Below are 56,880 nucleotides of genomic sequence, written 5' to 3'. Positions count from 1 at the left end.
GTAAAGCTTGCCAAAAACCTTAAAGAGGTACAAGAAATAGCAGGAAGTATCATTGGTATGAACCTGATTACTCCTCAGACATCTGCCGAGGGTAAAAAAGTACACCAAGTTTTAGTTGCAGAAGACGTATACTATCCTGGCGATAGTGAAACGAGTGAATTTTACATGTCGGTACTTTTAAATCGTGGGACGGGCAGAAACATGATCATGTACTCTACTGAAGGGGGTATGGATATAGAAGAGGTGGCCGATAAAACGCCACATCTTATTTTTACGGAAGAAATAGACCCTTCCACCGGACTCTTGGGATTTCAGGCAAGAAAAATAGCTTTTAACTTGGGACTTTCCGGGACTGCATTCAAAGAAATGACAAAGTTTGTTGCTTCTTTATATAAGGCATATGTGGAAAGCGATTCGAGCATGTTTGAGATTAATCCTGTTCTGAAGACTTCTGACGACAAGATAATGGCAGTAGATGCTAAAGTATCTATCGACGATAATGCTTTATACCGTAGAAAGCAATACGCGGAAATGCGGGATTTAAGAGAAGAGAATGCCATAGAGGTAGAGGCTGGAGCTCTTGGACTCAATTATGTAGATTTAGACGGTAATGTTGGCTGTATGGTTAACGGTGCTGGTTTAGCTATGGCAACGATGGACTTGATCAAGATGGCGGGCGGTGACCCAGCAAACTTCTTGGATGTCGGGGGTACTGCCGATGCAAAAAGAGTGGAAGAGGCTTTCAGGATTATATTAAAGGATGATGGTGTTAAAGCAATTTTAGTGAATATTTTTGGAGGTATCGTTCGTTGTGATCGCGTTGCGAACGGTATTGTTGAAGCGTACAAGAACATGGGAGATGCCATAAACGTTCCTATTATCGTTAGACTACAGGGAACAAATGCTGAAATAGCAAAAGAGATTATAGATAATTCTGGATTGGCGGTACACTCTGCAGTGCAATTTCAGGAAGCTGCGGATAAAGTAAAAGAAGTATTAGCTTAAAAACTATTAGGCGTATTATTTTGGAGGGGAAAATGGCAATAAAGCATTTTCCCCTCTTTTTTTGTTTAACGTGTGATGTTGGAGTGGCTCGATGACGAAAATAACTGCCATTCTTTTCAGCATATTTCTTAGTCGTATAAATGTTAAACAAGGAAAGTTCAATTATTTTCTTCCCACTGTGAAAACTCGTCTTTACTCAATTTTAAGTTCTATAAAATAACTGTAAGTGTCATATTTACAGGTCGTTTAGATGTGTTTCCTATGTAATCCCGCACGTTTTCTTTGCGTGGGAGTATTGAATAAAAAAATGTTAAAAATTAATTTTGCTGTAACATTCTCATTTTTGGAACGTCTTTTTAGTAATTCATCATCAATTATTAATCAATCTCTAAAATCATAAAGAGATAAAAACAACAAGTCATGAGAAAATTAAGTTTAGTTTTTGTAGCTGCAATGCTATTAGCAACCGGTAATGTTTTAGCTAATGATACCGAAGGAGTAAAACCTACCAAAAGTCTTTCCACACAGATTAGTAAAATGTTATCGGATAATTCTTTTTCTGAGAAAGAAAATGATTTAACCGCACAGGTGAGATTTACTTTAAATAGTGAGGGAGAAATTGTGGTACTTTCTGTAGATACGGAATATACCAGATTAGAAGGGTTTGTTAAAAGTAGATTAAACTATAAAAAAGTGGACATTTCTACTATTGAGGAAGGAAAATTATATACCATACCAGTACGTATTTCGGCATAATTAGTTGAATATAGCTAAAAAATCCTGATGCTTTAAAGCATTAGGATTTTTTTTTGTTCTTATATTTCACGGGAGAAATGGCCCGCTCCATCTTCTTTCTTTGTTGTGTTTTAATTCTATTGTCGTGTGCTTTCTCTGGTTTGGGTACTTTTGTCCCAAGTAGTACCTCTCCAGGTATTTTCGGGTCGTCTTTTGTTCCTCTCAGATATATAACCAGTCCATTCAGAAAGTTACGTAAAACTTGGTCTCCACATTCCATGTAATTGGGATGGTCTTCTTTTCTAAAAAATGCGCCGAGTTCGCTTTTAGACATTTTAAAATCGACCAGGGTTAAAATATCTACGATGTCGTCGTCCCTTAGTTTTAATGCTACCCTTAATTTTTTAAAAATGTCATTATTGGTCATGTGCCAGATTTTTTTCCGCAAGTTATTATAAATACATTTAATAACGCCCCTACAGAAATGCTTTGATACTATAAGTTCTTTTTTTTAGTTATCTATATAGTGCTTTACTCGCTTAGGCGATTTATGATATACAGACGCTTGCGTTGAAATAAATGTGGACTTTCCTAGTAATGCTGTCCTAGGTTATTTAATTAAAAACCAGTTGCTTGAAGAAATGAACGGTAAAAAAGAGAAATTAAGTATACTTTCGGAAATGATTGCTTTTGCAAGGGTAGATAATACTATAAAGCAATCGGAATACGATTTTCTTTTTAATGTCGCCCAACAATTGGAAATAAGTAAAAAAGTGTTCGATGGCCTGTTCAAAAAAGAAGCCGAGCATATCGTCCCAAAGACACAGGCAGATAGATTGGTTCAGTTTCATCGACTTATACTTCTTATGAATGTGGATGATATAGTAGATCTTGTGGAATTAAAACGCCTTCATAATATTGGTCTGCTTATGGGATTGCCTCCTTCGGCGATAGAGCAAGTGCTATCCATAATGCATAAATATCCTAATAAGATGGTTCCTCCAGAAGTGCTCATCAATATTTTTAAAGCTCATTATAATTAGGACCAGGATACAAAATCCGTTTCTATTTTAGATACATCCCGTTCATTATCTATATGCGTATTGATAACTAATTTGAGTTGCGCTATCTCTAAATGGATAGCTTCCCTTAGTAGGGAGTTAGGTGCTATTGTGGCCAAAGTATTTAACATGTCCAATAATTTTTTCATAACCAATGTGTCATGCTTGCAGTAAATTCTGTAACTGGTCATTACGTTGTACAAAATTTCCGAAAACTTGATATTCTTTATCTCGACCCTATTTTTACCGTTATCGTCTGTCAAGTAATACCGCTCTCTTTTGTCCATGTATGAGACAAATAAAGAGGTTAAGCAATCAATACTGCTCAGCGCCGTTCCAGGATCATTGATTCCCGGTGACATGGCCTTGATACCTATTTCGGATATTTGCCTAAATCCATAAACGTCATTCTCGCCTACGAGTTCTTCATTATTGAATAATAAGGTGTTCATTATTTTTTCTCTTACCTCAGGGGTAACTGGCGTTTCGGTCAGAAAGCTGTTCGTGCCACTCACTATAAATTGTCCTTTGAAAATATGTACTATGACCTTAGTATTATGTTCTTTGCAGATTTCGAGGAGTTCATTTTCTAGAACACCATAGAAATAGCCCGTTTTATTTATTTTAACGTCGGTATAATTATCTCTTCCATTAAAATCTGCCGATACTGCATTTTGTTCCTTAATGGTTTTTAGAATTGTATTCTTGGTTCTTTCATGTATGGAGGTAAGGATGTTTCCTACTTGTATTGATTGTGAAATATGATGGATGAAATAGATGAACGAGCCAAGACATACGACTGTCAATATAATTCCTATGAGAACAGCGAATCCTGGGGTCTGATACGCGCTTCCGGTAGGCTCTATGGAGACTAGAATAAAAATCATGTAAAGTATCGTTGCCATATATATCCCGAGTACAACTTGATGTTTTTGGTTGGATATAATTTCCGGCAGTACTCTTGGAGAAAAGTTGCTGGAGGCTTGGTTTAGAAGCACCATCACCATAGAAAAGCTAAAAATCACTAAGGATATGAGACCACTGATCAAAGTGCTTAATAGTATTTGGGCCGTATCTAAATTATTAATGACCAAGCTAGGAGCTATCTTCATCTAATAAGCAAAAATTTGCTATTGCTTAAGATAGATCATGACAAATGCTAGTAGTATACCGAACAAGGAGATTAGGCTGGGGTAAAAGGCAATCTTGCCTTTAATGGTTTGAAAGAATTTTTTAAGTCTATTCATTTTTTTGCAGTTCTGATGAATTTAATAAAGTACAAATCAAAACTGTACTCAATCAAAAAAATAAATATCTGAATTAAAAAAAGACAAAATGACATTAATTTAGACGGGTAAAGCGACATAAAGTCAGTTTTTGTGTAATGGTATAGCATTTGTCCTACAGAAATCAATTAAGATGTTTAATCCATTAAAAATTAAGTTATGAGTATTATAAAAAGAAATGATATGGCTTTTCCTTCATTAATGAATGAAATTTTTAGCCCAGATTGGTTCGGAGGTATGGAAAATCATAGATCTACTGTTCCCGCAGTGAATATCACGGACAATGAGACAAATTATGAATTGGCCCTGGCTGTTCCTGGGCGCAACAAGGAAGACTTTAACATTGAGATAGACGATAATGTATTGTCCATTTCGGCGGAAGTTAAAAAAGAGAACGAAAGCGTTGAGGAGAATTATACGAGACGCGAGTTCAGCTTTACTTCCTTTAAAAGAGCGTTTACCTTACCGGATACGGTAAATACGGAGAAAATCGAGGCTAGTTACGAGAACGGAATATTGAATTTTGTTCTTCCAAAAAGGGAAGAGGCTTTACCTAAGCCAAAGCGTCTAATAGCTTTATCTTAAGGAATAATGAAATTATGGTCCTGATAGTTTAGGGACCATGATAGTTGGTTTAGTTGGTTAGTTTGGAAAAGCACTTTGAGAGATCAAGGTGCTTTTTTGTTTCATAAACGTTCCGTAAGAATTGCCAAACAGGATATAATTCCTTCTTTGAGATTGCCCAAACGAAGATTTTCATTTGGTCCATGGATGCTGTTGTCCGGATTAGGAATTCTTATGGATACTGCAGGTACGTTGAGTGTTCTTATAAAAGGGGCCATGGGCTGGGAGCCTCCGGTGGTTCTCATGTTAACCACGTTTTTACCAAAAACTTTGTACATCGCCTTGTTGAGAAATATACCAATGGGGCTATCCATTTCCGTTCTAAACGGAAGAGAGCCCAGTCTATATGAAAATGAGGCCAATTTGGGATGTAATCTTCGTTCTTCTAAAGTCGGAATGGAATCTACGATATGGTATCCCTTTTCCAGAATGTAGTTTTTTAACAAACTCATTTGTCTTTTTCCGCTAGTTTCGGGCACCAATCGCATATCTATTTCGATTACTACCTCTGATGGGATAATAGTGCGGACTTCCTTGCCTGTCCACCCAGCTTTAAGGCCCCTAACGTTCAGAGACGGATATTGTAACGCTTCTTGGTACGTGTCTCCCACAGCATCCTGCTCAGTAATCCCAAGGTTCTGTTTGATACTATCTATATTTTCGGGGATTAATCCTAAGCGATATTTATCCGTATCACTTAGTGTAACACCTTCGTAGAAGTTAGGAATGGTAACACGTCCTTTCTCATCCTTAAGGCCTCCGATTAATTTTGAAGCTTCAAATACGGGGTTAGGCGCAAAATTTCCATATTGCCCACTATGTAAACCGTACTTAGGTCCAAAAACCGTAATCGTTGCCGTAGCTATTCCCCGAGCTCCGAATGTAAGTGTCGGAAGATTGGAAAGGTGTCTGGTCCCGTCCATGATAAATAACATTTCGGACTGTAATAAATCTCTATTTTCTTCAACTGCTTTTGGAAGGTCTGGAGAACCAAGTTCTTCCTGAAAATCCATGATCACTTTTATGTTGAATTCCGGTTCAATCTTTTTTGATTGTAGAATTTGGAGGGCGGAAATGAGAGCAATTGCGGGTCCTTTAGAGTCCGATGCGGAGCGCGCAAAAATACGCCATTTCGGGTCCACTTTTTTATGGATGTTTTCGAAGCCTATCTTGGTCCAACCTTGCTCTTTTTTTTCTTTCAAAACCGGCTCAAAAGGATTGTCTTGATGCCATGCCGTTGTGTCTACTGGTTGTCCGTCAATTTGCAAATAGAATAAAATACTTTTTGCATTTTTATGAAATTTCTTTTCAGCAAAGAGTAGGGGAGCCCCTGCCGTTTTTATAGTCGTAGTTTTAAACTTTAGTGCTGTGAAAACACTGTCGCACCACTGTTTGTTTTGCGCTATTTGTTCGGGGAAATTACCGTCGTTTTGTAGTCTTAAAAAATATCGTAAATTGGATATAGTTTCCACTAATTTGTCCGCTGCAAATTTCTCTATTTTGTCTGCACTAAGTTGTTGAGAGCTGCAATATTGTGAGAACAATAGACAGTAAGAAAAAAGAGTTATTCTAGCAATTTTCATCTTTATTAGAGCATTTTATCTGATTTTAGACTTGTCTAAAAAATTAAGTAAATAATTAAATTCCAGTATTTTAAATAAATTTACCTAAAGTTTTAGTACGATTTTTTAAAAATTGGGCTTTTCAAGAGTAAAATGGTCAATTTTCCTGTTCTTGTAACACTTTTATTTCATCCCTCAACTTTGCCGCCTGCATAAAGTCCAACTCCTTTGCGGCTTTTTCCATAGCCTTTCTTTTGTCCCTGATAAGCTTATCTATCTGCTCTTTTGTTAGGTACTCCAGGTCTGGCTCGGCCGCTCTCAATTCCTCCTTTTCAAAGTGATACGTAGAGACCGAATTTTTGGCTAGGACACTGTCCAGGTTTTTCTTTAATGCCTTTGGCACAATATTATTTTTAGTATTATAATCTATCTGTTTTTGACGTCGGTAATTCGTTTCGTCAATTGTTTTTTGCATACTTTCCGTAATTTTATCGGCATACATAATTGCCATTCCGTTCAGGTTTCTTGCAGCTCTTCCAACAGTTTGTGTAAGCGATCTATTACTACGTAAAAACCCTTCTTTATCCGCATCCAAAATTGCTACTAAAGAAACCTCTGGAAGGTCTAAACCTTCCCTTAAAAGATTTACTCCGATGAGCACATCAAAAATACCTTTCCTTAGATCTTGCATAATTTCAACGCGTTCTAAAGTATCCACATCGCTATGAATATATCTACATCGAATATTTATTCTATCCATGTATTTTGCCAACTCCTCCGCCATCCGTTTTGTCAAGGTAGTTACAAGAGTGCGTTCGTCTTTTTCGACACGTTGTTGGATCTCCTCAATAAGATCATCTATTTGATTTAAGCTTGGCCTTACTTCTATTATTGGGTCTAATAATCCCGTTGGGCGTATTACCTGTTCTACGTACACACCTTGGCTTAATTGCAGTTCATAATCTGCCGGAGTGGCGCTTACGTAGATTACTTGGTTTTGCAAGGCTTCAAATTCTTCAAACTTTAATGGTCTATTATCCATTGCCGCTGGAAGTCTAAAGCCGTATTCCACTAAATTTTCCTTTCTTGAGCGGTCTCCCCCGTACATGGCGTGTACCTGTGGAATGGTGACATGGCTCTCGTCTATGACCATTAAGTAGTCATCAGGAAAGTAATCAATAAGGCAAAAGGGCCTTGTTCCCGGTTCTCTTCCGTCCAGATATCTTGAATAATTCTCGATTCCGGAGCAGTACCCAAGTTCCCTTATCATTTCTAAATCAAAATTGGTACGCTCTTCAAGCCGTTTTGCCTCTAGCGGTTTTCCTATTTCCCGGAAATAATCTATCTGTTTGACGAGGTCGTCCTGAATATTGTGTATGGCATTCTGTAACACATCTTGTGAGGTTACGAACATGTTCGCCGGATAAATGGTCAAGTTCTCATAAACCTCTATCACGTTGTTGTTGAAAGGGTCAAAGGCTTCAATTTCCTCAATTTCATCACCAAAAAAATGTATACGGAAAGCATGGTCGGCGTAACTGGGGAAAACATCCACCACATCTCCCTTTACCCTAAAATTTCCATTTCTGAAGTCCGCTGTTGTCCTGGAATACAGACTTTGCACTAACTGATGTAAAAATTTTGTTCGTGCGATTACTTGGTCCTTTTTAATGGCAATCACATTCTTTTGAAATTCCACCGGGTTTCCTATTCCGTATAAGCAGGATACGGAAGCAATTACAATAACATCCCGTCTACCTGATAGTAAGGACGAGGTTGCACTTAGCCTCAGTTTTTCTATATCCTCATTAATAGAAAGGTCTTTTTCAATGTACACACCGCTCGTAGGTATGTATGCCTCAGGTTGGTAATAGTCGTAATAGGACACAAAATACTCTACCGCATTGTCAGGAAAAAATTGCTTGAACTCTGAATATAACTGGGCTGCAAGCGTTTTATTATGGGCAAGCACCAACGTAGGTTTTTGAACTTCCTTGATGACATTTGCAATCGTGAACGTTTTACCGGAACCGGTTACACCTAGTAAGGTTTGATATTTTTCTTGCTGATCAAGTCCTGTGCTTAATTCATTGATAGCATTGGGCTGATCACCAGTGGGCTTGAACTCTGAGACAACATTGAATTTCATCTTTTAAAAATACAAAACGAGCATTGTAAAGCGCTGACTTTTTAAGCAATAATGAGCAATACCTTTTAATTGTTGATAAAAAATTTATCGCTAATTCTTTAAACAGCAAAGTACTACCGTGACCAAGATTAGTTTTAAAAATGGATTGATTTACCTTTTCAGTGAAAAGTTGCCCTTTATTTCCCTGTTCTCTAAAGATATTGCTTTAAACCAATAGTCCGATGCCGGTAGAAGTCTTCCGTTCACCATGCCGTCCCAACCTCTTGAGCTAGGTGAAATCTGAGCTAATAATTTACCGTAACGATCGTAAATTGTAATCGTACTTACATTGATTTCTCCCGTGGCTACGGGCGGAATGTACTGCCAAAAATCATTTACTCCATCCCCGTTGGGCGTAAAGAACTTTGGAAAACCTTCTAAGGTTAAATCTTGTTCAACTCGTTCTTCATCCGTACCGCAACCTCCTTTATCCCTAACATATACCGTATATGAACCGGCAGGCACGTTAGTAAAAATATTACTGTCTTGGTACGGGCCATTAATATCGTCCAAAGCAAATTCGTAAGAACCAACGCCTTGTACAATGGTCTCTAATCGTAAACCCGAGACTTGTTCCGTTACCAAAACTGTGCTTATTCTAGGTGCTTCGGAGACTACTACATTGAAGTTTTTACTGGTAGGACATTCTACGGTGTTTCCGGACTGGGCAGCTGTATTAAATGCCTCGTACCTATATTCTCCCAGTTCTGACAGTTCTACTTCGGAGCTTGTTGATATCAGCGTTTCACTGCCTCCTGTTTCTATTTTATACCATCTGTACCCTTCGGCTACATCTGTTGAGGTAAAGGTGGTTCCCCCATTATTTAAGCAGATGCCTACTTCGTCGGGAAAATCGATTTCTGGATTAAGAAATACAAGTTCTCCCGTTACCGCATCAAAATAAGGGCCACAGCCCAATATGGTAGAAAATGTTTCTTGAGTACAGCCTATGGCTTCACCAGCTGCATTGAAAGGTGTAATGGTAACGAAAAAGGTACGGTTAGGTTCAAAATCGATAACAAAGGTAGAATTCGTGTCAAATACTGCGTTTTCTAAGATATCCTGGTCAAATGGAGAGGTTCCTATAGATAATCGATAACCAGTGGCACCAGGAACTGGGTTCCATTCTAAAAATGGTGTTAAGGGAACATTTATGGCTCCGTCCGCAGGGGTTATTAAACTTGTACAGTTTGGCAGTGTCGCCGCCGCCCCAGTAGTAAAAGTCGTTTCTGTACATAAGTTTGCGGCACCATTTTCATTGTACGGTGTAATGGTGATATAAAGCAAGGTGCTGGCGGGTAAATCTGCTGGCGGATTATAGGTGAGGGTATTGCCAACGTCTACATTGTTCGCCACATCGTTTCCGTTAGGTGATGTGCCGATAGATACACGATACCCCGTTGCTGTGGGTGCATAGTTCCACGAAATGTTGCTGGCACTATTCACGTTTGTGGTGCCATCTAAAGGAGAGCGAATCGTTGTACAAAGGGGAGGCGTTGTGACGTCTCCTGTAGTGAAACTTTGACTGGGACAGGTGATATCGGGTAGATTAAGAAAGAATAAGGTAATAGTTACAAAAATCTCAGTATTCTCGGGTAATCCAAGAGGAGGGTCGTAGGTAGTAACACTGCCAACAGCTCTTTGATTAACGATATCCGTCCCGTTAGGAGCGGTTCCCAAAGAAATAACATAACCGGTTACTCCGGGAATGTTTTCCCATGTAATGGAAGTGTCAACGGGGATGTTCGTAGCGCCATCTACCGGTCCTATCAAGTTTGGACAATCTTGGGCTTGAACTATATTCCCCATTAAAACTAAGAATGTACCGATAATCAATTTCTTCATTCGCTCTTTCTTCTAAATTGATTTATTTTTTTAACGAAAAATGCCCTTTAAATTCCCTACCGTCCTCTAAGGTGGCCTTAAACCAATAATCTGCTGCTGGCATGGCTTTCGAATCTTTTATCCCGTTCCAGCTTGGGGTACTCGCATTTAAATTCACCAAACTTTTTCCGTAACGGTCAAAAATACTTACCGAACTGTTCATTTGAAAATTTTCATTTACCCCGATCAATTGCCAATTGTCATTTATTCCGTCTCCGTTTGGGGTAAAGAATTTAGGATATCCTATGACCGATAATTCCTGCTCAGAAATTCCACAGCCATTACTATCGCGCACGTACATAGTATAAAATCCAGGCGCTATCCCCTCGAAAAAGTTACTTTCTTGATACATGAAACCGTCTAAAGAATATTCATAATTACCATCGCCGTCCACAAAAACTTCTAGGGTATTATTTGCAGAGATATCTTTAATTTCAATATTCCTTATCATTGCGGGGTTAGAAGGTAGTACCTTAAAATCAAAACTGGCCTCACAACTAAATGTACTTGTACTAATAGGGTATTCATAGGCTACGGTTAATGAATAGTCGCCCGTTTCTTTAATAGCTGCGATCTCGTTTTCTGAAATCGTTTCGTGCATGCCATTTACGGTTCTTGTCCATAAATAACGGTCGTAGCCAGTGGGTGCGTTGATGGAAAGTTCTGGATTATTCGTACATATCAAATATGTCTCTTGCAATGTTATTACAGGAGAAGGATGGACTACCAGTTCCACATTTGCAATATTTTCACATTGATTGGCATTCTCTTGTCTTGCAAATATGGTAGAGGTGCCAGATTCGTAAATACCGATGAGTGCGTTTTTCTCTAAAGTTGCATCCTCCATGGTAGCGTAGAAAACCGTTTCAAAGTCTGAAAAATTCTCAACTATCAATTTTTCCAGATCAAAAGTAGCGCGCAGCTCTTGGCCATCACTTTTTTCGCTACATTCATGAACATATAAGGGTGAATTTACATCGGGTGGTTTAGGAACCACCTCAATCTCCAACAATCCATAATTTTCGCAGTTAAATTCGTTCACGGACTTATAATACAGTGTTTGTAAAAAAGCAGTAGTATTGGTATAGTTTTCAATGTTCGGGATTACATTATCATTTAGTAAATCTTCTTGAGATTCATAATAGTAATAGGTCTCATCCGGATTTTCATTGACTTGATTCAGATTTATTTGCGTAATGCCATCTGAGGGATTTATAATGTCACACTGTTTCAGAAATAAGTTTTCCGCCGTAGGAATAGGATTTACCCTAATTACGGCCTCCCCAAGTATGGGGCATTTTTTAGGGTCAAGGGACACTATTTCTAATTGATACCTGCCTTGGTCAATTAACTCCGAGCTGTCTATGTTTAAAAAAAATTGGTCCGGATTATCAAACGGGATACCGTCTTTACTCCAATTATAAACGGCATCCACTTCTTCAGTTGTTTCTAGTCTAAAGGGATCACCTTCGCAAATTTCCAAGTAGTTGGTGGATTCCCCATTTTCATTGACTAGCAAATCCGTTTTGTCAAAGAAAGACTGAATAAAGGGTGGGAGCCCCTGTGTACTATTTCTTCCAGATAGGGTAACCGCTCCATGGCTATAATTAGCTGCCACTCCTTTGCTATCTGGATTATTGATTACGCTTAAAAAAGGTTTTCCGGTGAAATAATCATCTGACAAGGTTCTGTAGATCTTTCCATTATTCCCAATTTGTAAAGCACCCCTAAAAATTGGTCTTCTATCTAATTCTATTTTCGATGCTGAGATATCAATGGCTTCTATATCAAACTGAAGTAGTAAGGAAAGAAAGGATTCTTGTTGCTCAATAAATCTTGTGGTGTGGACATAGAGAAATTGCCCTTTTGCGGAGAATTCTATTCCGTAAGGTAATTGACCGACATCGGTAATTGAAATATCCTGTCTATTCGAAAATATTCCGGTGTCGCTATCGAAATCGAATAATTGTAATCCGTCTCGCATATTGGCGCTTGCCATTTTTGAACCATCGGGAGAGAATTTTATATAACCCCTAGGGTCTTCTATTCTTAAATCCGAAAAGGTCGTTTTAACGGAATTTGTAGCTACTCCCGCAGTACTCACCTCAAAAGCATGATAGGTATTAAAAAGTGGAGATAATCCATCTTCCGAAGCTAATGTAACGACCCAAATAGACTCATCAAAGCAATTTTTAAGTAAGGCAGCAACTTTTTCGGAACAATCTGTTAACAGGTTAATGTTCTTTTCCACTACTGCACCGTTACCATCGTTCATAGAAAGGTCTACTACGGAATAGTTAAGACCACGGTCGGCATCAGCTTCTGCCACTGAGGTGTCCACTGTAAAGATGTAATAAATGTTAGGGTCTTCTGGTTTTGGAACAATTATGGCAGATTGCGTGCTAGAGGGGTCGCCGTATAAGCCCGTACCGTTCTCCATGGTGTTGTGATTTCTATCATAAACGAAAATCCCGTCCGTGTAAAATAAGAGGTCGCCAAAAGGATCGGAAATGGAAGCACAGCCCTCAACAGTATTAATTCTTCCGTCGGTCAACGGAGTTACACTGCCATCATTATTGAATTTTATTCCTGCTCTGTTTCCAAAATACCAAGTAGCCGTCTCACCCTGCCCAAAAAAGAGATAAGGAGTTAATAAACCAATTAGTAAAACTAAGGTTCTTATTTTTTTCATAGCGTCCTTGAAAACACTACAATATAAGATAAATTGACTTTCCTTTGGTTTGCCGATACTGTTAAATAGGATGAAAGGCTAGCGTATTCGTTGAGTTATATCTAAATATTAATTTTAGGTCTACCTACAGAACGCGCCTTAAGCTATAAATCTCTTTTCTTTAACAAAGCATAGGATGAATAGATGAAAATAGCCGTCCAGACCAAAACAATTAGAATTTCATACCAGTGTACGTGGTAATTCAAATTGATTTGTTCGCCAACTTGGTTGGCAACCGTCTGTACAGCTTCCAGTCTGGTAATAGGTTCCTTTATTAAATTGAACATAGCCTGTAAGGGGAAGAAGCTCATAAGTATTTCAGTAGTATCCCCATCAAAGAGCTTCCAACGTACCAAGCCTCTAAAAACCAATTCAAAAATTTGCCAAAGTACTAGAAAACCAAGGGCAAAGGCAGAGCGTTTCACTAAAATGCCTAAAAACAGGCAAAAAGAGAAGAAACCCACAAGTTTAACAAAGAACGCGAATACAAATTCTAGATCCGAAAATATGATGGATAATTCATTATAATCCGAATAGATCAGTCCAAGGATTAAAGAGACGACAAAGACGAATACCGTAGAGATTAGCGCAAAGGACAATACGGTCAAGAATTTGGATAGTATAAACTCTTTTTTAGATAGACCATCAATTAAATTCTGTTTAATAGTCTTGTTACTATACTCATTGGCCATCATGGAAACAATGACAATGGCCAAGAATAGTTTAAAGAACGCCGTAATAAAGGTGTTGAAATGCCAAATGTAGGGGAAGTTGAAAATACCGATTTCCGCCAGACGAACATTTGCCCCAAAAGGGAATTTGATTACGGATATCAGTGCTATCGAGGTCAACAGCACAAAGTATGATATAATAAGCACCTTACTCGCTCTGTTATTCCAAAGTTTTATGAATTCTATCTGTAGTAAACGTATCATTTCTGTGGTTTAGGCGGTTAGTTACTTTGGTTTTTGGTTAAAGTCAGGAATTGTTCTTCAAGACTTTCTTTGCGTTTTACCAAATGCGAGAGAATTATGCCTTTGTCAAAAAGAGTTTTGTTAAAACTTTTTGCATCCATCTCTTCTTTGAGAAACGCCGTGATTAGTTCTCCCTCCTTCTTAATTTCTCCAAATCTACCGTCTGCATTGAGTATGGAAATCAATTTATCCCCATTATCTGTTTTCAGTTCAAAAAAGCCGTGACTTGCCAACATTCCGTCCACACGACCAGAGTACAGTTTTTCTCCTTTCCTAAGAATGACTACATGGCTACATACTTTTTCAACTTCATCCAAGAGGTGAGAGGCTAAAAGTATAGTAGTTCCCTGAGACGCAATCTTCTTTATGATTTCCCGTATTTGATGGATTCCCTGTGGGTCTAAACCGTTCGTTGGTTCATCGAGAATTAGAATTTCTGGATCGTTGAGTAAGGCGGACGCAATGGCTAAGCGTTGCTTCATGCCAAGAGAGTAGGTTTTAAAGGTACTATTCTTGCGTTCTAATAGACCGACCAAAGCTAATTTTTCTTCAATTTTATCGTTGGAAACTTCCTTGATTTTACAGACAAGTTTTAGGTTTTGTACCGCTGTCATGTAGTGGTAAAAGTTAGGTCGCTCTATAATGGCTCCCACCTTTTTTAAGGCGTCATGGGTAGAAGTGTTACCGTCGAACCAGGAGAAATTCCCCGTGGTCTTGTTTACTACGTTCAGAACAATACCTAGCGTGGTGGATTTTCCGCTACCATTAGGCCCTAGAATGCCATAAACATTTCCTTTTTCTATGGTGAACGATAGGTCTTTAACGGCGGTTAAGTAACCAAACTTTTTAGTAAGGTTACTCACGGTCAGTATTTTCTTCAAAATGAAGTTGCTTTTTGATTGATATACTTACTTGACGAAGAAAGCCTAACTTTGTTACAGGGCGGAGGTGTAATTTTAAGAAGACGTAATGAGCGAAAAGAAATTAATGTCAAAGAAAAAACCTGCTTACCCCGTGAGTAAGGAGTTAGATGGTTATTTGGCAAACTATAATCGGAAAATTGAAATTCCTATTTTTTATGATGACCTGCTTCGTTTTTCCGGCTCCGTGGTGGTATACAATGCCAATGATGAAGATACACTTTGGATAAGAGTGTATTACTCGGAATTCGATAGACAGGAAATAGATGATAGTCTCAAAAAAGTGTATTCCATACTACATTCCGATGGTAGCGAAAACATTAACCAATACCTTAATGTGGATGCCGTTGATTTTTGCACTTTCGGAAATTCTAAGCCTTTCCGTATTAAAATCAGAAATATTCTCAATGATAATTTTACTTATTTCTATATAAAAAAAACGGATGCTTCTCGTATTTATGGTTTAGAGTTAGAGCATATGCTCTCTCCTTATAACCTTAACTTTCTGGTTTATAAGGATACTTTGATAGAAGAGCATATTGCCGGAATTCCAGGGGATGAATTTATAAGGGATATGCTTCCAAAATGTACAGAGCCCGAGAAGGCACAGTTGGCCAAGGAGTTCGTGAAATTCAATGAACGTTGCATGATTCGTCTGCTGGGAGATATGCGTGCCTATAATTACGTTATTGTTCCCACACATGATTTTGATCATGTAGTCTATAAAATTCGAGCAATAGACTTTGACCAACAGTGTTTTGAAGGTAAGCTAAAGGTGTATCGCCCGCAATTTTTCAAAGAGAACTATCAAATGGTAGAACTGGTTCGTGCCAAACTATTGGCAGATTCTGTTGATCAATATAAGTTAGAGGAACGTTCTATTGTAGCGAAACGTATCCTTAGTTCTGGAAACCGTATTAAAAAATTAAGGGCTATCTGTAAAAAGGATACCATTTCTACCGATGAAAATATTACAATGCTCCGTGAACAAATATTGGAACTGACCCAGGATATGGACTTTAAGAAATGCCAAACCATGGGAGAAGTTCTAGACTTGGCCTTGAACTTTGTTCGACGTAACTATGAAGATGTTAGTATGAAACAGATTATTGAGCAGAATATTAAAATTTAGTTAGTAGTTAGTAGTTAGTAGTTGGCAGTCAGCGGTTATCAGTTTATATTTGAGGTGTTACCATAAACTACTCAAATGAAATACTACTAATCTTTTCGTTTATTATTTTACTTATTTCTTCAGCCCTATCAACAATCATGAAATGACCTCCTCCGTCGAATATGTGAATTTTATTATGGTTTTTTGCAGGAATTATAAGGTCTGCGCTACCGCTTATTTTTAGTACATTCTTTAAAGTTGGCCTATTGTTCCAGACCACTAATTCATTTACGGCCCATTTGGTAAATTTTAAATCAGTATCATTAAGAATAGCATCAAGTAATTCCTTTCTTTTGGTTTGAAAAAAATAATGAGCTAACCCCCTGGGAAGATTAAATAGTCTGGGAGATAAAATTCTCAGAATATTCGTTTTGCCGATGAATCTGAAAAGCAAAGGTAATTCTGGTCTAGTTTCAGCAGAAGATACAAGAATGGTCATCTTTGGATTTAGCACTTTACTTAGTTCGGTTGCTATTAGGCCTCCAAAACTAATACCAAGAATAATATAATCTTCTTTTTTATAGATACGGTTGGAAAGTCGACTTGCATAATCCGATATCGTTTCATTTTTGGTTGGAGTTATCCAATCTATCGGAATAAAATCATAATTAAGAGTTAGGTCGTTAAAAACACGACTATCAGCACCTAGACCACCTATACCATAGATTTTCAAAATCAGTCTTTAAAATTTATTCAAGTTTATGTTATACGACACGAAAAATTCGCTAAACCGATATTAACTTTTCTGCTCTTTATTGAAATACACGAGATAGTAGTACATCTGCCTTTCCTCGTCCCAACCTTTTTCTACAAATTTTTCTGCTGATTCCGGATTAATGAAATCCATTTTAATCTGAATGTTCGTATCCAGATTAATGACATTTTTAATTTTCTTTCTGGCATCGGAGACCGCTTTGTTGGCAATGTCAAAATTAGAAACATCCTCAATGCTATACTTTGGACCTTTTTCTACCTTATAATGTTTAAACTCAGGAATCAGTTCTGGGTTTTCCATTACTTCGTTCAGGAAATTACTCTCCTCAAAAGCATCATTTTTTGCAAAATGATTTACCGCACGGTTCATGAACAATACCTCTTGCTGTTTATCCTCGGCAGGTAATACAACATCTTTGGCAAAATTTTGACAGAACTTCAAGTAATTTTTGGTCTTAAAATTATCGTCAGATAACACATCAACATCTAGAAAGTGCTCTAGCCAATATTTAGCATCATATTTATTGCTATCCACAGAAAGTACTTTGTATCCTTCTTCCTTATCAACATTTAGAATAAGGCATCCCTTGTCTAGTTTGTTGATATTGATGCCCTGCTGTACTACTATGTCCAAGTTGGCATCTTTTTCTTGAAATTGAAGAAAATCGTGCTTTAACTCACTTTTAAATATACCCACGGCATCCACTTTTTGATTGTCTAAAAGCACTCCAGTTAAATAAGTGACGTATACTTCTCCACTCTTGATGTGGGGATGATTGGATTGTTCAAATAAATGTGTGGCTATTTTTTTAGAATTATGATGCGTACTGGAGCTGTCAGAAAAAATTTCGCTCACTATCTTGTAAAGCTCATTGAACTCAACATCAACTTCGTTACTAAGTTTAAAATAGTTTTCCTCTTTTTCCCTAAAAGGTTTAAAGAAATATTCTTTTAATAACCCTGTGGTCTCATCGTTCAATGAAAAGGGTTCGGATGATAAAAAAACACCTTCGTTCTTATTTTTGTTGCCAACGCGATGAATAGAAATATTTTCAATTTGAGTGGCGTAAAGATTAATCATAGATTCTAACGATTATTAAGTAAGTTATATTTGAGGTTTGTGTTTAATTCCAGTTTTCATCAAAATCCAGATCGTCATAGTTTTCGAAAGTATCATCAAAATCAAAAGCACTATTTTCTGATTCAAACCTTTTCTCTGGTGGATTCTCCGGCAGTTCCCCAAAACTGAACAACACATTAGGATAAGCCCTGCCATCTTCTTTTTCAACAATATCCGCCAATTCAACGAAAAAAGTCCACAGGTTCAAAAAATCATAGACATAAATCAGTTTGGGACTTTTTGCAGTTATGATATCTTCTAAGAACGTCTCGTTCATCAACCGCACATCCGAACCGGATTCGCTCATGTCAAATAACGCAATTTCTTCTTCTTGTTTCCAATCTTCGTCACAGGTATAGAAAGATGCCATTTCATTACCTAGGAAGCCAAAAGCTTGGGTAATGGCATTATGAAAATCCTCCAGGGAGTTGTGCGCTTCTATCTCTAGATCCCGGAAAATATCCTCCTCTGCATCAAGTATAATTCTGATTTTGTAAACCATTCCTTAAATTTTGTGGGATGGCAAAGTTACGAAGTTTTAAGACTATTTTTAGGCTTTAACGCATCTAAAACTAAATAGAACTGCACCCCGAACAGAATGGATGCCAATACCAAATGAAGCGGTTGACTTGCAAAGGGGAAATCTAGATAATACATCGCTATACCAGAGAATATTTCTACGGTTAGAATAAAAAGTACCCAGAATATCTTAATGTGCCCAAGTTTTAGAGTAATGATTCTGTAGGCCAGTAAGGAATTGATCAGAAGAATAGCGATAGAGAAGGACCTATGAAAATAAAACTTAAAGGTTGGGTCCTGTAGCCAAAGGTTTTTTGCATTTTCACCAACCAGGTCTATTTGGTCGTCTACAAATTGCCTTACCTGTGTTCCTAGAACTACCTGAACCAGGGTAAAAATTAAAGCGACCACTGCTAAAACTAGGGTGTTCTTGTCAAAGGAAATTCTCTTGTCCTCTTTGTTTACCCTGAAAATGATATAGAGTAACAGCGCAACTATCAATAGGGCCATGAGCATGTGTGTGGTAATCTTAACAGGCTCTAAGACGGAATAAACTACTGTTGCGCCCAACCATGCCTGAAAACCCATTCCCAGAACTACCAGCCACGACAATATCGTGATTTGTCTTTTGTTTTTCCAGTATTTGATGGATACAAAGGCTAAAATTAGCGTTGCTAAACCGGCGAGTGCACCTAAGAGTCGGTTTATATATTCTATCCAGGTATGCCAAGGATTAAAGATAGCATAGTCATGCTTGGTGTATTGCTCCCAATTTTCGTTACTGAACTTTAAACTAGTTATGATATCTTCTTTAGCAACCTGAAGTGTTTCGTTCAGAATAATAACCTGTCCTTTCTCAAATTTTTTGTTTGGACGCCATTCCAATACGGAGGCTTCGGTAGGAGGGATGTAATACCCAAAGCACTTGGGCCAATCCGGACATCCCATTCCGCTTCCCGTCATACGGACTACCGCGCCCGCAACAATTACTAGATACACCAGTATCAAGGCTGTTTTGGCTATTTTTCTAAAGGATACCATATACTATTTTTTAAGACCAAGGGATGCCCCCTTCTTTAACATAAAATCCCGTGCAGCTCCATGTTCATTTGGTATTTCACCCTCAAGGATAGCTTCTTTAATAGCCTCCTTTATTATTCCTATCTCTTTTGAGGGTTTCAAATTAAAGGCTTTCATAATCTCCTCACCACTTACAGGGGGCTGAAAATTCCGGATTCTGTCGCGTTCTTCCACTTCCGTAATTTTCTCACGCACCAGCTTAAAATTATTTTTGTAACGCCGTTGTTTTTTTGGATTTTTAGTAGTGATGTCGGCCTCACATAGTGTCATTAAGTCTTCTACGTCCTCTCCGGCATCAAAAACGAGTCTTCTCACGGCCGAATCGGTTACAAATTCCTCGGCCAAGACTATTGGTCTTGAGCTCATCAATACCAATTTTTGAACGTATTTCATTTTTTCGTTCAAAGGAAGCCGTAATCTTTTGAAGAGCTTGTATACCATTTTCGAACCAACGAACTCATGTCCGTGAAAGGTCCACCCAATTTTCTTGTGGAAGCGCTTGGTAGGGGCTTTGCCAATATCATGCAGTAATGCCGCCCATCTTAACCAGAGCTTGTCCGTGGTCTTACAAATATTATCGACCACTTCCAGGGTGTGCCAGAAATTGTCTTTATGCTTTTGACCTTCGATTTCTTCAATCCCCTGCAAAGCGGTCAGCTCTGGGAGTATGAGTTCCAGTAACCCTGTTTTGTGTAATAGAGAAAAACCTTTAGAGGGCACGTCGCAGAGCATTATCTTGTTCAGTTCGTCCACTATACGTTCTTTGGATATGATTTTTATACGCGCTTTATTGTCCGTAATCGCTTGGAGTGATTTCGGTTCAATAACAAAATTAAGTTGCGTCGCAAAACGTATGGCGCGCATCATTCTCAAGGGGTCATCGGAATACGTGATATCCGGGTCTAGTGGTGTACGTATTATTCCCTTTTCTAGCGCGACTATACCATCAAAAGGGTCTAGTAAATTTCCAAAATCATGGGAATTAAGGGATAGTGCTAGGGCATTGATGGTGAAATCTCGTCTATTTTGGTCGTCTTGAAGTGTACCATTTTCTACTACGGGTTTTCGGCTATCCCTGTGGTAACTTTCTTTTCTAGCGCCAACAAATTCTAATTCAATATCATCATGCTTGATCATGGCCGTACCAAAATTCTTAAAGACCGAAATAGCTGGGTTACCCTCTAATTTAGACGCCACTTTTTCCGCCAATGCTATTCCGCTTCCAACAGCAACGATATCTATATCCTTTGCCGTTCCTCGGTTCAGTAAATAATCGCGTACAAAACCGCCGATTACATAGCATTCTACCCCAAGCTCTTCAGCTGCTTGTGAAATGATGGAAAATATGGGGTCTGTTAAAGCTTTTTCGTGGCTTTCCTGCATAGTGCTAATGACGAATAATCTTGACGGTACCGTCGTTTCCTAGTTTAATGATGGATGAAGGGTTGGCAATTTCCTTATCCTGATACAAATTTACCACATAGTCTACACCTGCTAAAATAGCGCCATCTATTTCTTCAAAATTTTTTGGAAGGGGTGTTCCCGCAATATTTGCCGCCGCGGCTACTATTGGCTTCTTAAACCTTCCGATGAGATAGCTGCAAAACTTATCGTTTGCTACGCGAACAGCTACAGAACCGTCCGTGCCAAGGACATTCTTAGCGAAGCCTTTTGGAGTATCGTAAACTATAGTCGTCGCTTTGGTAGCCAAATCCATGATATCATAAGCAAGGTCTGGTACATTGGCCACATAACGTTCTAACATGGCGTCATTGGCGACCAGACAAATGATTGTTTCGCTAAGGTTCTCCTGTTTTAAATCCTGAATCTTTTTTACCGCTAACTCATTTGTAGCGTCGCAGCCTATTGCCCAAAAAGTATTGGTAGGATAGAGGATAAGACCTCCTTTTTCCAATACATTATGACATTCTTTTAGTGGCAATAAAAAATTATCGTTACTCATGATTAGGTTTCCAACAGGTTCAAATAATTTTTTTGTTGTTCGGTAAAACTCCATTTTGGGTTATCATAGCTTATCTTTTTATTCACGTAGTTTTCACTGATTTTTTTGAATAACTGAGAGAGGCTCGTGGGATTTTTATAGAAATGAGAAGTCTCTTTCAAATCAGGAATAACCTCTAGCTCAACGGGGCATATTAGTGGTTTTTTATAGGCAAAAGCAAGGTTGTATGCGCCGGTTATTTTGTAGGCTAAATAGTTTTGTTCGGTCAACGAAACTGGGGCCATGATATACTCAGATTTTTTGATGTATTCATGAAAGACCGTATTGGGTATAAAGTTGTCAAAAGTTACGAAATACTTAAGAAGACCAAGTTGCTCAGCATGTTTTAAAAACTGAATGGTGTCTGGCTTTTTAGAGTCCATTTTACCAAGAAGAATTATTTTTAGATGATTTGTGGGTGCTAAATAAGAGAGAGCTTTTAAAATCACTTCATAATCTCTTCTTTTATAATTAAGTTCGCCCGGTATGCAAATCCATATTTCATTGTTATTCTTAGGTACTTGTTCTGAATCGTATTGTGGAAAAAAAATGGGATAAAAAGAACTGAATTTAATCTTGTCATTTTCTATGTCTGCTGAATTGGTCAAAAAATCGTTAAGCACATAATACTCCGTAATCCTTTGGCTAACGATTTTTTGGGAAGTACTCCTATTAAGTTTTTTTAGATTATGAATAATTCCGTAACACTTAATTCGTTTTGGTAAGAATTTTGTCAGGGCAATGACTTCCTTATTGGAACTGGCGGTATTAAAAACTATCTTTTTAAAATCACTTTTTATAATAAACTGATACAAAGAAAACCAATTAGCGATTCTTTTGCCGATAAAAGAGGAAGATCTTGGATTATAAAGAATTATGTTCTTCTTAGGAATACCGTAAAACTGAATATTACTGTTATTTTTGGGATTGAGAATTAATGTCAGTTCGTAGTTGCCTTTGATGAGAAATTGAATTTGACTGTACAGACATTCTTCGTGGTATGAAGTAAGTTCTATTAAGGCTATTTTCTTTTTTTTTTTCATTATTCAAAGGTTGATTCAAAGATACTGGAAGACTTTTATATTTTTGTACTATTATGAAGGACACCGTTGAAATTCCCAAAATAAGTGTTATCGTTAGCACTTACAATGCCGAAGAATGGCTACAAAAGGTCCTTTGGGGTTTTAACCAACAAACGTTCAAGAATTTTGAGGTGGTCATTGCCGATGACGGATCAAGGGATGCTACCAAGGAGCTATTAGAACAAATGTCCAAAGAGGTTTTTTATCCTATAGTACATGTTTGGCAGGAAGATGATGGATTTCAAAAGTCTAGAATTCTTAATAAAGCCGTATCTTCCTGTGCTGCCGAATACATTATCATGACCGATGGGGATTGCATACCGCGAGAGGACTTTGTACAGGTACATTACATCAATAAAGAAGAAGGTTACTTTATTTCTGGTGGGTATTATATGTTACCTATGAATATCTCTAAATTGATTACCCTAGAGGATATTCAGAAGCAGAATTGTTTCAATATCAATTGGCTTAAGGAAAAAGGAATTCCGCAAACCTTCAAAAACAACAAGTTAACCGCTAATGGTCTTATCTCTAAATTGCTTAATTGGATAACCCCAACTAATGCAAGTTGGAACGGTCATAATTCCTCTGGATGGAAAAAAGATATACTTAACGTAAACGGATTTGATGAGCGTATGCAGTATGGCGGACAGGACCGTGAGCTCGGTGAGCGACTCTTTAACTTTGGTGTTAAGTCCAAACAATTGCGATATAGTGCCGTTTGCGTGCACTTAGACCATAAAAGGGGTTATAAAACGCCAGAATCAATCGCGAAAAATGTGGGCATAAGAAAGGATACCAAACGAGAAAAACGGGTATGGACTTTTTATGGCATCACTAAATAGTACGCCAATTTATTCTTCTGTTCTAGTCGTTTCAGTTCTTTGAAACGTTCCAATACACCAAGCGCATTGAGGTAACAAACGGAAAATCCTTTTTTACCGTCCAAGAAACCAAGTCTAAGGATATAATGATTGAAGAACTTCCAACTTGGCTTAATGCACATAAGAACATAGTTAAAAGACTTCTCCGTGTAGAAAGACTCTACCGCTTTTAACCTACCGTATTTTAACATTTTACTTTTGTAATCCTCGTAATTCTTGTAACAATAATGAATAAGTTTTTCATTGAGTATACCAGACTTTCCATCTACGTCCAACGTTTCATGGACTATTTTCCGATCACAAAACTTGGCCTTACTTTTTCTGAAAAGGCGGTAGTTTTTATCGGTCTGCCAACCGCTATACCTTAATTTTTCGTTTTGGAACATGAATTGTCTATAGAACCAAAATGCTACTTCTTCAGGCTGTCGGTCAACAGTTTGTGTTATCTCATACTTTAAAGTCGGGGAGACAATTTCATCAGCATCTAAAAACAGTACCCAGTCATTGGACGCCTGCTTAAGTGTGAAGGACTTCTGCGCGGTAAAGTTTTCAAACGGGTGCTGTATGACCTTTACTTTAGGGTGCCTTAGAAGATATTCATAGGTACCATCCGTACTAAAGGAATCTACGACTATGATTTCATCTGCAAAGGAAACGGATTCGATACATTTTTCTATGTAACCCATTTCATTATAGGTAATAATCAGGGCCGATATTTTCTCTGCTATGTTAGTCATACAATGAATAAGTAGGATTGTCTAAATAGTTCAACAAAGTTATAACTAAAAAAAAAGCAAAAAAGTATAATTAAGATAAATTTCCTACAAAATATTAGACAGCAACATCATAGGTCCGCAATGCATCGTTCAACGATGTTTTCTTATTGGTACTTTCTTTTCTTGTGCCGATAATTAGGGCACAAGGCACGTTAAATTCTCCCGCAGGAAACTTCTTAGTATAACTCCCTGGTATAACAACTGAACGGGCGGGAACCCTACCTTTTAATTCTATCGGATTTTCTTTTGTGACGTCAATAATCTTAGTAGAGGCCGTTAAAACTACATTTGCTCCTAGTACCGCCTCGGTTTCAACGTGCACTCCTTCAACAACGATACATCTAGAACCAATGAAGGCATTGTCTTCAATTATAACGGGTGAAGCTTGCAGTGGCTCTAGCACCCCTCCAATACCAACACCTCCGCTTAGGTGTACGTTCTTTCCTATCTGAGCACAGCTACCTACCGTTGCCCATGTATCTACCATTGTCCCTTCATCCACATAAGCGCCAATATTCACGTAGCTTGGCATTAGAATAGTTCCTGGTGATATGTAGGCTCCGTGTCTGGCTACCGCATTGGGAACAACACGTATGCCTTTTTCCGCATAACCTTTTTTCAAAGGCATTTTATCATGATATTCAAATATACCCGCTTCAAGGGTTTCCATTTTTTGAATTGGAAAATACAGCACAACAGCCTTTTTTACCCACTCGTTTATTTGCCAGCCGTTTTCGGTAGGTGCTGCACACCGCAATTCTCCTAAATCAATTAAATTGATAACGTCTCTGATCGCTTTTTGAATATGGTCTTCTTTTAAAAGCTCTCTGTTTTCCCAAGCTTTTTCTATGGTATTTCTTAAATCCGTCATTTTTCCTAAAATTTTGTCAAATATAGGCTGAAGTTCAGTAATTAGCTCCCATGAGGGACACATATAACAAATTATACTTTATTTTTGCCAAAAATTTAAATTGGGAAGAATTCTCGCAATTGATTATGGTTTAAAAAGGACTGGAATTGCGGTCACGGACGAAATGGGTTCCATAGCGTTTGGTCTTACTACCGTGGCGACTGAAGATATTTTTGTTTTCCTGAAAAAATACACGACAGATGAAAACGTTACGGATTTTGTGATAGGAGAGCCCAAACAAATGAATAACGAACCATCAGAATCAGAAGCTTTAATTCTGCCGTTTTTAGAGGAGTTGGCCAAGAATCATCCAACGATAAAAATACATAGGCAGGATGAGCGATTCACCTCAAAAATGGCCTTTCAGAGTATATTAGATGCTGGGTTGGGTAAAAAACAACGAAAGAATAAGGCGTTGATAGATGAAATAAGCGCAACTATTATTCTTCAGTCCTTTTTGGAAAGATCCTAATTTGAATATGTTACGGAAACTAGAAATTTTCTTGAAGAGAAAGATAAGGCATGTATTTAGTTCTTATTACCAAAAGAAGGATATTTCCAGATTAAAAAATAGAACGTTTGTTCTTATCAGTCGTAATTGCTGGGGAGGTCAAGTCTACCAGTGGTTGGGAATACCCTACAACACACCTTTTGTGGGGCTGTTTTTATTTGGACCATGTTATATGAAGCTTTTAAACGACTTTGATAGGTACATGAAATTGGAATTGAAATTCCGAGAAATTTCCAAGTACCCCGAAGCTCATAACGATTATCCCATAGGCGTTTTAGATGATATAGAGATTCATTTCCAACATTACTCAAACCCAGAGGAAGCTAAGGAAAAGTGGTATAGAAGAAGGGAACGAATGCTAAAGCATAAAAATAAGGACGATTATTTTTTTAGTATCTGTGATAGGAGGGGAGTTACCGAAAGTGATATCCTGGCTTTTCATAAGCTAAACTTTAAGAATAAAATATCCTTCTCTTTCTATAAAATAAAAGGCTTGGACAAGCACCGGCATATTAAGTTCATTCAAGACTTTTCCAAGAAGAAGGGAGCACCGCCTAACGGTAAGAAAAGATTTAAGCTTACCTTTTTGTATTTTGATGTAGTGAACTATTTGAATACGGCGAGTGTAACACGAACAAGATTTAAACAATAAGAAATGATTTTACCTATAATAGCTTACGGTGACCCGGTTCTAAGAAAAGTGGCATCCAATATAGATAAGGATTATCCTAAATTAAATGACTTGCTTGCCAATATGTGGGAAACCATGTATAATGCGAACGGGGTAGGTCTTGCGGCACCGCAGATAGGTTTGGCGATTCGTATTTTTTTGGTGGACACGGAACCTTTTGCCGACGATGAAGAATTGTCAACAGATGAACAGCAGCAATTAAAGGGCTTTAAACAGGTCTTTATAAATGCAAAGATAGAAGAGGAGACGGGAGAGGAATGGCCTTTTAACGAGGGTTGTCTTAGTATTCCCGATGTGCGAGAAGACGTTAGCAGAAAAGACACGATAAAAATTACTTATCTAGACGAAAATTTTAAAAAGCATACCCAGACTTATGACGGTCTTTTGGCGCGGGTCATTCAACATGAGTACGATCATATAGAAGGAGTGCTTTTTACGGATAAGTTATCCTCGTTGAAAAAACGACTCATAAAAGGTAGGTTGACCAATATTTCGAAAGGTAAAATTAATGTGGATTATCGCATGCGTTTTCCAAATCAAAAAAAAGGACGTTAAATCTTTCCGTTTATCATTAGAAAAATATAATATTTGTCGCTCAAAATTTAAGTATAGCTCATGGGATTGGAAAAAATATTATCTGTTGCCGGGAAACCGGGCTTGTACCAGCTTATTACACAGACTAGATCTGGTTTTGTTGCGGAGTCGCTCTTGGATGGAAAAAAGATAAGTGTAGGTTTACGCAGCAACGTTAGTGTGCTTTCAGAAATTGCGATTTATACTCTTGATGAGGAATTGCCTTTACGTGAGGTTTTTCTCAATATACAAGTAAAAGAAAAAGGAGCTAAGACATCTATAAGTCATAAAGCGGAAAAGATAAAGTTAGAAGAGTACTTTTTTGAAGTACTTCCTAATTATGACGAAGACCGAGTTTATGCGAGTGATATTAAAAAAATAATACAGTGGTACAATATTTTGGTGGATAAGAACATGGCGGACTTTTCTGAAGATTCAGCCGGTGATGATGCTACTGAGGAATAGGTACCTATGAGAACAGATAAAAAGCCTCGACATTTTGTCGAGGCTTTTTTGTTTAGTCCTTATCTATCTTTTCATAACTGAATTTGCTCTTTTTCCAATCTATAAGTGGAGAGGGGTAATATTTTACGTTCATCCTATCCAAGAAGGGAGCTTGATCGGCCAATCGTATTTTATAATCCTCCCAATCTCTATTTTCGGGAATACTCCAGCTCAGCTCGGAATAGCCAATAACTCTGGGAAAGGCCAAATATTCCAATTCATCAATATTACTTATAGTTTCTGACCAAAGGGGCGCCTCAACACCTAATATATGCTCTACAGGTATGTCGCCATACTCTTCAGGTGACCAAACGTAGGCGGTATCTACAGGAATATAGGCCGCCCAATGCAAACCGTGCTTTGATAGACTATCGTAGGACATGTCTAAATAGGCCTTTTTTGCTGGAGAAATAATTATTTGCGTTCCTTTTTCAACTGCTTTTTTTGCATTCTTTTCGCTAGACCACCAGTGAGAAATGGAGGTGGAATCGATATTCGCAATGGCAACTTCGTCCCAGCCAATCATGTGTTTGCCATACTTCTGCACTATTTTTTCCACTTTATTTACAAAATAGATGTAATCTTTTTTCTTGGTAACATGGCTTTCGTCCCCTCCTATATGAAAATAGGGACCAGGCGTTATCGCGGAAATTTCCCGGACAACATCATCCACAAAAGCGTATACTGTATCTTTTCGGGTATCAAATGTGCTAAAACCGACATGGGTGCCTTCATATAACTTGGGCGTTTTACCATTTCCATTTAAAAACGGATAGGAGACCGATGCGGCGTTGGTGTGCCCGGGCATATCAATTTCCGGTATGATGGTCATATACCGTTCTGCCGCGTAACGCACAATTTCCTTGTAGTCTTCTTGGGTATAGAAACCGCCGGCTTCACCGCCAACTTCTGTGCTGCCTCCTACCTCGGTCAATTTTGGCCATGATTTTATTTCTATCCGCCATCCTTGATCATCGGATAAATGTAGATGTAGCACGTTTATTTTATAATAGGATAACAGGTCAATGTATTTCTTTACATCCTCCACATTAAAAAAATGGCGTGCTACATCTAACATGGAACCTCTATAGGCGAAATTTGGACTGTCCGTTATCTTTCCTGTCGGAACCGGCCATATGGATTGCTCCGCTAGGGTATCATTGCTCGTTTCTGGTACAAGCTGCCTCAATGTCTGTATGCCCCTAAATGCACCCTCTGCCGTGTTGGCATTGAGTATTATGGAATCTTGATTGATATAAAGTTGATAGGCCTCTGGAGTCCTAAGCTTAACACTGTCCGATTGATTGATATAGATAATACGTTCTACCGTATTCGATGTGGCTTGATTCACAGGTATTTCCAAATCTATCTTGGACTTTAATTTTTTGGACAGGAACTTTCCTACTTGTTCAAAACCGGTATCTCCTTTTGCAGTATAGATTGCCGTAAATTGGTCTAGCGCAAAAGCGGAATGTGTGGGTACGGTCTTGAGGGGTTTAGGCATTAAACTAACCTTACTCAAATCTGTAGTGGGCATCGGTATTCTTTTCTTCTCTTCTTTTTGACAAGCTATTACTGCCATCGCCAAGGCCAATAAAAATAAACATCTCGTTAAAAAATTTTTGGTCATTCTCTTTTAATTAAGGTCGGTTACTAAATTTTTCATGGCGGTATACCAAATATCATAGCCTTTTTGGTTCATATGTAGGCCATCGGATATAAAAATATCCTTTTTTAATTTTCTTCCGTCGAGCATAGGATTCCATACATCAACATAACTTAAGTACATATCCTCCTTACTTAAACCTTGAAACTTTTTGTTGAGTCGTTTGTACTTTCCTCGAAGTCTCCATCTGCTAATACTCGGTTTTGCGGAAATAAGTACAATTTGAGTGAAGGGGTTTTGATTCCTTATTTCTTGTATAATTTTGTTCGTAGTTTGTATGATATGCTTAGGTTTCTTTTTTGCTGAAATATCATTGTCGCCTTCGTAGATGAATACTTTAACCGGCTTATATTTTAAAACCAGACTATTTAAATGTAACAATAAGTCGGATGTCTGTGAGCCACCGAAACCGGTGTTTATGATTTGATGCTCTGGAAAGGATTCTTCCAAGCTTTTCCAGAGTCTAACACTGGAACTTCCCGTAAATACGATGGTCTCTTTAGAACTATCCCAAATGGTATCATATTTCATTGCAATATTGGCTACTTCCTCTGCAAAAGGAATATTTTCTTGTGCATGGGATATTGTAGCTATGAAAAGGTAAAGTATCAGAAGTTTTTTCATCAAAGGGTGTTAAAAGTATAAATAAAGATGCCTTAAAAGTATTATCAAATCATTTTCGACAAATGTCGGTTAAAGGAACATGAGGGTAAATTATTTAGAAGGTATTACGATATTTTCCGCTACTGCCCAATCGTAGAATAACTGTATCCAATCATCAGAGGGTAAACCTTGTTTTTTCATGCCAAATCCATGTCCGCCTTTAGCATACATATGTAGGCCTACTGGTTTTTGAATCTTAAGCCAGGAGGAATACAACTCAACGCTTCCGCTTGCTAATCCTAGTGGGTCGTCAGAGGCACATATGACGAGCATTGGTGGCGCATTCTTTGGGGCGGGCTGTACGGGTAAAACGGTTGTCCAAGGATACACTGGAACAATAAAATCCGGACGGTTAGCTTCTCCATAATTATAAGTAACACCCATGGTCACTGCGCCGCCCGCAGAAAAACCCATAAAACCTATTTTATTCGGGTCTAGCTTAAGAGAGGATGCATTTGACCTCACGTAGGTAATTGCAGAAAGGCCGTCTGCTATGGATAGTGGCATAACGGGCGCTACCCGCTGTCCGATTCTTTGTGGATTTGTAGCACCTTCTTCCGAAATTTCTTTGACACCATCCTCGCCTGTGGGGACTAATCGATACTTAAGCACAAACGCGGTAATTCCCTTCTTGTTCAGCCATTTGGCCACAGCTGTACCTTCACTTTCAATACTCAATGCGTACAACCCGCCTCCTGGAGCTATAATAACACTAACACCGTTCGGGTTTTCTGGTTGAAACAACTCCATGGTCGGGACTGATACATTGGTCACCACTGGGGTTTGCCAGATGTCCGAAAAGTATTCTTTTTCTTCACCAACCCAAGTGGTATTTTCAGAAGTTTCATGTGGAATAGGTATAATATTTTGTGCATAAATGCTGGAGGCCATAAAAATAGTGATCATTAAGGATAAAAAAGTTTTCATGAATTAAATTTTATTTTGTTCAACCTATCAATAAAAAGATTCCTGCCGCTAATAAAGCACCTAATATAGGACCTATTATAGGAACCCAAGCATAGTTCCAATCACTTGTTCCCTTGTTTCTCAGAGGTAGCAGGGAATGTAGTAAACGTGGTCCAAAATCTCTGGCAGGATTTATAGCATACCCCGTTGGTCCACCAATTCCAAAACCTATTCCCATGACCAAGAAGGCTACGGGCAAAGCATCTAAGGAGCCTAAGGATATGGTTTCTTCGCCGACAGCACCTCCTGCTATGTAAAAGACCCCAAATACTAGGGCAAATGTGCCAATGGCCTCTGTGATTAGATTCCAAAACGGACTTCTGACCGCAGGCGCTGTGGAGAACGTTGCCAATATAGCATTAGGGTCTTCAGTGGCCTCATACTGTTTCTTGTAAGCCAACCAAACCAAGATGTTACCCATCATGGCTCCTAGAATTTGAGCTACAATATACCCAGGGACCATTGTCCATGTGAATTTTCCTGCGGTGGCCAAGCCAATGGTGACGGCCGGATTTAGATGTGCCCCGCTGACGTCCGCAGCTATAAAAACACCTATAAATACGGCAATACCCCATCCTAGGGATATCCCTACCCATCCAAGGTCGGAACCTTTTGTTTCCTTTAAAACCAAATTAGCAACAATACCGTTACCTATAAGAATAAGCATAGCGGTACCTATAAATTCAAAAATGTAATTATTCATTATTATCGTTTGGCCGATTAAGATAAAAAAATGTAATGACTAAAGTGCGTGATGCGCCCTTTACTTTTGTTTGAATATAAGATGCACTGCCGATCGCTTCATCTTCTTTTAGTCTAAATTAACTTTCCATATTTTTTTATCTTATCAAAAAATTATAATCTTACTAAAAAATTTGTAAAAATGGCTGTTCAAAAATGGAGTACCTTCTTTATAATCCTAATGGTTTTATTTTCATGTTCATCCGATGACGGGGGAACTCCTGTTGTTCCGGAATCATTTTTAGCCATAGGAGCTTGGGATTTGACAGCGGTGAACATCAATCTTGCACAGGACGTAAATGAGGACGGAACTTCTTCAACTAACTTGATTGATGAACTACCTTGTTTATCGGGGCTTTTAACAATTAATAGTAATAATACTTGGACGGCAAGAATTACTGATGTGAGCGTAACTCCGGTAACTGGAGATCTGTATATTATTGATTGTGGCAATACACTTTCGTTTTCTGGCAATTGGAGTAATACAGGAAATACCTTATCATTAAATTCTTCGGATTTTCAAGACTTTACCTTAAGCGGGGATACCTTAACTGAAAATAGGGGAGAAAACTTACCCGGTTTTTTGAACTTTGTATACACAAAGCAATAGACGTTATACCAGCTCTAGGCCATTTATAGTTATTAGAATCACCAATCAAAGAATACTCTTCCTTACAGCTGATATCGTTGATAATTCATAATGCTCGGCGCACCGCTTAAAGTTTCGCTAAATATGCCAGATTGTGGCGCATACTGTCATGGGGGTTATTAGCGTACTCTTCCTGCTCTATAAAAATATGTTTTACTCCTGATAATTTCTGATACTGCATCATCAATGGTATGTCCAGACCACCCTTTCCAAATTCTGTACTCTCTTTTTGGGTCATGTTCATATCCTTCAGATGCCAAAGGGGGAATCTTCCCGGATATTTTTCAAAGTAATGTACCGGGTCCTTTTCTGCGATAATGACCCATCCTAAATCTAGTTCCATATGCACTAGGTCCGGCTCTGTGTTATCCATTAGAACATCATAGAGGACTTGCCCGTTCTCGGATTCAAATTCGTATTCATGATTATGATAACCAAATTTGACACCTAACTTTTTGCAGGATTCCCCGGCTTTATTAAAAGCTTCGGCGACCCTTTTGTAATTGTCTACATTTTGTCCACTTGATGGCATTGATGAGCAAATTAAGTATTCTTGTTCAGCAGCCACTGCCTCCTCAATGGTGCTATCGAAATCTTTATCCAAATGCACGTGACCACTCTTCAATTTCATACCCAATTCATCACAAGTAGTTTTCATGTCCTGGGGAGAAAGGCCATAATAGTGCCCCTTGGAGGACCTCGCCGATTCTATTTCCTTAATTCCTAAATCCGCAATTTTTCTCAACGTTCCTTTGGCATCTCTTGCCATGTCGTCCCTAAAGGAATACAATTGTACTCCATATACACTTTTGGGAGAACTAGCTAAAGCAATGTGGGGCGTTACGAGAGCCCCAGCACAGCATAAGCCAGATTTTATCAGAAAGTCTCTACGTGCGTTCATGTTTTATATAATTAATAGTTAGTAAGTGTCACCTATTTCCGCAGTTTTAAGAAAGTTACCGAGAAATATCGACTTACTGTGAAAATTTATGTTTAAGAAGGAGTGCATCACCATGTTCGTTTTAAAAGTAATGAAAACAATTTAGATGTAAGTAATCTATACTAGTTTGCCGGCCACTTCAAGTAACCTGACCAACTCTTTTTTCTAGGTCTCTTTGGTGTACGAACTGTTGAAGTGATTCTAAAGTGTTAAGAGTTGCCGAAACAAAAATTAAATGGAAACACCTACTATTCGTACTTTTGGCTAAATTTTGGAATAATGAATTCTAGAGAAACGCAGTTACAGGCATTTGACCGTTTGCTGACCATTATGGAGGAACTCAGAGCGCAATGCCCATGGGATAGAAAGCAGACCATGCAAACACTTAGGCATCTTACTATAGAAGAAACCTATGAATTAGGAGATGCTATTCTAGACAATGACCTAAAGGAGATTAAAGGAGAATTGGGAGATTTGTTGTTGCATATTGTTTTCTATGCAAAAATCGGTTCGGAATCAAAGAGTTTTGATATCGCTGATGTGGCGAACGGTATCTGCGAAAAACTCATCAACAGGCACCCTCACATCTATGGAGATGTAAAGGTCGCAAATGAAGAAGAGGTCAAACAGAATTGGGAAAAAATAAAGCTCAAAGAAGGTAAAAAAAGTGTTCTGGAAGGTGTTCCTAAAAGTTTGCCCGCTTTGGTCAAAGCCAGTAGAATACAGGATAAGGTTGCCGGTGTAGGTTTTGACTGGGAAGAACCGCACCAAGTATTTGAAAAGGTAAACGAAGAACTCGAAGAACTACAACAAGAAATTGTAACGGGCGACAAGGATAAAATTGAAGCAGAGTTTGGCGATGTACTATTCTCTATGATAAACTACGCACGTTTTCTAGGCATTAATCCAGAAAATGCCTTAGAAAGAACCAATAAAAAGTTCTCCAAGCGTTTTCAGTATTTGGAACGTGAAGCGCAGAAGAAAGGAATTTCTCTTCAGGATATGACACTAAAGGAAATGGATATATACTGGGAGGCGGCGAAGAAGGCAGACTAACGCTAATACTTAAACGCTTACCTATACTTTGAGATGCAAACTCATTTTTAGAAGTATCTTTGCTTCCGTAATAACATTATTTTGTTTCAGAACTACACCAAAGAATTTTCATATAATATTAAACTATCCGTACCTGTCATTCTGGGAATGTTAGGGCATACTTTTGTACAGTTCGCAGATAATATTATGGTCGGGCAGTTGGGAACAGCAGAGCTAGCGGCCGTTTCCTTGGGTAATAGTTTTGTATTTATAGCCATGTCCTTGGGGATAGGTTTTTCTACAGCTATAACACCCTTGGTAGCTGAGGCAGATGGTGCCAATAATACTGAGAACGCCAAGGGCGCCTTGAAACACGGTTTACTACTTTGCACTTTTTTAGGAATGTCCTTATTCGGTTTAATTTTGTTGGCCAAACCCATCATGTTTTTAATGAAACAGCCAACAGAGGTGGTAGCGTTGGCCTTACCATATTTGGATATCGTTGCCCTTTCCCTTGTTCCCTTAATCATATTTCAAGCCTTCAAACAATTTTCAGAAGGACTTTCACAGACCAAGTATCCCATGTATGCCACGGTAATTGCCAATGTTGTGAATATCATACTCAATTATCTTTTAATATTCGGTGCGCTTGGTTTTCCCAAATGGGGAATCGTCGGTGCCGCCATAGGTACCTTGGTGGCTAGAATAATCATGGTAACCTATATATGGTTATTGCTCAGAAGCAAAACTAAATTTAGATATTATGTTACGGCGTTCAATTTTAGAAATATTGAGAGGAAGGTTATCAATAAAATCGTTTCCCTTGGTTTTCCTTCGGCCTTACAAATGTTCTTTGAAGTTGCTATTTTTACTGCGGCGATTTGGTTGAGCGGAGTTCTAGGTAAGAATCCTCAGGCTGCTAACCAAATAGCGCTTAATTTAAGTAGCATGACGTTCATGTTCGGGATGGGTCTAGGGGTGGCCGCCATGATACGCGTGGGAAACCAAAAAGGATTGAAAAATTTCACAGAACTCCGTAGGATAGCGCAGTCTATCTTCTTTCTGACGTTTTTATTGGAAATCGTATTTGCCATACTGTTTTTGTTGGGCAGAAATTGGTTTCCTACCTTGTATCTGGATGCGAACGACACCCTGCATCTCGCAGATAATGCGGAAGTTATTTACTTGGCAGCCCAGTTGTTATTGGTGGCCGCGTTCTTTCAAATTTCGGACGGAGTACAAGTGGTTGTGCTAGGAGCTTTAAGGGGTTTACAAGATGTTAAAATCCCAACGCTTATTACCTTTATAGCATACTGGTTAATCGGTTTTCCTATTTCGTATTACCTAGGCCTTTATACCGATTTTAAAAGTATAGGCATTTGGTTAGGGCTACTGACGGGCCTGACCGCTTCTGCCATTATGTTGTATATTCGATTCAATTATTTGACCAAAAAATTGATTGCTAATTAATACTAAACTTGAGTTTTAAATGGAACTGCCAAAATTCTTATTAGGGGACAATACCGATTATCCAAGTGCAATTTTTATAGTGCATACGGAGTATCCAAGATTCGTAATCAATTTAGAGAATGATGAGGTGGAGTGGTTAGAGGAGTTCTCTAAAGAGGACGAAAAAGAATTGGAAGCCGAGGCGGAAAACCTTATCCAAGCCGCCACCGCTTTTTATGACAGGGAAATCTCTCGCTACGAAGACTGAAGGCAATGCTAGAACAACTTCTTCATTTGGATAAGGAGGTATTCCTTTACTTGAACGGATTGGGTATTGATTCATGGGATAATTTTTGGCAATTTGTTTCCAACAAGTTCAGTGCTATTCCTATCTATATTTTTCTATTGTTGATCACTTACCGAAAATACGGTCTAAAGAGTACCGCTCTTTTACTGGTAAGTATTGCATTGCTCATAACGGTATCCGACCAATTGAGTAATTTCTTTAAATACGGTATTGGGCGTTTAAGACCCTGTCATGATTCAGATATTTCAGGAATTATGCGTTTGGTGAAAAGTTACTGTGGAGGAAAGTACAGTTATTATTCTGCACATGCATCCAACTCCTTTGCTATAGCATTCTTTTTTGGAGTTGTGCTAAAGTCCGAAGTAAAATATATTTCCGCTGCTCTTCTTTTATGGGCTGCGCTCGTAGCGTACAGTAGGGTGTATATTGGAGTTCACTTTCCTTTAGATATTCTCACTGGTGCCTTCATTGGGGCTCTTCTTGGGTGGTTGTTTGCAAAGTTGTATATATTTGCCCTTCGTAAATTCTCCCTATGATATCCAACTTAAGATATTGGTTTTTAATCCTTCTTATCGTGTTGGTCTATATTGCAGGCACTTTTGTGACCCTTTTTGAGAATGATTCTGCCCAATTTGCCGTAATGGCAATGCGTATGGTCCAAGAAAATGATTTTTTGAACCTGTTTAAGGGTCCTAATGAGTATTTGGACAAGCCGCATATGCACTACTGGCTGGCCGCACTTTCTTTTAAATTGTTCGGTATATACGATTGGGCCTATCGCATACCTGGAATTTTGACAACGCTTCTAGGGGCTTATAGCTGTTTTGGGCTCGGTAGACTTTTATACAACGCACATACGGGAAAGCTGGCAGCACTGATATTCATGACCGCCCAAACCATAGTGTTAAGCGTTATCGACGTTCGTACGGACGCCATACTTACCGGATTTACCATTTTCGCTATCTGGAAATTAGCTACTTATATTGAAAACGGTAGTGTTAAAGCAATCATTCTTGGGGCTCTAGGTGCGGGAATAGCTTTCTCTACTAAAGGACAGATTGCCATATTGGTGATTGGCTTACCGCTCCTTTGCCATGTTGCCCATACTAGAAAATGGAATGCCTTCTTGAATTGGAAGGTGCTTATTGCCTTATTGGTTTTTGGTATCGTAATCAGTCCCATGCTGTATGCCTATTACCATCAATTTGATTTACACCCGGAAAAGGTAATTCGTGGCAAATCTAACCGAAGCGGTATCTTTTTTATTTTTTGGGAACAAAGTTTTGAGCGGCTGAGCGGTGAGGGAATCGGGAAGAACAGTAGTGGTTACTTTTTCTTTTTTCATACTTTTTTGTGGGTTTTCCTTCCTTGGACCATACTGGCCCTGACGAGTATATGGTGTAGAATAAAAAGCTTCATCAAACTAAAATTTGAGTACCGCCCTAAGCACGAATTTTTAACGCTCGGTGGTATTATATTGGTCTTCATATTAATAAGTTTTGCCCAATTTAAACTGCCGCATTATTTAAATGTGACCGTTCCGTTATTCTCGGTAATAACCGCATCTTATTTGTACGATTTACATCGATTTCAAAAGGAAAAGGCAACTAAATATTTGATGGCGAGCCAATATTTTATTTTAGCAATCGTATTCATAGCTTCGGCTTTATTATGCTTCTTTGTTTTTAAGGTAACCAGTTTATTTACCTATGGTATTTTTCTTGTAGGCGGAATCATTATCATCTATTACGCTTTAAAAAGAGAGACTAGGTATGTTCGTTTAATTACGGTTTCCGTCTGTGCATCACTCTTGTTAAATACGGTTCTTAATCTTCATTTTTACCCGAATTTATTGGCCTATCAGGGTGGGTCCGCCATGGCATCCGTTGTAAAGGAAAATACGATTCCTGTCGATAGGATTTACAAAATCGGAAACGATTTTACCTGGGCTTTGGACTTTTATAATCGGCATCCGGTTCAACTAACAACAATAGAAAACCTTAAGGAAAAGAAAGATATTTGGGTGTATGCCAATGAAAAGGAGTTAGAGGAACTTAGGGCAACCGGTATAGATTGGGACAAAAGACATAGTGTAAAACAGTTTCGAATCACCCGTTTACAGGGCAAATTCTTAAATCCTAATACGCGTTATAAAGTCTTGAAGAAAATGTATCTCATACATATTTATTGAACTAGTGCTGTGACGTGGTTTCCAACTCTACTTTTTTAAAGTGATACCAAATCCCCATAAGTGATACCACGGCGGTTATCAAAAAGAATACGACACTTATTCCTACCGAAATAGTTTCATCTAAACCAAGTAGCGAAGCACCGTAGAAAAAGGTTACTTCCCTACTTCCAATGCCACCAATGGTGAGGGGTAATACCGAAACGATTGAGGACACCAAGAAAATAACTAAATAGGCTACCTTATCCTCCACGATACCCAAGGCCATCATTATGAACCAGACACTGATTAATTGGGCCAATTGTACTAAGGCGGAGTATCCTAGTGCGGACCAGAATAAGGGGAATACGTAGTTGAAAAAACGTTTGTTCAGGACCCAAAAGACAAGAACGGCAAGCGGAATACCTAGAATAAACAAGTATTTTACTTCTGCTAACACCGGGTTTTGTAATACGTAAAACAGCACACAGGCATATACAAAAAGTAGGAGTAGTCCACTTAACCTATCCAATACCAGAACACTGACCACTCTTTTTGTAGGAACCTCAAAACTTTTTTTAATGAGATACCCCTTATAGGCATCACCACCGATTCCCCCGGGCAAGAACAAGTTATAGAACATACCTAAAAAGTAAAGCCTTAGGTTACTTTTATGTGTTAACCGAACACCTAATTGATAGAAGTACAGGTTGAGACGAAAGGCAGCTAAAATTTTAGAAACAAGGAAGAAGAATAATGCTATGAGTAGATACTTAGGCTTACTCTTTTCTAAAGTATTCCCTATCTCATCGATATTTATTTTAGTACAAACAAAATAGATAAGAATTGCGCTTATAAGAAGCTTTAAAGCGGTAGTTATACCTTTACGCGTATTTGCCACCTACACTTATTTTTTTAATGCGATATGGCCTCTTTTTCTGTGATTCATAATAGGTGCGTATTAAAAGTTCCATAACAATACCGATAGTAAAGAGTTGTATCCCGGCCAAGATGAACATCATCCCGAACATGAGCAGGGGCCTTGTTCCTATATCTTCACCAAAACCTAACTTTACCACTAGCAAGTACAGGTTAATGAGGACACCCAATAGAATCATCAAAAAACCGAAAATACCAAAAAGGTGAATGGGTCGTTGGAAATATTTTCTAATAAAAAGGAGCAGCATCATATCCGCTACCACTTTAAAAACGCGTTCTAATCCATATTTGGAAACCCCCGCATGTCTAGCATGGTGTTTTACAGGTACTTGTTTTATCTGTGCGCCTTCCAAATGTGCCAAGAGGGTAATAAATCGGTGCATTTCCCCGTATAGGTTCAAATCCTTTGCAATATCCTTTGTAAAAACCTTCAACGCGCAGCCGTTATCCTTAATATCCAGTTTAGTGACCCGGCGCACCAAAAAATTCGCAATTTTTGACGGTATTTTCTTTACCAAAGAATCTTTTCGTTTTTGTCGTATTCCTGTGACCACATCAAATTCACCATCAACCGCATAGGAAAGCATTTCAGGAATATCGCTTGGGTCATTTTGTAGGTCACCATCCATGGTAATGATAAATTTGCCCTCGGCGTAATCGATACCAGCTGCCAATGCCAAGCTTTGTCCGTAGTTCTTTTTCAGCGCAATGAGGTGTATTTTCTGGTCTTTTAGCTCATTTACCACTTGTTTGGTGCTATCTGTAGAAAAATCATCGATGTAAACAATTTGGTAATTATACCCTGCTAAGCTCTCATGGATTTTTTGTGTTAAAAGTGCTACGTTTTCTTCCTCATTATAAAGGGGTACAACTACAGATAAGAGGGAAGCGGTAACAATAGCCATTGGTCGGTATTAGAATTAATTACAAAGTTATGTTTTTTATCCCTAAGATGTTCTATGGTATAGCGGTTAGAGTGCTTAGACAATTACTACTAACTATTTTTGTACGTCTGCAATAACTGCTGCGCCGCTGCAAATGGGGACATACTGCCATTAACCACCTTTTCCTCTAGGGTTTCAAGCTTTTTCTTTACTAACGGACTTGTGTAAAAGTCCATTTTAAGGCTAGTTTCAATATGCTGTTTTAACCAGCTTTTATTTTGTTCCTGCCTTTTAGTCCTAAAGTGACCGGACTCTTTTGTTTTTTCCGCATAAGAAGCTATTATAGACCATATTTCTTCTAGACCTTGGTTCTGTAAGGCCGAACAACTGGTTACCACCGGCACCCATCCGTTTTCCTTTGGAGGGAACAAGTGCAATGCTCGCTTAAATTCCACTTCGGCCAATTTGGCTCTTTTTATATTATCACCATCCGCTTTGTTAATTGCTATGGCATCTGCCATTTCCATGATGCCCCTTTTTATTCCTTGCAATTCATCACCTGCCCCTGCTAATTTTAATAGTAGGAAGAAATCTACCATACTGTGTACGGCAGTCTCACTTTGACCCACACCTACGGTTTCGATTATAATGATATTGTACCCCGCGGCCTCTAAAAGTATAATGCTCTCTCTTGTCTTGCGGGCTACGCCTCCTAAAGAATCACCCGAAGGTGAAGGTCTTATGAATGCATTCTTGTCCTGTACCAATTCTTGCATACGCGTTTTGTCGGCGAGTATGCTTCCCTTGGTTAGATTACTGGATGGGTCTATGGTAAGAACGGCCAATCGATTACCCTTTGATGTCAATAATTTGCCCAAACGCTCTATGAACGTGCTTTTGCCAACTCCCGGAACACCGGTTATTCCTATTCTAACGGTATCGTTTTTCTTGGAAAGACATTTTTCGATGATGATTTTGGCAATCCCTTGATGTTCAGGTTTGGTGCTTTCCACCATGGTGATCGCCTTGCTCAAGGCAGCTATATCCTTAGCAAATATTCCATTTACCAAGGCTTCCGCAAGTAGTTGTGGATTTAATTTACCAGATTCTTTCGGTCGAGAAATAATAGCTTCTTTTTGAGGTTTGTTTATTGGTACCGCCTAAGGGTTAATATCCCGAGACTTATCTCGAAATCAAAATTATGTTTTTTATCAATTTATAGTGGGCTTGCCCTGAGATAGTTTGCTTATCGGGACATTTATTTTAACCCTATCCCAGGCAAAACTTAAATAGCTTTGTTCCTTATCTTCAAAAGAGATCGTAAAATTTTCTTGGGTTTGGGATAGTGTTCTAACGGGTACTTCTACCTGAAGTACATCTGCCGCTTCGTTTCGGGTAGTCTCCCTGCCACCACTCGAAAGCGTAACTCCCCAATCGGGAACTTCTTTATTGAAAATGATTTTCCAACTCTCTTTGTTGGGGATTGTCCATATCGAATAAGTGCCTGCTGGTAGCGGTTTATCTATAATCTTTATGCCTGTACTCGTTGTAAAGGTCGTAGGTTCATTAGCACCCGTACGCCATACCTTACCATAGGGTACTAACGCACCGAATATTTCCCTCTCCTTTTTCGATGGACTGGAATAGTGGACCTGAAGTTCCGTGCCATCAAAATCATAGGTAGTTGTTGTTTCCGGGCTGTATTTCTTGGTATAACTTTGTAGATAGGGTATTCCTACAAAGTAGAAAAGAGCGCCTAAAACCAGTAGTGCTATCAGTAATTTTTTTAAAACCTTCATTATCCTTGTCTATGGCGAATGCCTAGTGTTTATTGTTTCTAAGGTACTAAATCAAACTTATATATGGCAATGTTGTTATATGTCTCTCCGGGTCTCAAGACGCTATTCGGAAAATCAGGTTGGTTAGGTGCATCCGGGTAGTTTTGCGTCTCAAAACAAATCCCGGGAAAATCTAAGGGCGTATAGACGATTACAGCGGGTTGGTTCGTGTAGACCTTCATGGATATGCCCGATTTTGGGGAATAGAGCTCCGCCACTTTTTCACTACCCATATCTTTCACAAAAGGGGTATCCAAACGTTGGACCCCAATTTCCCGCGGAATCAAAAAGTCATTTTCCGTACCCCTGACGGGAATTTGATTTCCCGTAGGCAGCAAATTTTCTTCTACTTCCAAAACTAAGGGGCAATTTAGCTGTAGCTCGTAATTATCTATGTAGGGGCTGTCGTCTAACTTAAAATAAGAATGATTGGTAAGGTTAACCACCGTGCTTCTGTCCGTAATGGCTTCATGTACTATTTGTAAAGCGTTGTTAACAAGTTTATACGTTACGTTGACGGTTAAATTTCCGGGGTATCCTTCTTCCAAATGTTTGCTCACATAGGATAATTTAATGAAGGGGTCATCCTTTTGTTTTACCTCTTCAATTTTCCAATACTTCTGATGAAAACCTTCTTTGCCTCCATGTAAATGAACCCCATCTTCTTGATGGACATAAAATTGTTCGCGATCCAGTTCAAACCCTCCCTTAGATATCCTACCGGCATAGCGTCCCACACAAGAGCCAAGACAATTATCATCTAAACGGTACCTGCTCGGATGGTTGTAACCTACGACGGCATTGGTATATTTGCCGTCTTTTCCCTTAACCAATAATTTCTGTATCGTAGCCCCATAATCCAGGACCATTAGGGTTATAAACTCGTTGGATATCGTAACTTGTTTCAAATGGAAATTTTAAAAGATTTGTAAAAATAGAAGTTTTTTGCAACATCTATTTTTTTCTTTCGTCCTTAAGATAACAACAACTAAAAACAAACACCGAACCGACCAATGTTTCAGATTGACGTTGTAGAGAAATGTAAATCCAATGACCGTAATGCGCAATTACAATTGTACCAGCAGTATTGCGATGGAATGTATGCGGTTGCCATGCGATTTGTGAAAAATTCTAACGACGCTGAAGATGTATTGCAAGAGTCCTTTGTAAAGGCTTTTCAAAAATTGCATCAGTTTAAAGGGGAGGTAACGTTTGGAGCATGGCTCAAGAAAATAGTGGTTCATAAATGTATCGACTTTTTAAAATCGAAAAAACAACATATGGTTTCTTTAGACGAAACCTATATGACCCCCGTAGCGGAAGAGGGTTGGACGGTAGAGGACGGAATCTCTTTGGAAGTGGTGAAAAAAGAGATAGAAAAACTATCGGAAAAATATAAATATGTAGTGCTTATGTACTTGGTAGAAGGTTTTGATCATAAAGAAATTGCCCAAGTATTGGATATTACGGAAACCACCTGCAGAACCAGATTATTAAGGGGAAAAGGTCAATTAAAAGAATTATTAAAAACAAAACGATATGGGACAGGATCTTAGGGAAATGTTCAAAAAAGAGCGTTCGGAACAACGGTTTAAACTAAAAGAGGGGCATGAAACACGTTTTTTAGATAGACTGGACGAAGCACTTCCAAAACAAAAAAAGTTTGATTTCAGTCTATTAAAAATAGCAGCATCCGTATTATTAGTGGTAGGTCTTAGCTTTTTTGGATACCTGCAATTTGCTAAGGACGGTGCAGTAAAGAACACTACGGTTACCGATGTGGATACGAACTCGGAAACCGATACCGATTTCTCTTTTGGAGACCTTTCTCCGGATTTAAAAAAGATTGAAAATTATTACGTGGCCAATATCAACATGGAACTTTCCAAATTAGAAGTTTCCGACGATAACAAGGAATTGATAGATAGTTATATGGAACGTTTAGCCGAGTTAAACGCAGAATATGAAGCATTAAACGCGGAGCTTAACGAACTAGGTCCTAACGATCAAACCATAAGCGCACTCATAGAGAATTTACAGTTACGATTACAATTATTACAGCAGTTAAAAAAGCAGTTGAACCAAGTAAAAACATCAAAAAATGAACAGATCATCTAAAATGCAGCTAAGGCAACTCATCATTGCCTTAAGCTTTTTCGGAATTACAACGATTGCCTTAGGGCAGAAACAACAGAAAACTTATAAAGAGACCTTTAATGTTGGGGCGGATGCCGTTCTTGATATCAATACAAGTTATACTGATATAGAATTTGAAACCTGGAACAAGGACGTGGTAGAAATTAGCGCCACCGCAACTTTGGAGGGAGCTACCGACGAGGAGGCAGAAAAATACTTTAGAAACGAACCTTTTGATATTTTAGGGAACAGTAAAAGGATCGAGATTACTTCTAGATCTAGCCGCATGGGTTTGTTCACGAACCATGATTTCGATTTTGATTTTGAAAACCTTCATATTGAAGTACCGGATATGAGTCCTTTTATAGAGGAATTGGCGGACATAGCTCCTTTTCCTGAAATTGCGGAAATAGCTTCTCTTCCGGTAACCAAAACGTTTCATTTTGATTATAGCGAGTACAAGAAAGATGGGGATAAATACATGAAGAAATGGCAAAAGGAGTTCGAAAAGAGTTTTGATAAAGACCATTTAAAGAAACTGGAAGAATGGGGAGAGCGTATGGAAAAAAGAGGCGCCGAAATGGAGAGAAGAATGGAGGAACGGGCAGAACGTAGAGAGGAACAGAGAGAAAAGAGGGTCGCCGAAATGGAAAAAAGAGCGGAGGAAAGAGAAAAACGATTTGAGAAAATGCATCAAAAAAGAGCGGCTTGGTCCATGCGCCAAGATTCTATTAAAAACTCATTTTTTAGAAGAGATTCTTTGAGGAACGAACCCAATATCTTTTATTTTTCTTCTGATGGGGAAAATAAGAACTACAAGATCAAGAAAACCATTAAGATAAAACTGCCAAAATCTACACGTATAAAAATGAACGTGAGACATGGGGAAGTAAAGCTTGCCGAAAACACAAAGAACTTGAATGCGACCTTGTCGCACTCAAGTCTTTGGGCGGCGACAATTTCTGGCGATGAAACTAATATACAAGCTTCTTATTCGCCGGTAGAAGTTAAAAACTGGAACTATGGGCAATTGCAGACAAAGTATAGTAAAGATGTAAATTTGTCCGAAGTGTTGCACTTGCGTTTGAGTGCTACTTCATCTGAGGTGACCATCGATAAACTGTTCGATACGGCTTATATCAAAAATGATTTTGGGCCATTACATATTATCGCTTTTGGTGATGGATTCAAGGAATTGGACGTGAGCTTAAAAAATGCGGAGATGGACTTGGGGTTGCCAGAAACCCCTACGGAAATCTATGTAAAGGGAAACTCTTCCAAACTGGAAACACCTGCAGGCTTACAATTGAAAAAGACGGTAAATGGAAATACGGTCGTGAATAAAGGATTTCATTTAAAACAAAACAGCGGAAAATCTATAGTGATCAATTCAGCTTATAGTGATGTAATCATACACTGATTTATTGCCACTGCCCAAGGGTATAATATCCTAAGGTTTGCTTCGAAATTAAATACTCAATTCTTATAAATTTATCGCGGGATTACCCAAGGTAGTTTACTTCTTCAAAACCAATGTCCCAAAAATATCCGCGTTGATCCAGCCTTGATTCTTATCCTCTCCCGGCACAAATACGGAACCTATAAAATTCTCTCTTTCCGCACTGGAATCGTTATCACAGTACGCTAAGGCAAAACCCATTTTTTTCTTGGATTTTAATGTTAACGGTTTATTCTTTGCTCCATCGGTATAGGAATCATCGAAAATAGAAAGTGCTAGCTCCCATGTGGTTACATTATCTACCGTATGATGTTGGGAGCGTACATGGTCGTTATACAACTTTGGGGTTTTATCCGGCGCTAAGTCCACTACATTACCGTCTAATGCTACATGGTAGGCAAATGCATTATGGCTGTATTGATGCAGACCACCGGAATTATCCTCGTCAACAAAAACTTCGACGCAATCGTCGTTCCACCATAATTTTAAAGGGTCCTCAGACTTGTCGTAGAGAACATCGTCCATAATTTCAACAAGTACATATAAGCCTTGTTCGTTCCAGGCCAATTTGTAGCGGCCATTGAAGTCCTCATGGTCGTATGGGCCTCCGATCCAGTTTTGATCTAAGGGGTTCCAATCGATTAAGTTCCAAAAACTTTCCGTGGCCTTACCGTCTAACTTGGGCGCGTTATCCGTGTAAGACACTTCAATGATGGCGGTATCCGCTTTTTTCTTTGCGCTATTGCAAGACACTGCTAGCATCGCGCACAGTGCTAAAAATATCGGTCTCATACGTTGCAAGTTTGGGGTTTGTGGTATTAAATATAGCGAATTCACGGGTTATGTAAGCTTTTTATTACACTGAATAAGTGAGTAAACGGTTTTATATGTATACGTTGGGGGAACTAGTTTTAGATGTAAACTTTAGGTTTTAGTGGCCAAGTCCGGTTTTTTGTAAGCGGAACAAATGACTAACTAACAGTTTAGTCCATAAAAAAAAGCGCCCGGTAGGACGCTTTATAATTGATGATTTTGTTGCTTTTAGTGTATATCCTCTTTTAAGAATGCTCCAAAATTTTCTTTGAATCTATTCAATCTTGGAATAGAAACATTTCTGATGTAGGAATTGTTAGGGTTGTTACGTTCGTAGTCTTGATGATAATCCTCTGCAATCCAAAATTTTTCAAATTCCTTTACCTCTGTGGTAATGGGAGCACCATCATAGACGTCTTGGTCCTTCAAAGCTTGTATGTAAGCTTCAATTATTTTCTTTTCTTCCTCATTCTTATAAAAGGCGATAGAGCGGTATTGCGTTCCTCTGTCCGGTCCTTGTCTGTTTAAAGTAGTTGGATCGTGCGACCCAAAAAATACTTGGACCAAGGCCGTAAAGGAAATCACCTCTGGATCGTAATATACTTCTACGGCTTCTGCATGTGTAGTTTTTCCGTAACCGATCATTTCGTAGGTGGGATTATCTTCCTTTCCTCCAGAATAGCCAGATACCGCTTCCTTGACCCCCTTGACGCTTTCAAAAATGGCCTCCACGCACCAAAAACAACCACTGGCAAAATAAGCCGTCTCGTATTCGCTTAAATCCTGTGGACTCAATTTCTCTTTTTTTGAAGTGATTTCTAATTCCGAACTTGGAGCCTCTGCGGTGGTAGTTTTCTTGGTATTGGACTGGCAGCTGGTCACAAATAGTGCTGCAACCGCTAAAATGGTTAATCGTAATCGTTTCATTTTTCTTTCTTTAAGCAATTTGTAGGCAATTTACAAAGTACTTACAGTACAAAGGGTTAAAATATGTTAAGGAATTCAATGGGAATTCTATTTTTACAAAATGAAGACTTTTACAGAACAATTAAGTCTCCTTTCCGAAGGGGCAATCAGCATTCTTGATCAAAGTATAGCCTTAGAACGTTACGTTCGCATAGATTTGTCGGTAGACAATGAAGATTTAAATACTAGGGACATTACCGACCCTGTTATTTGTGCATCTTACATTGATCAACAGCTCGCAAGGCATAGGGGAAGCGTGGCCTATGGCGGATATTTGGAAAAAAGAAATTTGTATTCGGACAAGGAGGGTTTCAGCGGTAACGCCTTACATCAACGAAACATACATTTAGGGGTCGATTTTTGGTGCGCTGCTGGGACCAAAGTGCAAACCCCGATCAGCGGAAAGGTGCACAGTTTTAAGGATAATGCCAGCGTGGGCGACTATGGTCCGACGATTATCATGGAACATCAGTTGGTTGATGAGGTTTTTTATACCCTCTATGGTCATTTATCAAGAACTTCGTTGGAAGGCTTGTTCGTGGGCAAGAAATTTATAGCGGGCTCCGTTTTGGGAGATTTGGGTACTCCAGAGGTTAACGTAAATTATGCGCCACATTTACATTTTCAGATTATTAGGGACATGAAAGGATATAGCGGTGATTATCCCGGAGTATGTTCTCAAAAGAACCTGGCTTTCTATCGGAAAAATTGTCCCGATCCAAATCTTTTGCTAAAGTTATAGGCGAGATTACCGTTTATCTACACCTTTTTTCGGTAAGGTGTTTTTGGTGTGCGTGCCGTTCATCGATTGATTTTTACATTTCAACCGGATAGCTGTCAGATACCGAGTATTATGGGTTTTTCGGCGAACGACCACCCTCCGAAGTACACTTGCACCCGTTATAATAGTGTAACAAACGCAAGTCATGAAAACAATAGCAACCATCTTCTTTATCTTCTTCATCGGAATGACCGCTCAGGCTCAGAACAACACTACAGATGTTAAAGTGGAAACGGTTGAAATGACCATAGTGACCGAAACGGCTTACGAGTTGAACTTGGAAACCAAAACGGAGGTTGCTAGATTGTACAAGCACAAGAACGCTAGAGTAAAGAAAGCATTATCTTTTACAACAAAGAGAAACAAAGCTAAAATGGCTTAACGGTTAGTGTAATTATTTAAATACAACGATAGCCACTTTCTCTTCCCCATAATACAGCACACCAATTGAGGAACTTTTTGGAAACGGGAAATAGAAATCTAGTTTTTTTGAGCGATAGGTGCCAGGCCTAAAGTAAGTAACTTGACTTTGAGACTTAAACAAATTACCGAAAGCTAGTGGAATTTCAATAATTTCGTAGCCATCGAACTCGGATTCATAAAAAGAGTCCACTACCGAGATATCCTCAGAAACTTCTGGATGGGGTTTTTCTAATGGTCGGGTGGCCAATCTTGGAAAGCTCAGCTCGCGCATTACCATTCTATGAGCAACATCAATAGGTCTTATTCTTAATTTGTTGGATTCGTCTATTAGAGAGAATTTATTAATATCAAACAAGGCATATTCTCCATCGGTAGTTGCCATTTTAAGCCTAATATGAACGGTCTTAAGTGTTTTTGACTTGGAGCGAGTGGTATTCGAAGCGTTGAAAGAAGTGACTTCCGTTCCTAAAATCTCTATGTAAAATTTTCTTTCATCAATATAAAAGCGCTGGCAAAAAACAAGCGAACTGTTAAAAGCAAGTAAAAAGAAAATAAATACTCTAGAATACCCTATCGCGCGCATTTTTACTGTGTTTTCTTTCTTTTGAAAGTTTTGACAATAGTTTTAAAAGCAGCCAAGTTTTTTTCATACTCGCCTTCAGAAGACCCCAAAAAGATATAATAGAGCTTATCAGAAAAAAGCATTACTTGATAAACTTCCGTATTGGCCTGCTCTTTTTTGGTCTTACCCCTTGCTACAATCTCAAAGCCCTCTAGGTCGTCAATGGTGATAGGTGTTGTACTTAATAGGCTATCTATCATAATAGGATTTTATTTGATACGGTTTTCGGCGTAGGCTTTCTTATCTACTATTTCTAATTCCGAAAAAGATTTTGAAGCTATAAAAATAGCTTTGTCCGGAGCAGTAGACGGAATGGCCCCTTCTCTATTGAAGAGGAGAGATGGACCAACATTCTTTGCAAACACCAGGTCTGTAGCCTCGGCAGTTATTGCAAAATCTACCGTGTCAAAAGGATTGATTATTTTTTCAGAATTATAAACAACGCTTAACAATGACTTTCTTATAATGGCAGCTAAGTCTTCTTCGTTTGATTTTAAGTAGATGCCATTGATTAGGATACTCTCACTTTCGGAACCAAAGGCCAAGGTATATTTATGATATGTATTGCCGTAAGCTTCTTGCTCTCCTTTAATCAATAAGGCGGTGTTCGTATTTATAAGAAGTTGCTCTTTTTCCAATAATATCATCCCTTGGGTTTGAAGCCCTTCCTTTGAGAAGGCTTTACCTATCTCCGATAATGGAGCGGGAACCTCCACTATCATGATACTAGAACCAGAACTATTCTGTTGAAAACCGGCAAAGTTTGCAGCATTTACGAAATCTGCTGGTGGCGCCAAACTTATTTTAGTTCCTTTTACAGAAACATGTACTTCTGTAATAGTGTTCGTGATATTAGTCTGAGCCATTACGGTCATGGCGAACGGACCCATAATTAAGATACTAATAGCATTCTTCATATGGTATAATATTACATTCAAAAGTAATGAGAACTTAGTTTATAAGCTTCCAAGTATAGAATTATACGTTTATTTCTTTCTTCAGAATGATGATGTTACCGTTTATCTGCACCTTTTTTCGGTAAGGTGTTTTTTGGTGTGCGTGCCGTTCATCGATTGATTTTTACACTTCAACCGGATTGCTGTCAGATACCGAGTATTATGGGTTTTTCGGCGAACGACCACCCTGCGAAGTACACTTGCACCCGTTATAATAGTGTAACAAACGCAAGTCATGAAAACAATAGCAACCATCTTCTTTATCTTCTTCATCGGAATGACCGCTCAGGCTCAGAACAACACTACCGATGTTAAAGTTGAAACGGTTGAAATGACCATAGTGACCGAAACGGCTTACGAGTTGAACTTGGAAACTAAAACGGAGGTTGCTAGATTGTACAAGCACAAGAACGCTAGAGTAACCAAGGCATTATCTTTTACAACGCAAAGAAACAAAGCTAAAATGGCTTAATACCTAACATGATAAATAGTAACGATTATGAAGAATTTCATTAGCACTAGTATCAAGAACCTATTACTAACTGTAGGTATATCCCTAACAGCTGAACCAAAGAGGAGGTATGTCCTTGTTCCTGTTAAAAGTACCAATGAATTCAAAAGATAATTTTAATCGGGTAGTAAATACATGCCCTATTATTTTAGGCCTCATTCACTTTATTCCAATTACGCCGTAGCTAATCCTTTATAAGGTATAGGTTTTGACCTATTGCATACTGGTCATCAAATTTTCAGAATGCTTCCATAGCTGCAAATAGGAGTGGAAAAAGCCCTTAAGGATATTGAATTATACGCTTTATATCCGTCGTGTAAGCACAACTTTCTCTCGTTAAACACAAGTTTTTGTCTAATTATAGGGCAAATCGACACGACTTTAAGAAAAAATATTGTAGGAAAAAGCTTATAAAATCGATAAAGTGTTTAAAAAATCGGATTAAAAACAAGAGTGTTTGTAGGAATTTTTGAGTAAAATTGTGCCACTCATCGAAAATTTTGCATTTCAACGGTAAAACCGGACTTATTATCGATTCAAATCAAATGAAAAGGAACATGTGGTAGTTATCAATATCCCAAATAACCTACAATGCGATCTATTCTTATTTTAGTACTAGTTATCTGTATGGGGGCTTTTGCCCAAGCCCAGAATACAAAAGCAGAAATAAAGGTAAACCCTATTTCCATGCCTGTAGTCAAAACTGTTCACCAAACTAAATTGGTCAAGGAGCAGCTCCCAGCGGTAACCGGAATTTTTATCCTAAAACATTCCAGAATCAAAAGAGCCTTAACCTTTCAAATAAGAAAAATAGATGTTAAATTGGTTTAATCGAGCACCATCTCTGTTTCTTCAACAGGTTGGATTATTTCTTGTAGCACTTCCCAAACGTTTTGTGCAACTATTTTTTGACCTTCGGCAGTGGGATGAATCCCATCTTCCAGATTCAGGTCAGGATTCCCTGCGACTCCTTCCAGTAAGAACGGAATAAGCGAAATGGCATTCTTTTCGGCCAGGTTTGGAAAGATGTTCCGGAATTCCGTGGTATATGCTTCTCCCATATTGGGTGGAATTTGCATTCCCGCAAGGACTATTTGCGTATCTCCGTTTTTCGCGCGGACCAAGTCGATCATTTTCTGCAGATTAGTACGGGTTTCAGTTAATGGAATTCCACGTAATCCGTCATTTGCTCCTAGTTCCAGCACAAAGACGTCTACTTTTTGATTCAATACCCAATCCAATCTATTTAAACCGCCAGACGTGGTTTCTCCGCTTAGGCCAGAATTAATTACGGTATAGTTCAACCCAAGGGAATCTATCTTCTCCTGTATTCTGTTGGGAAAACCCTCTTCCGTCTCCAAACCATAGGCCGCGGTTAAACTGTTTCCGAAGAAAAGAATTGTTTTGTTCCCCTCGGAGCTTACCTCCACATTAGCTTCGGTATTTTTCGTGGTGGGAGATGCAACGGTCTTCTGTTTCGGATTTTCGCCACAACTACTTACCAATATTGCGATAAAAAAATAACTAAACTTTAATACTTTGCCCATGTGCTATACTTCTAAAAGTCGAAATCATTGCCTTATTTTGTTGCCTTGTACAAAATGATTTATGACAAAGATATTAAACGTCTGTAACCTAAAGAAAATCTACACAAGCGGTTCTAAGGAACTCACCGTTTTAGACGATATTACTTTTTCTATTGAAAAGGGGGCCACTTTCGCTATTGTGGGCCCATCTGGTAGTGGAAAGACCACTCTTTTAGGGCTTTGCGCCGGTCTTGATAAATTGGATACGGGTTCCGTAGCATTATGTGGACAGGAATTGAGTGAGCTCAACGAAGATGAACGTGCGCTGTTACGCAATCAGAAAGTGGGTTTTATTTTTCAGGATTTTCAACTCTTACCCACCTTAACGGCCTTGGAAAACGTGGCGGTACCTTTAGAACTGCAAGGAGTTTCACAAGCGACCAAAGACGCTATGGATTTGTTAACGAAAGTAGGGTTAGGGAACAGGTATGATCATTATCCTTCCCAATTGTCCGGCGGAGAACAGCAACGTGTAGCATTGGCAAGGGCTTTTTCCAATAAGCCGGATATCTTATTTGCAGACGAACCGACCGGTAATCTTGACGAGGAAACAGGTGAAAAGGTCATAAAACTATTATTCGACTTAAACAAGGAAATGGGAACCACCTTGGTCATCGTTACTCATGATTTGGACCTAGCACAACTTACGCAGCATATATTACGATTAAAAGGAGGTAAAATAATGGCTAACGAAATTACTACGGTATCTTGAGTGATTTTAGGTATACTTCGAAAACGCCGATAAGCTGGCTGTTTAAAATGGCCTGGCGAGACGGTAAGGCCAGCGGCAAGCGTTTACTTCTTTTTATGGCGTCCATTATACTGGGTATTGCCGCCGTGGTGTCCATACAATCGTTCAGCCAGAATTTAAAAGAGAATATAGGATTGCAGTCCAAAGCCTTAATGGGTGCGGACTATTTGATCGACAGTAACCAGCCGGCCAATGCCCGCGTGCAACAGCTGATGGATTCCTTAGGTAGCGCCGATGCCATGGAGGTGAAGTTTGCCTCCATGGCCGCTTTTAACAAGAACGGTGCGACAAAATTGGTGCAAGTACGTGGGGTAGAAGGTGATTTTCCTTTCTATGGCGCATTGGAAACCGAACCTGCCGATGCTGCAACAACCTATCAAGAAAGGGGAGGAGCTTTGGTAGACGCTATTGCAATGCTACAGTTTAACCTGAAACCAGGGGATAGTGTTAAACTGGGTACCCTAACGTTCCCCATCATCGGGTCTTTGGTTACCGCTCCGGGAAGTACGGGAATCGGAACATCCGTTGCGCCACCGGTTATGGTGCCGTACCGCTTTATGCAGGCGAGCGGGTTATTGCAAAAGGGGAGTAGGTTGGCATACAATTATTATTTCCTTGACCCCGATGCCGATTTGGAGGCGCTGGACGAAACCGTGGATCCTTTGTTGGATGAACAGAACGCCGATATGGACACGCACACCGCTACCAGCCAACGCTTGGGAAGACGGTACGACAACGTAGGTCGGTTTTTAAATCTGGTAGCGTTCATCGCTTTGCTACTCGGTTGTGTAGGTATTGCCAGTAGTGTTCATATATATATTAAAGAAAAACTTAAGGCGGTGGCTATTCTAAAATGCTTGGGAGCATCTAGGAAGCAGACCTTTATGATCTTCTTACTTCAAATCGCGGGCATGGGCCTTCTCGGTGGGTTGAAAGGCACTTTGGCCGGTTTGCTGCTGCAACAATCCTTTCCCTTGTTATTGCAAGAGTTTTTACCTTTTGACGTCACCATAAACACTTCGTATGCGGCCATTATCACCGGGCTGTTATTAGGCATTATCATGTCGGTACTCTTTGCGCTTTCGCCTCTTATCAATACTAGGTACGTATCGCCGTTAGCCGTCTTACGCGTTCAAGAGCGTACGGGGGAAAAATCGAGATGGGCCAATTTTGGAGTGCTTGCCGTCATCGTGCTTTTTGTTTTTCTGTTTGCCTGTTGGCTGTTGGGTAATTTTAAATTTGCCCTTGGTTTTGTAGCTGTGGTACTGGTAACCTTCGCCATTTTGGGAGGAGTGGCCGTTGGATTTATGAAGCTGGTAAAACGCCTATTTCCAAAGTCATGGACCTTCACGTCTCGGCAGAGTCTATTGAACCTTTTTCGGCCCAACAATCAGACTGCGGTACTCATTTTGGCCATCGGTATCGGTACTTTTTTAATCAGCACGCTCTACTTTACCAAAGACTTTTTACTAGCAAAAACTTCGTTGGAATCTAGCAACAAGAGTCCCAATATGATTCTGTTCGATGTACAGACCGAACAAAAATTGGCCGTCGCCAATACCATTACCCCAAAAGGCATGCCTGTTTTGGACAATATTCCGATCATTACCATGCGCTTGGAAAAGATCAAAGAACGCTCCGTAAACGCCATTCGGTTAGATACCACGACTGGAATCAATAAATGGATTCTAAACCATGAGTTCCGTGTCACGTACCGGGATTCCTTGATCGGTTCCGAAAAACTGGTATCGGGCAACTTTGGGGTCAAGGCAGGTCCCGACCAACCCATACCTATTTCCTTGTCGGATAATGTGGCCCGGGATGCGCAAGTGGTTTTGGGAGATACCTTGCTATTTAATGTGCAAGGAATGCTTATGGAAACCGTGGTGGGTAGCATTCGCCAAGTGGATTGGGGTAGAATGCAACTGAATTTCTCTATCGTCTTCCCTACCGGAGTTTTGGAAAAGGCCCCACAATTTCACGTATTAACGACCAATGCGCCCAGTAAGAAGGCTTCTGCGAGTTTACAGCGCGAATTGGTGCAGCGGTTCCCCAATGTGTCCATTTTAGACTTGCGACAGGTGATTACCCTTGTAGAGGGCATTCTGGATAAAATAGCATGGGTTATTAGTTTTATGGCCTTTTTTAGTATGCTTACCGGTATTATTGTACTTATAGGTGCCGTACGTAATAGTAAATACCAACGAATACGTGAAAGTGTGCTGTTGCGTACCCTAGGGGCCAAAAGTCATCAAATCCTAAAAATTACCGCTCTGGAATATCTGTATTTAGGACTCTTGGGCAGCGGGGTTGGCATTTTGCTGTCCTTGGTCAGTAGCCAATTATTGGCCTATTTTGTTTTTGATACTTCCTTCGTACCTTCTTTGGTGCCGTTTTTGGTAGTATTGCCGGGGGTGACATTTTTGGTATTGGCTATAGGGATGTCTAATAGCAGCAGTGTTTTAAAAAGTCCGCCGTTACAAGTACTGCGCAAGGAGGCGAGTTAATTTTACGTGATAATCTAGGTTTATTCGCTAATCACTAGTTATATTAGTCTTATGTCTGCGTTGAAATCAATATCGGCTTTGCTTCTAAAGCTTCGTGGGTTTACCTCTTGGGGCTTATTTTTCTATACAGTCATCTGGTATAATTTATACGTTCATTTTATATAAATCGTGCATTAAATATACATAATAACTTATACAAAATGCATGTACGTTTATTTTATATTAAACTATTATTTACGGGCTATTTGATATATTTTGTACCTTATGGGAAATTATTAGATATACAGACTTATAAACGAGTTAGGCACAATTTGAAATAATACAATTTAAAGTAAAATGCAAAAATTAGAATTAAGGAATAATTTAAACGAAATTATCAAGCGATTAATGAGTAGAGAGTTAGTTGCTTTTCTCGACAATAATAACATTGAAAAAAGTAATCTCTTGAAACTTGTTGTTGATTCGAAAGGTGGTTTTGACCAAGCAGCGACTGACCCAGAAAAAGAAAAAGTATTTGAACAGTTCGAAGCAGTAAAAATGTATGAGACTGCTTATTTTTCAAGATTAATTTCAATGATTTCAACTGCCCAAAATAGTAATAGGTCAACGTATGTTTCTAACACAACTCTAAACGATTTTTATTCATTTCATAAGTCTCTTATTTCTACATTTAACTTAATTGACAACTTGTTAATGAATTCAAAAGAGATATTTAATGAAGAAAATGATTTTGTAATTGAAGACGCTCAAAATAAGGGAAATTTAATATTACAGATTGTAGATGAGGGAAATGTTCCTTTGGAAAAATTTCAGGACATAATTTCATCTTTGGAGAATCTTATAGAAAAAATATACTATTTGTACGATAAAGTAGAAGGAGAAAAATTTGACATCCATCCTTCAATATCAATGGTAGACAGTGGTAGTGACATTAATTTAATTTTAAAAATACCTAAAAAAGCTGCGAATTTAATAGCTCAAATTTTAAAAGAATTTTGGGATATTATTGCAAATAATAAAAGCTATCGACACGGGCAAAAATTGAAAGGAATTGAAAAATCACTAACAGTACTCGAAAAAATAAAAGTTGCGAAAGATGGCGGAATAATTGATGCGGAAACAGCAAAGGTTATAAGCAATGGAATAATAGAAAATACAGAAACTATTATTCTAAAAAATACTATGACAAAGCAAATTATGCTTGAACGAAAAGATTATTCAAACCGACAATTATTACTTGACCAAAATAAAAGATTTCTTCTCGAAAATCCGAAAAAAGAAAATAAAGAAGAAAATGATGAACAATAAAAACTGTGCCTAACACCGTGTATAATTCATTGCTAATACTCGCCTACTTACGAAAATCCTCGCGGATTTTCTATTCGGTTTGTATTTGCTAATTTAGTTGCTGAAACACGCAACGAAATCATACACAAAACCGTTGTAAAACATACCCAAAAAACGCTCGGAACTGAAAAATCAACTTCTGAAATTTTGGAAATAGTAACTTTTAAGTTACCTTTGTCTAAATGGATAAAGTTAGGCAAGTAATACAATACAAAAATTATTTCGAGGAGTTTCTACTTGCTCAACCGAAAAAGGTTCAGGACAAAATATT

59 protein-coding genes (1 of these 59 only partly in view) are annotated in these 56,880 nt (G+C 38.7%); 26 read left to right on the top strand and 33 right to left on the bottom strand.

What is annotated here, in order from left to right:
* Both sucC and BFP77_RS09245 read left to right on the top strand, forming a co-directional pair.
* Positions 1–1,005: the 3' portion of an ADP-forming succinate--CoA ligase subunit beta gene (gene sucC, locus BFP77_RS09250; RefSeq protein ID WP_099573752.1), read on the top strand. 189 nt of this gene lie to the left of the window's left edge; only the last 1,005 of its 1,194 coding nucleotides appear in the window; its start codon lies off the left edge, out of view; it ends in the stop codon at positions 1,003–1,005.
* A gap of 420 nt (positions 1,006–1,425) precedes the next feature.
* Positions 1,426–1,761, top strand: coding sequence for a hypothetical protein (locus BFP77_RS09245; protein WP_099573751.1), 336 nt, complete (start codon positions 1,426–1,428; stop codon positions 1,759–1,761).
* A gap of 40 nt (positions 1,762–1,801) precedes the next feature.
* Here the strand turns inward: BFP77_RS09245 and BFP77_RS09240 are convergent, their stop codons facing one another.
* Positions 1,802–2,167 (bottom strand): DUF1456 family protein, encoded by a 366-nt coding sequence (locus tag BFP77_RS09240; RefSeq protein WP_099573750.1) that lies wholly within the window; start codon positions 2,165–2,167, stop codon positions 1,802–1,804.
* A 214-nt stretch (positions 2,168–2,381) separates the two neighbouring features.
* Between BFP77_RS09240 and BFP77_RS09235 the strand changes: the two genes are divergently transcribed.
* Positions 2,382–2,783: a hypothetical protein gene (locus BFP77_RS09235; RefSeq protein ID WP_099573789.1), complete on the top strand. Its 402-nt coding sequence runs from the start codon at positions 2,382–2,384 to the stop codon at positions 2,781–2,783.
* On the opposite strand, the gene BFP77_RS09230 is transcribed toward BFP77_RS09235, so the two are convergent.
* On the bottom strand, positions 2,780–3,913 hold the full coding sequence (locus BFP77_RS09230) for a DUF2254 domain-containing protein (protein WP_099573749.1): 1,134 nt from the start codon (positions 3,911–3,913) through the stop codon (positions 2,780–2,782). The genes BFP77_RS09235 and BFP77_RS09230 overlap by 4 nt on opposite strands.
* A gap of 333 nt (positions 3,914–4,246) precedes the next feature.
* Between BFP77_RS09230 and BFP77_RS09225 the strand changes: the two genes are divergently transcribed.
* Entirely contained in the window at positions 4,247–4,672 is a 426-nt protein-coding gene (locus BFP77_RS09225) for an Hsp20/alpha crystallin family protein (RefSeq protein ID WP_099573748.1), read from the top strand.
* 101 nt (positions 4,673–4,773) lie between these two features.
* Here BFP77_RS09225 and BFP77_RS09220 read toward each other — a convergent pair whose 3' ends face one another.
* From BFP77_RS09220 to BFP77_RS09195, 6 genes are all read right to left on the bottom strand, one after another.
* Positions 4,774–6,294, bottom strand: a complete 1,521-nt coding sequence (locus BFP77_RS09220) for a M20/M25/M40 family metallo-hydrolase (protein ID WP_099573747.1) — start codon at positions 6,292–6,294, stop codon at positions 4,774–4,776.
* Between the two features lie 136 nt (positions 6,295–6,430).
* A complete protein-coding gene (uvrB, locus tag BFP77_RS09215) occupies positions 6,431–8,422 on the bottom strand; it encodes an excinuclease ABC subunit UvrB (protein ID WP_099573746.1) in 1,992 nt (663 codons plus the stop codon).
* Positions 8,423–8,572: 150 nt separating this feature from the next.
* Entirely contained in the window at positions 8,573–10,306 is a 1,734-nt protein-coding gene (locus BFP77_RS09210; protein WP_099573745.1) for a T9SS type B sorting domain-containing protein, read from the bottom strand.
* A gap of 22 nt (positions 10,307–10,328) precedes the next feature.
* A complete protein-coding gene (locus BFP77_RS09205) occupies positions 10,329–13,037 on the bottom strand; it encodes a T9SS type B sorting domain-containing protein (protein ID WP_099573744.1) in 2,709 nt (902 codons plus the stop codon).
* A 143-nt stretch (positions 13,038–13,180) separates the two neighbouring features.
* A complete protein-coding gene (locus BFP77_RS09200) occupies positions 13,181–14,011 on the bottom strand; it encodes an ABC transporter permease (RefSeq protein WP_099573743.1) in 831 nt (276 codons plus the stop codon).
* Positions 14,012–14,028: 17 nt separating this feature from the next.
* Positions 14,029–14,931 (bottom strand): ABC transporter ATP-binding protein, encoded by a 903-nt coding sequence (locus BFP77_RS09195; RefSeq protein WP_099573742.1) that lies wholly within the window; start codon positions 14,929–14,931, stop codon positions 14,029–14,031.
* 88 nt (positions 14,932–15,019) lie between these two features.
* On the opposite strand from BFP77_RS09195, the gene BFP77_RS09190 reads away from it, so the two are divergent.
* A complete protein-coding gene (locus tag BFP77_RS09190) occupies positions 15,020–16,102 on the top strand; it encodes a hypothetical protein (protein WP_099573741.1) in 1,083 nt (360 codons plus the stop codon).
* A gap of 67 nt (positions 16,103–16,169) precedes the next feature.
* On the opposite strand, the gene BFP77_RS09185 is transcribed toward BFP77_RS09190, so the two are convergent.
* The 7 genes from BFP77_RS09185 to BFP77_RS09155 form a co-directional block, all read right to left on the bottom strand.
* Positions 16,170–16,814: an alpha/beta hydrolase gene (locus BFP77_RS09185; RefSeq protein ID WP_099573740.1), complete on the bottom strand. Its 645-nt coding sequence runs from the start codon at positions 16,812–16,814 to the stop codon at positions 16,170–16,172.
* 63 nt (positions 16,815–16,877) lie between these two features.
* Complete coding sequence (locus BFP77_RS09180) at positions 16,878–17,936, bottom strand: nucleoid-associated protein (RefSeq protein ID WP_099573739.1); 1,059 nt, start codon at positions 17,934–17,936, stop codon at positions 16,878–16,880.
* 43 nt (positions 17,937–17,979) lie between these two features.
* Entirely contained in the window at positions 17,980–18,477 is a 498-nt protein-coding gene (locus BFP77_RS09175; RefSeq protein WP_099573738.1) for an IS1096 element passenger TnpR family protein, read from the bottom strand.
* A gap of 26 nt (positions 18,478–18,503) precedes the next feature.
* The gene (locus tag BFP77_RS09170; RefSeq protein WP_099573737.1) at positions 18,504–19,535 is read right to left on the bottom strand and encodes a COX15/CtaA family protein; all 1,032 of its coding nucleotides are present in this window, start codon (positions 19,533–19,535) and stop codon (positions 18,504–18,506) included.
* A gap of 3 nt (positions 19,536–19,538) precedes the next feature.
* Complete coding sequence (locus tag BFP77_RS09165) at positions 19,539–20,957, bottom strand: CCA tRNA nucleotidyltransferase (protein ID WP_099573736.1); 1,419 nt, start codon at positions 20,955–20,957, stop codon at positions 19,539–19,541.
* A gap of 4 nt (positions 20,958–20,961) precedes the next feature.
* Complete coding sequence (locus BFP77_RS09160; protein WP_099573735.1) at positions 20,962–21,537, bottom strand: L-threonylcarbamoyladenylate synthase; 576 nt, start codon at positions 21,535–21,537, stop codon at positions 20,962–20,964.
* A gap of 2 nt (positions 21,538–21,539) precedes the next feature.
* Positions 21,540–22,619, bottom strand: a complete 1,080-nt coding sequence (locus BFP77_RS09155; protein ID WP_099573734.1) for a hypothetical protein — start codon at positions 22,617–22,619, stop codon at positions 21,540–21,542.
* Between the two features lie 53 nt (positions 22,620–22,672).
* Here BFP77_RS09155 and BFP77_RS09150 point away from each other — a divergent pair, with 53 nt between their 5' ends.
* Complete coding sequence (locus tag BFP77_RS09150) at positions 22,673–23,503, top strand: glycosyltransferase family 2 protein (protein WP_099573733.1); 831 nt, start codon at positions 22,673–22,675, stop codon at positions 23,501–23,503.
* Here the strand turns inward: BFP77_RS09150 and BFP77_RS09145 are convergent.
* Together BFP77_RS09145 and BFP77_RS09140 are read right to left on the bottom strand one after the other, a co-directional pair.
* Entirely contained in the window at positions 23,485–24,279 is a 795-nt protein-coding gene (locus BFP77_RS09145) for a glycosyltransferase family 2 protein (RefSeq protein WP_099573732.1), read from the bottom strand. The two genes, BFP77_RS09150 and BFP77_RS09145, sit on opposite strands and share 19 nt — an antisense overlap.
* Positions 24,280–24,373: 94 nt before the next feature.
* Positions 24,374–25,189 (bottom strand): 2,3,4,5-tetrahydropyridine-2,6-dicarboxylate N-succinyltransferase, encoded by an 816-nt coding sequence (locus tag BFP77_RS09140; protein WP_099573788.1) that lies wholly within the window; start codon positions 25,187–25,189, stop codon positions 24,374–24,376.
* A 100-nt stretch (positions 25,190–25,289) separates the two neighbouring features.
* On the opposite strand from BFP77_RS09140, the gene ruvX reads away from it, so the two are divergent.
* The 4 genes from ruvX to BFP77_RS09120 are packed head-to-tail and all read left to right on the top strand — an operon-like array spanning position 25,290 to position 27,468.
* Positions 25,290–25,700: a Holliday junction resolvase RuvX gene (gene ruvX, locus BFP77_RS09135; RefSeq protein WP_099573731.1), complete on the top strand. Its 411-nt coding sequence runs from the start codon at positions 25,290–25,292 to the stop codon at positions 25,698–25,700.
* 7 nt (positions 25,701–25,707) lie between these two features.
* Positions 25,708–26,391: a DUF1919 domain-containing protein gene (locus tag BFP77_RS09130; RefSeq protein WP_099573730.1), complete on the top strand. Its 684-nt coding sequence runs from the start codon at positions 25,708–25,710 to the stop codon at positions 26,389–26,391.
* A 3-nt stretch (positions 26,392–26,394) separates the two neighbouring features.
* Positions 26,395–26,985 (top strand): peptide deformylase, encoded by a 591-nt coding sequence (def, locus tag BFP77_RS09125; protein ID WP_099573729.1) that lies wholly within the window; start codon positions 26,395–26,397, stop codon positions 26,983–26,985.
* Between the two features lie 60 nt (positions 26,986–27,045).
* Positions 27,046–27,468 carry a DUF5606 family protein gene (locus BFP77_RS09120; protein WP_099573728.1) on the top strand — a complete coding sequence of 141 codons (423 nt, stop codon included), beginning with the start codon at positions 27,046–27,048 and terminating at the stop codon, positions 27,466–27,468.
* Positions 27,469–27,520: 52 nt separating this feature from the next.
* Here the strand turns inward: BFP77_RS09120 and BFP77_RS09115 are convergent, their stop codons facing one another.
* From BFP77_RS09115 to BFP77_RS09100, 4 genes are all read right to left on the bottom strand, one after another.
* Entirely contained in the window at positions 27,521–29,137 is a 1,617-nt protein-coding gene (locus BFP77_RS09115; protein ID WP_099573727.1) for a family 20 glycosylhydrolase, read from the bottom strand.
* A 6-nt stretch (positions 29,138–29,143) separates the two neighbouring features.
* Positions 29,144–29,797, bottom strand: coding sequence for a GDSL-type esterase/lipase family protein (locus BFP77_RS09110; protein WP_099573726.1), 654 nt, complete (start codon positions 29,795–29,797; stop codon positions 29,144–29,146).
* Between the two features lie 90 nt (positions 29,798–29,887).
* Positions 29,888–30,763: an alpha/beta hydrolase gene (locus tag BFP77_RS09105; protein ID WP_099573725.1), complete on the bottom strand. Its 876-nt coding sequence runs from the start codon at positions 30,761–30,763 to the stop codon at positions 29,888–29,890.
* A 19-nt stretch (positions 30,764–30,782) separates the two neighbouring features.
* The gene (locus BFP77_RS09100) at positions 30,783–31,505 is read right to left on the bottom strand and encodes an MIP/aquaporin family protein (protein ID WP_099573724.1); all 723 of its coding nucleotides are present in this window, start codon (positions 31,503–31,505) and stop codon (positions 30,783–30,785) included.
* A gap of 180 nt (positions 31,506–31,685) precedes the next feature.
* Here BFP77_RS09100 and BFP77_RS09095 point away from each other — a divergent pair, with 180 nt between their 5' ends.
* Positions 31,686–32,153 (top strand): hypothetical protein, encoded by a 468-nt coding sequence (locus BFP77_RS09095; RefSeq protein WP_099573723.1) that lies wholly within the window; start codon positions 31,686–31,688, stop codon positions 32,151–32,153.
* Positions 32,154–32,259: 106 nt separating this feature from the next.
* Here BFP77_RS09095 and BFP77_RS09090 read toward each other — a convergent pair whose 3' ends face one another.
* Positions 32,260–33,093, bottom strand: coding sequence for a sugar phosphate isomerase/epimerase family protein (locus BFP77_RS09090; RefSeq protein ID WP_099573722.1), 834 nt, complete (start codon positions 33,091–33,093; stop codon positions 32,260–32,262).
* A 318-nt stretch (positions 33,094–33,411) separates the two neighbouring features.
* Here BFP77_RS09090 and mazG point away from each other — a divergent pair, with 318 nt between their 5' ends.
* The 5 genes from mazG to BFP77_RS09065 all read left to right on the top strand — a co-directional run bounded on the left by mazG (position 33,412) and on the right by BFP77_RS09065 (position 38,114).
* Positions 33,412–34,188, top strand: a complete 777-nt coding sequence (gene mazG, locus BFP77_RS09085; RefSeq protein ID WP_099573721.1) for a nucleoside triphosphate pyrophosphohydrolase — start codon at positions 33,412–33,414, stop codon at positions 34,186–34,188.
* Between the two features lie 81 nt (positions 34,189–34,269).
* Positions 34,270–35,637, top strand: a complete 1,368-nt coding sequence (locus BFP77_RS09080; protein WP_099573720.1) for an MATE family efflux transporter — start codon at positions 34,270–34,272, stop codon at positions 35,635–35,637.
* 19 nt (positions 35,638–35,656) lie between these two features.
* Positions 35,657–35,884: a hypothetical protein gene (locus BFP77_RS09075; RefSeq protein ID WP_099573719.1), complete on the top strand. Its 228-nt coding sequence runs from the start codon at positions 35,657–35,659 to the stop codon at positions 35,882–35,884.
* Between the two features lie 5 nt (positions 35,885–35,889).
* The gene (locus tag BFP77_RS09070; protein WP_099573718.1) at positions 35,890–36,459 is read left to right on the top strand and encodes a phosphatase PAP2 family protein; all 570 of its coding nucleotides are present in this window, start codon (positions 35,890–35,892) and stop codon (positions 36,457–36,459) included.
* Positions 36,456–38,114, top strand: a complete 1,659-nt coding sequence (locus BFP77_RS09065) for an ArnT family glycosyltransferase (protein WP_099573717.1) — start codon at positions 36,456–36,458, stop codon at positions 38,112–38,114. Before BFP77_RS09070 ends, BFP77_RS09065 begins: the two co-directional genes overlap by 4 nt.
* Position 38,115: 1 nt before the next feature.
* Here BFP77_RS09065 and BFP77_RS09060 read toward each other — a convergent pair whose 3' ends face one another.
* The 5 genes from BFP77_RS09060 to BFP77_RS09040 all read right to left on the bottom strand — a co-directional run bounded on the left by BFP77_RS09060 (position 38,116) and on the right by BFP77_RS09040 (position 42,659).
* Complete coding sequence (locus BFP77_RS09060; RefSeq protein ID WP_099573716.1) at positions 38,116–38,991, bottom strand: lysylphosphatidylglycerol synthase transmembrane domain-containing protein; 876 nt, start codon at positions 38,989–38,991, stop codon at positions 38,116–38,118.
* Positions 38,975–39,934, bottom strand: a complete 960-nt coding sequence (locus BFP77_RS09055; protein WP_099573715.1) for a glycosyltransferase family 2 protein — start codon at positions 39,932–39,934, stop codon at positions 38,975–38,977. The genes BFP77_RS09060 and BFP77_RS09055 overlap by 17 nt, the downstream gene beginning before the upstream one ends.
* Positions 39,935–40,023: 89 nt before the next feature.
* Positions 40,024–41,040, bottom strand: a complete 1,017-nt coding sequence (gene meaB, locus BFP77_RS09050; RefSeq protein WP_257212924.1) for a methylmalonyl Co-A mutase-associated GTPase MeaB — start codon at positions 41,038–41,040, stop codon at positions 40,024–40,026.
* 84 nt (positions 41,041–41,124) lie between these two features.
* Positions 41,125–41,712, bottom strand: coding sequence for a DUF2911 domain-containing protein (locus tag BFP77_RS09045; protein ID WP_099573713.1), 588 nt, complete (start codon positions 41,710–41,712; stop codon positions 41,125–41,127).
* A gap of 38 nt (positions 41,713–41,750) precedes the next feature.
* On the bottom strand, positions 41,751–42,659 hold the full coding sequence (locus BFP77_RS09040; protein ID WP_099573712.1) for an aldose epimerase family protein: 909 nt from the start codon (positions 42,657–42,659) through the stop codon (positions 41,751–41,753).
* A gap of 105 nt (positions 42,660–42,764) precedes the next feature.
* Between BFP77_RS09040 and BFP77_RS09035 the strand changes: the two genes are divergently transcribed.
* From BFP77_RS09035 to BFP77_RS09025, 3 genes are read left to right on the top strand one after another with little or no spacing between them, the layout of a single operon-like run.
* On the top strand, positions 42,765–43,307 hold the full coding sequence (locus BFP77_RS09035) for an RNA polymerase sigma factor (RefSeq protein WP_099573711.1): 543 nt from the start codon (positions 42,765–42,767) through the stop codon (positions 43,305–43,307).
* Positions 43,291–43,869, top strand: a complete 579-nt coding sequence (locus tag BFP77_RS09030) for a hypothetical protein (protein ID WP_099573710.1) — start codon at positions 43,291–43,293, stop codon at positions 43,867–43,869. The genes BFP77_RS09035 and BFP77_RS09030 overlap by 17 nt, the downstream gene beginning before the upstream one ends.
* Complete coding sequence (locus tag BFP77_RS09025; RefSeq protein ID WP_099573709.1) at positions 43,853–45,307, top strand: hypothetical protein; 1,455 nt, start codon at positions 43,853–43,855, stop codon at positions 45,305–45,307. The genes BFP77_RS09030 and BFP77_RS09025 overlap by 17 nt, the downstream gene beginning before the upstream one ends.
* A gap of 96 nt (positions 45,308–45,403) precedes the next feature.
* Here the strand turns inward: BFP77_RS09025 and BFP77_RS09020 are convergent, their stop codons facing one another.
* Positions 45,404–46,138, bottom strand: coding sequence for a sugar-binding protein (locus tag BFP77_RS09020; protein WP_099573708.1), 735 nt, complete (start codon positions 46,136–46,138; stop codon positions 45,404–45,406).
* Between the two features lie 249 nt (positions 46,139–46,387).
* Positions 46,388–47,086, bottom strand: a complete 699-nt coding sequence (msrA, locus tag BFP77_RS09015) for a peptide-methionine (S)-S-oxide reductase MsrA (RefSeq protein ID WP_099573707.1) — start codon at positions 47,084–47,086, stop codon at positions 46,388–46,390.
* Between the two features lie 100 nt (positions 47,087–47,186).
* Between msrA and BFP77_RS09010 the strand changes: the two genes are divergently transcribed.
* Positions 47,187–47,867 (top strand): peptidoglycan DD-metalloendopeptidase family protein, encoded by a 681-nt coding sequence (locus BFP77_RS09010; RefSeq protein ID WP_099573706.1) that lies wholly within the window; start codon positions 47,187–47,189, stop codon positions 47,865–47,867.
* Positions 47,868–48,051: 184 nt separating this feature from the next.
* A complete protein-coding gene (locus tag BFP77_RS09005; RefSeq protein ID WP_099573705.1) occupies positions 48,052–48,288 on the top strand; it encodes a hypothetical protein in 237 nt (78 codons plus the stop codon).
* A 12-nt stretch (positions 48,289–48,300) separates the two neighbouring features.
* On the opposite strand, the gene BFP77_RS09000 is transcribed toward BFP77_RS09005, so the two are convergent.
* The 3 genes from BFP77_RS09000 to BFP77_RS08990 are packed head-to-tail and all read right to left on the bottom strand — an operon-like array spanning position 48,301 to position 49,868.
* Complete coding sequence (locus BFP77_RS09000) at positions 48,301–48,912, bottom strand: hypothetical protein (RefSeq protein WP_099573704.1); 612 nt, start codon at positions 48,910–48,912, stop codon at positions 48,301–48,303.
* A 2-nt stretch (positions 48,913–48,914) separates the two neighbouring features.
* Entirely contained in the window at positions 48,915–49,151 is a 237-nt protein-coding gene (locus tag BFP77_RS08995; protein ID WP_099573703.1) for a hypothetical protein, read from the bottom strand.
* Positions 49,152–49,160: 9 nt separating this feature from the next.
* Positions 49,161–49,868 carry a hypothetical protein gene (locus tag BFP77_RS08990; RefSeq protein ID WP_099573702.1) on the bottom strand — a complete coding sequence of 236 codons (708 nt, stop codon included), beginning with the start codon at positions 49,866–49,868 and terminating at the stop codon, positions 49,161–49,163.
* Between the two features lie 274 nt (positions 49,869–50,142).
* Between BFP77_RS08990 and BFP77_RS08985 the strand changes: the two genes are divergently transcribed.
* Together BFP77_RS08985 and BFP77_RS08980 are read left to right on the top strand one after the other, a co-directional pair.
* Positions 50,143–50,379 carry a hypothetical protein gene (locus tag BFP77_RS08985; protein WP_099573701.1) on the top strand — a complete coding sequence of 79 codons (237 nt, stop codon included), beginning with the start codon at positions 50,143–50,145 and terminating at the stop codon, positions 50,377–50,379.
* Positions 50,380–51,009: 630 nt separating this feature from the next.
* Positions 51,010–51,249 (top strand): hypothetical protein, encoded by a 240-nt coding sequence (locus BFP77_RS08980; protein WP_143751887.1) that lies wholly within the window; start codon positions 51,010–51,012, stop codon positions 51,247–51,249.
* Here the strand turns inward: BFP77_RS08980 and BFP77_RS08975 are convergent.
* Positions 51,246–51,965, bottom strand: a complete 720-nt coding sequence (locus tag BFP77_RS08975; RefSeq protein ID WP_099573699.1) for an arylesterase — start codon at positions 51,963–51,965, stop codon at positions 51,246–51,248. The two genes, BFP77_RS08980 and BFP77_RS08975, sit on opposite strands and share 4 nt — an antisense overlap.
* A 61-nt stretch (positions 51,966–52,026) precedes the next feature.
* Here BFP77_RS08975 and BFP77_RS08970 point away from each other — a divergent pair, with 61 nt between their 5' ends.
* From BFP77_RS08970 to BFP77_RS08960, 3 genes are all read left to right on the top strand, one after another.
* Positions 52,027–52,716 (top strand): ABC transporter ATP-binding protein, encoded by a 690-nt coding sequence (locus tag BFP77_RS08970; protein WP_099573698.1) that lies wholly within the window; start codon positions 52,027–52,029, stop codon positions 52,714–52,716.
* A gap of 47 nt (positions 52,717–52,763) precedes the next feature.
* Positions 52,764–55,262: an ABC transporter permease gene (locus BFP77_RS08965; RefSeq protein ID WP_099573697.1), complete on the top strand. Its 2,499-nt coding sequence runs from the start codon at positions 52,764–52,766 to the stop codon at positions 55,260–55,262.
* Positions 55,263–55,598: 336 nt separating this feature from the next.
* Positions 55,599–56,570: a hypothetical protein gene (locus BFP77_RS08960; RefSeq protein ID WP_099573696.1), complete on the top strand. Its 972-nt coding sequence runs from the start codon at positions 55,599–55,601 to the stop codon at positions 56,568–56,570.
* The last annotated feature ends 310 nt before the right edge of the window (positions 56,571–56,880 follow it).

Origin of the sequence: Maribacter sp. 4U21, from assembly GCF_002742365.1 — a bacterium.
In the GTDB taxonomy this organism is placed as follows: domain Bacteria; phylum Bacteroidota; class Bacteroidia; order Flavobacteriales; family Flavobacteriaceae; genus Maribacter.
This window is presented reverse-complemented; position numbering and strand designations above follow the sequence as displayed.

Bases quoted from the DNA above. Each gene is read 5' to 3' on its own strand.
- BFP77_RS09245 (WP_099573751.1), top strand. From the start codon at position 1,426: ATGAGAAAATTAAGTTTAGTTTTTGTAGCTGCAATGCTATTAGCAACC.
- BFP77_RS09240 (WP_099573750.1), bottom strand. From the start codon at position 2,167: ATGACCAATAATGACATTTTTAAAAAATTAAGGGTAGCATTAAAACTA.
- BFP77_RS09235 (WP_099573789.1), top strand. From the start codon at position 2,382: ATGAACGGTAAAAAAGAGAAATTAAGTATACTTTCGGAAATGATTGCT.
- BFP77_RS09230 (WP_099573749.1), bottom strand. From the start codon at position 3,913: ATGAAGATAGCTCCTAGCTTGGTCATTAATAATTTAGATACGGCCCAA.
- BFP77_RS09225 (WP_099573748.1), top strand. From the start codon at position 4,247: ATGAGTATTATAAAAAGAAATGATATGGCTTTTCCTTCATTAATGAAT.
- BFP77_RS09220 (WP_099573747.1), bottom strand. From the start codon at position 6,294: ATGAAAATTGCTAGAATAACTCTTTTTTCTTACTGTCTATTGTTCTCA.
- uvrB (WP_099573746.1), bottom strand. From the start codon at position 8,422: ATGAAATTCAATGTTGTCTCAGAGTTCAAGCCCACTGGTGATCAGCCC.
- BFP77_RS09210 (WP_099573745.1), bottom strand. From the start codon at position 10,306: ATGAAGAAATTGATTATCGGTACATTCTTAGTTTTAATGGGGAATATA.
- BFP77_RS09205 (WP_099573744.1), bottom strand. From the start codon at position 13,037: ATGAAAAAAATAAGAACCTTAGTTTTACTAATTGGTTTATTAACTCCT.
- BFP77_RS09200 (WP_099573743.1), bottom strand. From the start codon at position 14,011: ATGATACGTTTACTACAGATAGAATTCATAAAACTTTGGAATAACAGA.
- BFP77_RS09190 (WP_099573741.1), top strand. From the start codon at position 15,020: ATGAGCGAAAAGAAATTAATGTCAAAGAAAAAACCTGCTTACCCCGTG.
- BFP77_RS09180 (WP_099573739.1), bottom strand. From the start codon at position 17,936: ATGATTAATCTTTACGCCACTCAAATTGAAAATATTTCTATTCATCGC.
- BFP77_RS09175 (WP_099573738.1), bottom strand. From the start codon at position 18,477: ATGGTTTACAAAATCAGAATTATACTTGATGCAGAGGAGGATATTTTC.
- BFP77_RS09170 (WP_099573737.1), bottom strand. From the start codon at position 19,535: ATGGTATCCTTTAGAAAAATAGCCAAAACAGCCTTGATACTGGTGTAT.
- BFP77_RS09165 (WP_099573736.1), bottom strand. From the start codon at position 20,957: ATGCAGGAAAGCCACGAAAAAGCTTTAACAGACCCCATATTTTCCATC.
- BFP77_RS09160 (WP_099573735.1), bottom strand. From the start codon at position 21,537: ATGAGTAACGATAATTTTTTATTGCCACTAAAAGAATGTCATAATGTA.
- BFP77_RS09155 (WP_099573734.1), bottom strand. From the start codon at position 22,619: ATGAAAAAAAAAAAGAAAATAGCCTTAATAGAACTTACTTCATACCAC.
- BFP77_RS09150 (WP_099573733.1), top strand. From the start codon at position 22,673: ATGAAGGACACCGTTGAAATTCCCAAAATAAGTGTTATCGTTAGCACT.
- BFP77_RS09145 (WP_099573732.1), bottom strand. From the start codon at position 24,279: ATGACTAACATAGCAGAGAAAATATCGGCCCTGATTATTACCTATAAT.
- BFP77_RS09140 (WP_099573788.1), bottom strand. From the start codon at position 25,189: ATGACGGATTTAAGAAATACCATAGAAAAAGCTTGGGAAAACAGAGAG.
- BFP77_RS09130 (WP_099573730.1), top strand. From the start codon at position 25,708: ATGTTACGGAAACTAGAAATTTTCTTGAAGAGAAAGATAAGGCATGTA.
- def (WP_099573729.1), top strand. From the start codon at position 26,395: ATGATTTTACCTATAATAGCTTACGGTGACCCGGTTCTAAGAAAAGTG.
- BFP77_RS09120 (WP_099573728.1), top strand. From the start codon at position 27,046: ATGGGATTGGAAAAAATATTATCTGTTGCCGGGAAACCGGGCTTGTAC.
- BFP77_RS09115 (WP_099573727.1), bottom strand. From the start codon at position 29,137: ATGACCAAAAATTTTTTAACGAGATGTTTATTTTTATTGGCCTTGGCG.
- BFP77_RS09110 (WP_099573726.1), bottom strand. From the start codon at position 29,797: ATGAAAAAACTTCTGATACTTTACCTTTTCATAGCTACAATATCCCAT.
- BFP77_RS09105 (WP_099573725.1), bottom strand. From the start codon at position 30,763: ATGAAAACTTTTTTATCCTTAATGATCACTATTTTTATGGCCTCCAGC.
- BFP77_RS09100 (WP_099573724.1), bottom strand. From the start codon at position 31,505: ATGAATAATTACATTTTTGAATTTATAGGTACCGCTATGCTTATTCTT.
- BFP77_RS09095 (WP_099573723.1), top strand. From the start codon at position 31,686: ATGGCTGTTCAAAAATGGAGTACCTTCTTTATAATCCTAATGGTTTTA.
- BFP77_RS09090 (WP_099573722.1), bottom strand. From the start codon at position 33,093: ATGAACGCACGTAGAGACTTTCTGATAAAATCTGGCTTATGCTGTGCT.
- mazG (WP_099573721.1), top strand. From the start codon at position 33,412: ATGAATTCTAGAGAAACGCAGTTACAGGCATTTGACCGTTTGCTGACC.
- BFP77_RS09075 (WP_099573719.1), top strand. From the start codon at position 35,657: ATGGAACTGCCAAAATTCTTATTAGGGGACAATACCGATTATCCAAGT.
- BFP77_RS09070 (WP_099573718.1), top strand. From the start codon at position 35,890: ATGCTAGAACAACTTCTTCATTTGGATAAGGAGGTATTCCTTTACTTG.
- BFP77_RS09065 (WP_099573717.1), top strand. From the start codon at position 36,456: ATGATATCCAACTTAAGATATTGGTTTTTAATCCTTCTTATCGTGTTG.
- BFP77_RS09055 (WP_099573715.1), bottom strand. From the start codon at position 39,934: ATGGCTATTGTTACCGCTTCCCTCTTATCTGTAGTTGTACCCCTTTAT.
- BFP77_RS09045 (WP_099573713.1), bottom strand. From the start codon at position 41,712: ATGAAGGTTTTAAAAAAATTACTGATAGCACTACTGGTTTTAGGCGCT.
- BFP77_RS09035 (WP_099573711.1), top strand. From the start codon at position 42,765: ATGTTTCAGATTGACGTTGTAGAGAAATGTAAATCCAATGACCGTAAT.
- BFP77_RS09030 (WP_099573710.1), top strand. From the start codon at position 43,291: ATGGGACAGGATCTTAGGGAAATGTTCAAAAAAGAGCGTTCGGAACAA.
- BFP77_RS09025 (WP_099573709.1), top strand. From the start codon at position 43,853: ATGAACAGATCATCTAAAATGCAGCTAAGGCAACTCATCATTGCCTTA.
- BFP77_RS09020 (WP_099573708.1), bottom strand. From the start codon at position 46,138: ATGAGACCGATATTTTTAGCACTGTGCGCGATGCTAGCAGTGTCTTGC.
- msrA (WP_099573707.1), bottom strand. From the start codon at position 47,086: ATGAAACGATTACGATTAACCATTTTAGCGGTTGCAGCACTATTTGTG.
- BFP77_RS09010 (WP_099573706.1), top strand. From the start codon at position 47,187: ATGAAGACTTTTACAGAACAATTAAGTCTCCTTTCCGAAGGGGCAATC.
- BFP77_RS09005 (WP_099573705.1), top strand. From the start codon at position 48,052: ATGAAAACAATAGCAACCATCTTCTTTATCTTCTTCATCGGAATGACC.
- BFP77_RS09000 (WP_099573704.1), bottom strand. From the start codon at position 48,912: ATGCGCGCGATAGGGTATTCTAGAGTATTTATTTTCTTTTTACTTGCT.
- BFP77_RS08995 (WP_099573703.1), bottom strand. From the start codon at position 49,151: ATGATAGATAGCCTATTAAGTACAACACCTATCACCATTGACGACCTA.
- BFP77_RS08990 (WP_099573702.1), bottom strand. From the start codon at position 49,868: ATGAAGAATGCTATTAGTATCTTAATTATGGGTCCGTTCGCCATGACC.
- BFP77_RS08985 (WP_099573701.1), top strand. From the start codon at position 50,143: ATGAAAACAATAGCAACCATCTTCTTTATCTTCTTCATCGGAATGACC.
- BFP77_RS08980 (WP_143751887.1), top strand. From the start codon at position 51,010: ATGCGATCTATTCTTATTTTAGTACTAGTTATCTGTATGGGGGCTTTT.
- BFP77_RS08975 (WP_099573699.1), bottom strand. From the start codon at position 51,965: ATGGGCAAAGTATTAAAGTTTAGTTATTTTTTTATCGCAATATTGGTA.
- BFP77_RS08970 (WP_099573698.1), top strand. From the start codon at position 52,027: ATGACAAAGATATTAAACGTCTGTAACCTAAAGAAAATCTACACAAGC.
- BFP77_RS08965 (WP_099573697.1), top strand. From the start codon at position 52,764: ATGGCCTGGCGAGACGGTAAGGCCAGCGGCAAGCGTTTACTTCTTTTT.
- BFP77_RS08960 (WP_099573696.1), top strand. From the start codon at position 55,599: ATGCAAAAATTAGAATTAAGGAATAATTTAAACGAAATTATCAAGCGA.